This is a genomic window from Bradyrhizobium sp. INPA03-11B, assembly GCF_040446015.1.
Lineage (GTDB): Bacteria > Pseudomonadota > Alphaproteobacteria > Rhizobiales > Xanthobacteraceae > Bradyrhizobium > Bradyrhizobium macuxiense_A.
This window is the reverse complement of record NZ_JASGSR010000032.1, coordinates 1-54,415: the sequence shown is the minus strand read 5'-3', so window position 1 is coordinate 54,415 and position 54,415 is coordinate 1. Positions and strand designations below refer to the sequence as shown.

Here is a 54,415-nt window from a genome sequence, read left to right as displayed (position 1 = left end):
GAAGTAACAGGATTGTCCCATGAAGGTCCGTAACTCGCTGAAGTCGCTGCGCGGCCGCCATCGCAACAACCGTCTGGTCCGCCGCAAGGGCCGCGTCTACGTGATCAACAAGGTCCAGCGCCGCTTCAAGGCGCGCCAGGGCTGATTGCGCGCGGATCGGCGGCTGATTCCGATCCATCCTTCACAGGTCTTTGACGCCGCGCTGCTTTGCAGTGCGGCTTTGTGCGTCTAGACTTCGGCCATGGGATTAAACTTCTTTGGCCCGACCAACCGCCGGCTGGCGATCCTGATCGCCGCGCTTCTGGCCATGCCCGTGGCGGCCGTCGCGCAGGACGATCCGCGGGTGATCCCGCCGCCGAAGGCCCAGAAGAAACTGCCGGAAGCGCCGACCAAACTGCCGAAGGTTCCGGCCGACCGCACCCGCGGGCTGGATTTCCTGTTCGGCGCGCTGAAGGCCGCGCCCGATGAGGACAGCGCCCGCCATGTCGAGGCGCGGATCTGGGCGCTGTGGCTGCAAACCCCGAGCGATACCGCCGCGCTGCTGATGGTGCGCGCCAAGGCTGCGCTCGACGCCCAGAATGTCGATGTCGCGCTGAAACTGCTGGATGCGGTGATCAAGCTCCGGCCCGACTATGTCGAGGCCTGGAACCGGCGTGCGACGATCTACTACCTCAAGAACGACTATGTCCGTTCGCTGGGAGATCTGCAGCAGGTGCTGACCCGCGAGCCCCGCCATTTCGGCGCGCTGGCGGGTGTCGGCATGATCATGCAGGACATGGGCGACGACAAGCGTGCGCTGGACGCCTTCCGCAAGGCGCTGGCTGTCGACCCCTACCTCGAGAAGGTGCCGCAGATCGTCAAGCAGCTGACCGAGAAGGTCGAAGGCCGCGACATCTGATTGGCTACGATTGATCGCGATCGCGGTCCGATGGACGCGATGGGCACGTTAGCGCGAGCTTGGCGCTTGCTCGCGATCCGGTCCGGCGCAGGAGACTAGTGCAGGAACTTGCCGCGGGACGCGTTGTCCTGGGCTATGGCAGCGTAGAATTGCTGAAGCTCCGCCTCCAGGTGCTCATTCACGAGCAACAACGCCTTCAGGGCGCCGCGCAGGTCGCCATTGCAACTCGCCACGATCTGGTCGATGGCCGCATCGCTAGGGTCGGAAATCATGGTACTCCTCCGATTACTTCCCGTTGAACTCGTCGTGCGGACGCGGGTTCCTGTGGATACAGTGCATAAGCCTAGAAGCACCCAGGTAGCGTCCCGGTCTGGATGAAGCCTCGCGTCTGATGGCGAAATTGCCACCGGCAATCTATGAAATTACTAATGACGCAGGTATGAACCCGCTATCCACAGGCTGGGCGCATTGTGGACAACTCTGTGCCCCGGCGCGAGCCCGGAAAATCGACATTGGCTTTCCGAACCAGAGCTGGCCCGGGCAGGGCCCAAATCCGGCACTGGGCGAAACCTGATTTCGGCTACTCCGTAATTTCGGGGTGGCCAAAACCCTTCAAATACCCAACTCCCTTCAGGTACCCAACAGGCCCCGGACCTTCTCGATGTTGACCGCGATCATCGTGCTGGCGGCCGCCGGGCTGGCGCTGGGCCTGGTGCTGGCCCTGGCAACGCAAATCGGCGTCGCGCTGATCCAGCGCGCCTTTCCGCCGCAGGGGCGCATGGTCGATGTGGCCGGCGCGCGGCTGCACGTGGTCGAACTTGGCCCGCGCGATGCCGCGGGGCCGCCGGTCGTGATGTTGCACGGCGCAAGCTCCAATCTCCGCGCGATGCAGCCGCTCGGCGAGCGCATCGCCAGGACGCGCCGGGTGATCCTGATCGACCGGACGGGGCATGGCTGGAGCCCGCGCGAGCACGTTGCGGATTCGACGCCCGCGGTCCAGGGCCGGATGATCGCGGAGGCGCTGGCCAAGATCGGCGTCGACCGCGCGATCGTGGTGGCGCATTCCTGGGCTGGCGCGCTCGCGCTGCGCATTGCGCTCGATCATCCGGAGCGCGTTGCCGGCCTCGTGCTGCTCGCCCCGGTCGCTTATCCCTGGCGAGGCGGCGCCGGCCGCTATAACGACGCGATCTCGACGCCGCTGATCGGACCGTTGCTTGCGCACACGATCACGCTGCCGCTCGGCCTCCTCGTCGCCAATTCGGGCGCGAGCGGTGTGTTCGCACCGCAGCCGATGCCTGACGATTTCGTCCGTGACAGCGCGACATTGCTCCTGCTGCGCCCGCGCGAGTTCATCGCCAACGCGCGCGACCTTGTCTCGTTGAAGGCCGCCGTGATCGAGCAGGCGCCGCGCTATGCGGAGATCAAGGCGCCGCTGTCAATCATTTCGGGCGACGTCGACAAGACGGTCACGACCGGCATCCATTCGCGGTTGCTCGCAGCGACATTGCCACAGGCAAAGCTGATCGTGCTGCCCGGCGTCGGCCACATGGTGCAGTACGCTGCGCTCGATCTCGTGGCGTCCGAGATCGAGGCGATGGCCGGCAGATTGGTCCAACTGGCAGCAACACTAGATAAGACCGCGCCCGCGAATCTGTGATCCGGTAAGGCTTGCGCGGCTCCATCGCGCCGAACATCATGTTGTCGCGCGGTTTTCCGGTTTCATCAAAGGACACTTCTCATGCGGATCGACAACATCGCCGAAACCCTTGCCCAGGCCGGCGTGAAGCGCATCTACGGTGTCGTCGGCGACAGCCTCAACGGTCTGACCGAGGCGTTGCGCAAGCGCGGCACGATCGACTGGCTGCATGTCCGCCACGAGGAGGTGGCGGCCTTCGCCGCGGCCGCCGAATCCCAGATCACGGGAGATCTCGCGGTATGCGCGGGCTCCTGCGGTCCGGGCAATCTGCATCTCATCAACGGCCTGTTCGACGCGCATCGCAGCCGCACGCCGGTGCTGGCGATCGCGGCCCAGATCCCGTCGGCCGAGATCGGCGGCGGCTATTTCCAGGAGACCCATCCGCAGGACCTGTTCCGCGAATGCAGCCATTATTGCGAGCTGGTGTCGGATCCGGCGCAGCTGCCCTACATGCTGGAGAACGCGATCCGCGCCGCGATCGGCAAGCGCGGCGTCGCCGTGCTGGTGCTGCCGGGCGACGTCGCGATGCGGCCGGCGCCGAAGCGCGACATCGCGCCGAGTGCGGGCCTGCTGCCGCCCGTGCCGGTGGTGCGTCCGGCCGATGCCGAATTGAACGCGCTGGCCGGGCTGCTCAACGGCGCGCGGCGCGTCACGCTGTTCTGCGGCCGCGGCTGCGCCGGCGCGCATGACGGCTTGCTCAAGCTTGCCGAGACCTTGAAGAGCCCGATCGTGCACGCGCTCGGCGGCAAGGAATATGTCGAATACGACAACCCTTACGACGTCGGCATGACCGGCTTCATCGGCTTCTCCTCCGGCTATGCCGCGATGCATGGCTGCGACGTGCTGCTGATGCTGGGCACCGATTTCCCCTACAAGCAGTTCTTCCCGACCGGCATCAGCATCGCCCAGGTCGATCTCCGCCCGGAAAATCTCGGCCGTCGCTGCAAGCTCGATCTCGGCATCGTCGGCGATGTCGGCGAGACCATCGCCGCGCTGTTGCCGAAGCTCAACCCGAAGACTGATCGCAAATTTCTCGACGCCAGCCTCGCGCACTACAAGGACGCCCGTGCCGGGCTCGACGATCTCGCCCGCGGCAAGCCGGGGCAAAAGCCGATCCATCCGCAATACCTGGCGCGCCTGCTCAGCGAGCAGGCCACTGAAGACGCGGTGTTCACCGCCGACGTCGGCACGCCGACGATCTGGGCCGCGCGTTATCTGAAGATGAACGGCCGCCGCCGGCTGGTCGGCTCCTGGGTCCATGGCTCGATGGCCAATGCGATGGCGCATGCGATCGGCGCGCAGGCGGCGCAGCCGGGACGGCAGGTGGTGTCGATGTCCGGCGACGGCGGCTTCGCGATGCTGATGGGCGACCTGATCACGCTGACCCAGGCCAAGTTGCCGGTGAAGGTCGTGATCTTCAACAACAGCGTGCTCGGTTTCGTCGCGCTGGAGATGAAGGCCGCCGGCTTCATCGAGACCGGGGTCGATCTGAAGAATCCGGATTTCGCGGCAATGGCCCGCGCTATGGGCATTCACGGCGTCAGGGTGGAGGATCCCGGCGAGCTCGAGGGCGCGATCCGCGACGTCTTCGCGCATGACGGCCCGGCGGTGCTCGACGTCGTGACCGCGACGCAGGAATTGTCGATGCCGCCGACCATTACGCTGGAGCAGGTGAAGGGCTTCAGCCTGTGGGTGCTGCGCGCCGTGATGAGCGGCCGCGGCGACGAGGTGGTCGATCTCGCCAGGACCAATCTGTTGCCGCGTTGAACGCAACAAAAACGTCCGCCCTGGCTGGTGCGCAGGGCGGACTACGTCCGATGCCGCCGATTACTTCTGCTTGCCGTCCTTGTCGAAGGACGAGATGTAGGCCCAAACGTTCTGGGCTTCGGTCTCGTTCTTGATGCCGGCGAACGCCATCTTGGTGCCGGGGATCTTGGCCTTCGGATCCTTGATGTATTCGAGGAACTGTTCCTTGTTCCAGGTGATGCCGGAATTCTTGTTGGCATCGGAATAATTGTAGTCCGGCGCGCTGCCGGAGTGGCGGCCATCGAGGCCGTTGAGCTCGGGGCCGACCTTGTTCTTGGCGCCTTCGCCGATCGCATGGCAGGCGAGGCATTTGTTGAACGAGGTCTTGCCGGCGGCGGCATCCTGCGCCAGCGCGGAGGATGCTGTGGCCAGCGATGTGACGACCGCCAGCGCGCTCAAGGTCTTTAGGTTCATGGGGTTCTCTTCGTTTCGTCCCGGTGGGTAGTGATCTTTTGTGGCATGTCCGGCTTGGACAGGACAAGCCACGAAACTTTGACAGGTTTCATGGCCGCCCGCTTGTCCGAGAGAGAACTCGTCATTGCCGGGCGGGGCAATCCGACCTTCGGCCGGGTGGCTGAAACAAGGCGACTGAAACAGGTGCAGACGTGATTGATTTGTCGTAACAAATCGGCAAAGGGCAAACGCCCGCCGAGGGAACAGCAATGTCCATCATGATGCCGGCGGCCGACCAGGCCGTGCTTGCTCGCCGCGCCGAAATCGTGGCCGCCTTGCGCGCCATCGTCCCGGGCGAGGGCGTGATCGACAGCGCCGCCGAGATGCTGGCCTATGAATCCGACGGCCTGACCGCCTATCGGCAGCCGCCGATGGTCGTGGTGCTGCCAGATACCACCGAGCAGGTCGCAAAGGTCCTCAAATACTGCCAGGGCCAGGGCATCAAGGTGGTGCCGCGCGGCTCCGGCACCTCGCTGTCCGGCGGCGCGCTGCCGCTCGCCGACGGCGTGCTGCTGGGCCTCGGCAAGTTCAAGCGAATTCGCGAGATTGACTTCGACAACCGCGTCGTTGTCACCGAGCCCGGCGTCACCAACCTTGCGATCAGCCAGGCGGTCGCCCATGCCGGCTTCTACTATGCGCCCGATCCGTCGTCACAGATCGCCTGCTCGATCGGCGGCAACGTCGCGGAGAATTCCGGCGGCGTGCATTGCCTGAAATACGGCATGACCACCAATAACGTGCTGGGCTGCGAGATCGTGCTGATGTCGGGCGAGATCCTGCGCATCGGCGGCAAGTCGGCCGAGAATGCCGGCTACGATCTGATGGGGATCATCACCGGCTCGGAGGGCCTGCTCGGCGTCATCACCGAGATCACGGTGCGCATCCTGCAGAAGCCGGAGACGGCGCGCGCGCTGATGGTCGGCTTCGCCGAGGTCGAGGCCGCCGGCGAATGCGTCGCACGGATCATCGGCGCCGGCATCATCCCGGGCGGCATGGAGATGATGGACAAGCCTGCGATCCACGCCGCGGAGGCCTTCGTTCATGCCGGCTACCCGCTCGACGTCGAGGCGCTTTTGATCATCGAGCTCGATGGTCCCCAGATCGAGGTCGACGAACTGATCACGCGGGTCGAGAGCATCGCCAAGGGCTGCGGTTCGGTGACGCTGCAGATCTCCAATTCGGAGGCCGAGCGCAATCTGTTCTGGGCCGGCCGCAAGGCCGCATTCCCCGCGGTCGGACGCATCTCGCCGGACTATCTCTGCATGGACGGCACCATCCCGCGCGGCGCGTTGCCGAAGGCGCTGGCGCGGATCCGCGACCTCTCGGAGAAATACGGCCTCGGCGTGGCCAATGTGTTCCACGCCGGCGACGGCAATCTACACCCGCTGATCCTCTACGATGCCAACAAACCGGGCGAGATCGAGAAAGCCGAGGCGTTCGGCGCCGACATCCTTCGCTGCTGCGTCGAGCTCGGCGGCGTGCTCACCGGCGAGCACGGCGTCGGCATCGAGAAGCGCGACCTGATGCCGGAGATGTTCACCGAGATCGATCTCAACCAGCAGCAGCGGCTGAAATGCGCCTTCGATGCCGAGGGCCTGCTCAACCCCGGCAAGGTGTTTCCGACCCTGCATCGCTGCGCCGAGCTCGGCCGCGTCCATGTCCACGCCGGCAAGCTGGCCTTTCCGGATATCCCGCGGTTCTAGCGCCTTGTCGCGCGGCAAGGGTCGTCGATCGATACAATTCTTCGGGTTGTCCTAGCCCTCCGATAACCTTAACCGATGCTTGCCGCGACGCTCGTGACAAGCCATCACAGTGCCGCCGCGCGTCGCTGCAATTGCAGCTTGCACCATTTACACGGCCTTCAGCTGTTCCCCGGTATTTTCCCAAGATGCATGTTTTCGGGAACACATCGATGCCCAGCCTGGCCGACCAGCTGGCGCTTTCGCGCAATCGGCCCGCAGGTTTCGACTACATGCGGATCGCGCTGGCGTCGACGATCATCTGTCTGCACGGCGCCAACGTGACGCTCGGGCTCGGCCGGGCGCTGGAGATCCAGAGCACGCTTCGCATCGGCATCGCAATGATCCTGGCGCTGTTCTTCTCCCTGAGCGGCTTCCTGGTGACGGCGAGCCTGCAGCGCTGCAAGAGCCTGATTTCCTTCCTCGGCCTGCGCGTGCTTCGGATCGGGCCCGCGCTCGCGGTCGAGACGACGCTGTCGGCCATCATCATCGGTTCGGTCTTCACCGAACTGCCGTTGGCGCAGTATGTCGCCGACCCGAAATTCCACGCCTATTTTCTCAATATCGTCGGCGACATCCATTACGAGCTGCCGGGCGTCTTCCTGCACAATCCGCTGCCGGACGTGGTGAATGCCCAGCTCTGGACGGTGCCGTACGAATTGTGGTGCTACGTCGTGCTGGCGCTGCTCGCGGTGGCCACGATCTGCTTCAATCGGGTGGCCTACCTTGTGTTCCTGGTGGTCGTTCAGGTCGCGCTGGTGAGCTACGACATCTGTCGCTGGGACGAGGTGCCGATCCAGCTTCGCCCGCATCTTCTGGTGTTCTGCTTCCTTGCCGGCGTCGGCTTCTACCTCTGGCGCGACAAGGTGCCGTTCAACCGCACCGTCTGCCTGCTGGCGCTGGTGGCCTGTGCCGCCGGCATGGCGACCGGACGCGGCGACGCGCTGGCGCCGGTGCCGGCCGCCTATGTCGCGTGCTATCTCGGCCTGATGAATCCACGGCGCAGCTGGATCGTATCGTCAGGCGATTACTCCTACGGGCTCTATCTCTATGGCTTCGTCATCCAGCAATGCGTTGCTTCGTTCGGCCCGCCGGTCCAGCACTGGTATCTGAACATCCTGATCAGCCTGCCGCTCGCCTTCGGCGTCGCCGTCGCGTCCTGGCATCTCGTCGAGAAGCATGCGCTTCGGCTCCGCGGCCAGGTCGAGACGTTCGAGGCCGCGGTGCTGTCGCGGATCGCGATCGTCGGCTTCTGGCGCAAGCCGCCCGAGCGGGTCGAGCTGCACGCAAGGCTTGGCAACAGCAGCGCATCGATCTGACCTGCGCTCGCGGGAAGGACGAGCCCCGGTTCTGATTGAATCAGAACCGAGGCTCGAGCTTCTTGTCTTGACGCGTTTTCTTCACGCGAACCGGGGCCACTTCGCTCGAAAACGCTCTGCTATCCTCCCCGCGGCGCCACAGCTCACAGCAGCGCGTATTGCGTCCGCTCGCGCTTGGCGAGCAGCGGCAGCGCCTGCTCCGCGATGTAGGTCTTGAAATAGGCGCTCTCCGCATGCGCCTTGAACGCGGCTTCGTCCTGGAACAATTCGTAGAACAGGAACTGCGCCGGATTGTCCTTGCCGCGGCCGATCAGGAACAGCCTGGTGCCGGGGTCCTTCTGCGCCTCGGGCAGGAAGCTGTCGAGGATTGCCGCGACCTTGTCGGCCTGGCCTTCCCTGGCTTCCCACTGCGCGACGACCAGAAGGCCTGACGTGTTGATCGCATCGCTGATGGTTCTCGTGCTTATCGCATAGTGCTTCATTGGCATTCCTCCGTTGCTTTGCCCCGATCGAGCTTGCGATCCGGCCCAGGGCGAGACGCCGGCGATCGTCATGATCGCGGCGAACGAGCCGATGGCCGATCGTCGGGTGAGCATCATCGTCGTGGTGGTAGCTTCCGAACGCTTCATGATCGCCTCCACTTGATTTGCGCCAACCGTCGTGCCGGCCGAACCGCAGGGCGAAAGATAGTGATCGCTCGTTGAGCTCGGTTAGGTGGCGATCGAAGTGTCGATGTCGTGAACATTTCGATCATGATCGAAGCGTTGCGGCGGCGCGGCATGCGACAAATGGATGACTTCGACCGACGCCGGAGCTGGCCATGCAGACCATCGCCCCCGAGCTTGCGGAACTCGCCGCCCTGATCGCCGATCCCGGCCGCGCCGGCATCCTGTCGCGGCTGATGGACGGGCGCGCGCAGACGGCGAGTGAGCTGGCGCGGGTCGCGGGCGTCACGCCGCAGACCGCGAGCTGGCATCTGGCCCGGCTGGTCGAGCGTGCGCTGCTCAAGGTCGAGCGGCGCGGTCCGCGCCGCCTCTACCGGCTGGCCACCCCGCTGGTTGCGCAGATGCTCGAGGGGATGATGACGGTCGCGGCGATCGATCCGCATCCGTCCCGCCCGCCGCCGCGGATCGATGCGGAGATGCGCCGCGCCCGGACCTGCTACGACCACCTTGCCGGCGAGCTCGGCGTCGCGGTCACGGACGCAATGCGGGAACACGGCCACCTCCACCTCGACCAGGAAGCCGGCGAGCTGACCGCGTCGGGCCGCGCATTTCTCCGTGATCTCGGCGTCGACCTGCGATCACCGGCGCGAGGCCGGCGGCTGTTGTGCCGGCCCTGTCTCGACTGGAGCGAGCGGCGTCCGCATCTGGCTGGGCGGGCAGGGGCCGCGGTCGCCGACCTCGCGTTGCAGCGCGACTGGATCCGGCGCCGGCCGCAGGGCCGTTCCGTCGAGATCACCGAGGCCGGGCTCGTCGCATTCAGGGACCTATTCGGCGCGCGCATTTGATTTCGGAGCCGAATTTCGATACCGCCTAGCGGGTGGAAACGCTCAAAGTCAGAGACATCAAGGACGTCGAAGAGGTGGTGCGCGCGGCGGTCGCCAGCGAGCAGCCGCTCGAGGTCATCGGTCATGGATCGAAGCGCGCCATCGGCCATCCGATGCCGACCAACGCGGTGCTCGACGTCTCGGTGCTGAACGCGGTCAGCGCCTATGAGCCCAACGAGCTGATCATCACGGTCGAGGCCGGCGCGCCGCTCGCCGACGTGCAATCCCTGATCGATGCCAAGAACCAGCAATTCGCCTTCGAGCCGATGGACACGTCCGTGCTGCTCGGCGCTGCGGGAGCCGGCACGATCGGCGGCATGATCGGCGCCGGCCTTGCCGGTCCGCGCCGCATCAAGGCCGGTGGCATCAGGGATCATCTGCTCGGGGCGCATGCGGTGTCCGGGTTCGGTGACAGCTTCAAGACCGGCGGACGGGTGGTGAAGAACGTCACCGGCTACGACCTCTGCAAGCTGCTCACCGGGTCCTGGGGCACGCTGGCGGTCATGACCGAGGTGACGCTGAAGGTCATGCCGAAGCCGGAGGCGGAACGCACGCTGGTGCTGCGCTCCCTCGACGACGTCACGGCCAACAAGGCGATGACGGCGGCGCTGGGGTCGCCCTTCGACGTCTCGGGCGCGGCGCACCTGCCCGGCTCAGTGCTGCGGTCCGGGACCGGGGCGCTCGCCGGCCTAGCAGCCTCCGGCCAACCGGTCACGCTGGTGCGGCTCGAGGGGATCTCGGCATCGGCGGCACACCGGGCCGCCTCGCTGAGCCAGACACTCTCATCCTATGGAACGGTCGACAGCCTCGCTGACGACGCCTCGGTTGCGATCTGGAGCGCGCTGCGCGACGTGGCGCCGTTCGCGGCAAACGGTGCGCTCGGGGCCTGGCCGGTGTGGCGCATCGTTTGCCCGCCGGCCGCGGGCAGTGCGCTGGGCCAGGCGCTGGCGCGCTCGACCGGCGGCGACGTGATCTATGACTGGGGCGGCGGGCTGATCTGGGCCGCGGTGCCGCCGAGTGCCGATGCGCAGGCCACCCTGGTCCGCGGCCAGGTCGAGGCGATCGGCGGACACGCCACCCTGATCCGCGCCACCGTGGACATGCGCCGAGCGGTCGATGTGTTCCAGCCGCAACCGGCCGGGCTTGCCGCGCTCGGCGAGCGGGTGCGGGCGAGCTTCGATCCGAGGTCGATCCTCAACCGCGGCCGGATGATGCGAGGCGGGGCTGCATGAAGACCGAGTTTACCCTGGCGCAGCTCGCCGATCCCGACATCCAGGAAGCCGACAAGATCCTGCGCGCCTGCGTGCATTGCGGCTTCTGCACCGCGACCTGTCCGACCTATGTGCTGCTCGGCGACGAGCTCGATAGCCCGCGCGGGCGCATCTATCTGATCAAGGAGATGCTGGAGAAGGACAAGCCGCCGACGGCTGAGGTGGTCAAGCATATCGACCGCTGCCTGTCGTGCCTTGCCTGCATGACCACCTGTCCGTCGGGCGTGAACTACATGCACCTCGTCGACCAGGCCCGGGTCAGGATCGAGCGGGATTATCAGCGGCCGCTGACCGAGCGGCTGCTGCGGTCGGTGCTCGCCCTCGTGCTGCCGCGACCGGGCCTGTTCCGGATCAGCATGATCCTGGCCGGGCTCGTCCGTCCGTTCGCAGCGCTGCTGCCGACGCCGTCGGTCGGCGCGTCGAGCCCCGGCCTGCTGCGCCGGATCAAGGCGATGCTGGCGCTCGCGCCGCGCGGTCTGCCGCAGCCGGGACCGGCAGCGGGAACCGTGTTTGCGGCGACCGGCCGGCGGCGCGGCAGGGTCGCGCTGCTGCAGGGCTGCGCCCAGCAGGTGCTGGCGCCGCGCATCAATCAGGCCGCCATCAACGTGCTGACCCGACACGGCGTCGAGGTGGTGCTGGTCAGGGACGAGCAATGCTGCGGCGCGTTGACCCATCACATGGGGCAGGACGGCGACGCGCTGGCGCGCGCGCGGGCCAACATCACGGTGTGGCAAAGGGAAGCGGACCAGAACGGGCTCGACGCCATTCTGGTGACGACCTCGGGCTGTGGGACAGTCGTCAAAGACTACGGCTACCTGCTGCGCGAGGACAAAGCATTCGCGGAGCCGGCGCAGCGAATCTCGGCGCTGGCGAAGGATATCACCGAGTATCTCAGCACTCTCGAGCTCGCACCTTCAACGCAGAAGGGCGACGTCACCGTCGCCTATCACTCGGCTTGTTCGTTGCAGCATGGACAGAAAATCACTCAACTTCCGAAAGAATTGCTTTCCAAGAATGGATTCGTGGTGAAAGATGTGCCTGAGAGCCATTTGTGTTGCGGTTCGGCGGGGACCTACAACATTCTCCAGCCCGACATTGCGAGCAGATTGCGCGATCGCAAGGTCGCCAATATTGCGCTTGTCAAACCGGACATGATCGCCGCGGGCAATATTGGCTGCATGGTTCAGATTGCCGGCGGTACGTCAGTTCCTGTGGTGCACACGATTGAGCTTCTCGATTGGGCGACAGGAGGTCCCCGGCCAGGATTGAATTGATCGACTGCCACTCGAGCATGATCCGGACCTCAGCCTTGCCCCGACGCAACGTCTCTGACGCAATGTGTCTGAAGCAATGTGAAGGACCGGCGCTTCCTCAGCCACAGACGCGAAGCGATCGCGCGGCCATCATGCCCGACAAGCGAAGCGGAGGGCGCCTCTCCCCGAGGTGCAGCCAACGTCCGGCAAGCGATCACTTCAATACGCCCGGCGGACGCACATAGCGGCAACAGGAGGACCACGATGGCGAAGTCGAAGAAGGCGAAGAAAAGCAAGAAGGCCAAAAAGGCCAAGAAGGCGGTAGCGGCCAAGAAGAAGTCGGCCAAAAAGGCCGCGAAGAAGTCGGCCAAGAAGGCCGCGAAGAAATCTGTAAAGAAGTCGGCGAAGAAGGCAGCCAAGAAGACTGCGAAGAAAGCCGCAAAGAAGGCTGCTCCGAAGAAGGCCGCACCCAAGAAGGCTGCGAAGAAAGCTGCCAAGAAGAGCGCTCCGAAGAAGGCCGCCGCGCCGAAGCCGGCTGCCCCGGTCGCAGCACCGCCGGCGCCCGAACCTGCGCCGCAGCCGGCCCAGAGCTGGGCCACGCCGAGCCACGAGCCGGCGCCGAACTGGGGCACCTCCGACGGCGAGCACCACTAACCGAACCTGCATTGGTTCACCTGATCGAAGCCGCAGCGGACGCCGCTGCGGCTTTTTCCGTATCGGCAGTCCGTAGTTTTGCGGAGCGGACGATTCGCGTCGACGCCGCCCGCAGCGCGTCGAACCGTTGCTCGTTTCCGGCTGAGTGGGGTCGTTCAACCGCAACGGGAGCCTTAGTCTTGTGGTGCAAATGCAACACCCGCCAACCAACGTGTGGCGTCACTGCCAGAACGCCTAAAAAGTCGGCAGATGCATGTCTTTTCGCCTTCTCCAAAATGGGGGTGCGTTTCAGATTGATCACACGCGATTTAGTTGCAGTCCGTTATCGCGCGCCCTGGGGGCCACCGGAGCTGGGCTGTCTGGAAAAGTAGATGGGGATCGTCATGAAGAAACTGGCTTTGTTAGCAACGGCGCTAGCAATGATTTCGAGCTCGGCAATGGCAGCTGACATGGCGGTGAAGGCCGTCAAGGCGCCGCCGCCGGCTCCCTTCGATCCCTGGGACATCGCCTTCGGCGCCGGAGTCATGAATGACTACATCTTCCGCGGCGTCACCCAGTCGAACCACAATCCGTCGGTCACCGCCTATTTCGAGCCGCGCTACAACGTCAACAAGGACCTGCAGCTCTACATCGGCACCTCGACCGAAAGCATCTCCTTCGCCAACCGCGCCGCGGCTGAAGTCGACGTCTACGGCGGTATCCGTCCGACCTTCGGCGCCTTCGCCTTCGACATCGGTGTCTGGGGTTACCTGTATCCGGGTGGAACGTGCTTCTTCGGCGCCCCCACCGACACCGCGGGCAAGCCGCTCAGCGCGGAGTGCGCCACCAACTTCCTGCCGAACGGCAACGTCATGAAGAAGGACGTCTCGTTCTTCGAGGTCTACGGCAAGGCGACCTGGACCATCAACGACAACTGGGCGTTCACCATCAACGAATACTACTCGCCGAACTTCCTCAACACCGGCGCCTGGGGCAACTACTCCTCGATCATCGGCAAGTACACCGCGCCCAGCACCGTGTTCGGCTCGAGCGGCGTCGGCATGTACGTGTCGGGTGAGTTCGGCCGGCAGTGGCTCGGCACCTCCGACAGCTTCTACGGCGTCCCGGCGTTCCCGAACGGCATCAAGTATGCCGACTACAACACCTGGAACATCGGCATCGGCTTCACCTACAAGGTGTTCACGCTCGATCTGCGCTACTCCGACACCGACCTGTCGAAGGGTAACTGCAGCGCCTTCACCAGCGATTTCACCGCCGGCGGCACCACCAATGTCACCCCGATCAATCCGGGCGGCACGGGCTCCAACTGGTGCGGCGCGGCTGGTATCGCCAAGCTCTCGGTCGACCTGACCGCGATGTCCAGCCTGAAGTAATTTCCCCTTCCGGGGATCAAGGGGCGGCAGAGCAATCTGCCGCCCTTTTTGTTTTTGGCGGCTTGGTTTTCGGCGGCCAGTGCCGCGGCTTCGATTTCACCTCTCCCCGGCGGGGAGAGGTCGGCGCGAAGCGCCGGGTGAGGGTTCTTGCCCCTTCGATAGACCGTGACCCCTCACCCGATTTGCTGCGCAAATCGACCTCTCCCAAGGGAGAGGTGACCCGCGCCCGCGGCCCTGGCTCCGCTCGCTTACGACGCCGGAGCCTCGACCCTATCGCGCAAGGTGAAGCGCTCGCCGTCACGGACCAGCGCGACGTTGTGCTGGTGGAACGCATCGAGCGTCGAGCGATGGCCGATCGACACCACCGTGGTGTCGGGCAGCTTCTCGGCGATCAGCCGGTAGAGCGCGGCTTCCGACGGCTCGTCGAGCGAGGCGGTCGCCTCGTCCAGGAACAGGAATTGCGGTGCATGCAGCAGCGCGCGGGCGATGCCGAGCCGCTGTTGCTCGCCGAGCGACAGCATCCGGTTCCAGTGCGCCTCTTCCCCGAGCCGCGCCGCGAGCTGCGGCAGTCCGACGGCGGTGACGACCTCGCGGACCCGTCCCGCGTCGAATTTCGCGGCCTCGCCCGGATAGACCACGGCGTCGTGCAGTGATCCGATCGGCAGATAGGGACGTTGCGGCAACATCATCAGCGTGGCACCGGGGGGGACATTGATCGCGCCCTTGCCGAACGGCCAGATGCCGGCGATGGCGCGGAACAGCGTCGACTTGCCGGCTCCCGACGGGCCGGTGACCAGGGTGCGTGCGTTGCCGGGAAGGCTGAAGCCGTCAGCCGCGAGCAACGGCTTGCCATCGGGCAGGGTGACCACGAGATCGTCGAGTTCGATGCCACGGCCGCCGGCGGGTTTAACGTGGATGATGTCCTGCCGCTGCGCGAGTGCATCGCCGCCGCGGATCGAGCTCTCGAAGCCATCAAGTCGTGCGACCACCGATTGCCATTCGGCCAGCGTCCGGTAGGCCGTGATGAAGAAGGACAGAGACTCCTGCACGCTGCTGAAGGCGGACGCGGTCTGCATCATGCCGCCGAGCTGGATCTTGTTGGCGAAATAGGCCGGCGCGATCAGCACATAGGGGAAGATCACGGCGGCTTGCGAATAGGTCGCGGTGAAGGCGGTCAGCTTCTTGGTTCGCTGCATGATGTCGAGCCAGTTCCCGACCACGAAACCGAACCGATCGAGCAACCGCGTGCGCTCGGCCGGCTCACCCTCGAGCAGCGCGATCTGCTCGGCGTTCTCGCGCGTCCGCACCAGGTTGAAGCGGAAATCGGCTTCGAACCGCTGCTGCCGGAAGTTGAGGTCGACCAATGGCCGGCCGATCAAATGGGTCAAGGTTGTGCCGAGGATCGCGTAGATCAGCGCGCCCCAGACCAGATAGCCGGGAAATGCGATGTCGTTGCCGAACAGATGCAGCGGCGCCTGATTGGACAGGCCCCACAGGATGACCACGAAGGACGCAAGCGTCACCACGGAGCTCAACAGTCCGATCCCGAGCGTCAGGGTCTGTTCGACGAAGCGCTGGGTGTCGTCGGCGATACGCTGGTCCGGGTTGTCGGCGGCATCGCCGAGCAGCTGCATGCGGTAGTGGTTGGCATCGTGCAGCCAGCCGCGGAGATAACGCGTGGTCATCCAGCGCCGCCAGCGGATCTGCAGCCATTGATTGAGGTAGAGCTGGTAGACTTTCAGGGCGATCCAGAACGCCGCGAGCACGCAGAAATAGCCGATCTGATAGGTGAAGACCGCCTGATCGCGCTCCTGCAGCGCATTGTAGAAAACATTGTTCCAGCGGTTGAACAGCACGGTGAGAAAGACGCTGGCAAGCTCGATGATGATCACCGCGGCCAACAGTCCCCGGCCTGCCCATTTGTCATCGGAGTTGAAATAGGGCGAGGCGATGCGCCACACCGTCGCGAGCGTCGAGCGAATGTTTTTCACAGATTATCGTCTCCAGGGAAGGGGCCGCAAAGGCCTGAAGAATCGGGACAATCAGGGCGATCCTCGACTAAAGTCGTAGGTCTGGCATGCAAGCGTTGTCTTGTCCCGGCGATCGAGTCAACCCTAGCATGACGACAACGGCGAGGGGCGGGGGACCTTCGATTTTTCGCGAGGATGTGAGCGATCCTTACCGATCGTTCATTCGCGAGCCGGGGCTACGACTTTCCGACGGACTCCCGCAATCGCACCAGCGCGCCTGGCCGCACCGATGCCGGCGCGCTGCATAAAAATGTGGGAAGGATCCCGAGATGAACACCTGGAATCAAATCTACAATCCGCTGGGCAATGCGGGGCTGTCGACGATCGCCGCCGCGGTTCCCGTGGTCACGCTGCTGGTCCTGATCGCCAGCGGCAAGGTGAAGGCGCATATCGCCGCCATCATCGCCGTGATCGTGACCAACCTGATCACGATCTTCATCTTTGGCATGCCGACCAACATGTCGGTCCGCGCCACGCTGCTCGGCGTCGTCACCGGGTTCTTCCCGATCGGCTGGATCGTGCTCAACGTCATCTTCCTCTACCAGGTCACGGTGAGGTGCGGGAAGTTCGAGCTGCTCAAGCGCGCGGTCGGCGGCGTCACCGAGGATCGCCGCCTGCAGCTCTTGCTGATCGCGTTCTCGTTCGGCGCCTTCTTCGAGGGCGCCTCGGGCTTCGGCACGCCGGTCGCGATCACCGGCGCGGTGCTGATCGGGCTCGGCTTCTCGCCGCTCGCAGCCTCCGGCCTGTCGCTGATCGCCAACACCGCCCCGGTCGCCTACGGTGCGCTGGGCACGCCGATCCAGGGCCTCGCCTCGGTCACCGGGCTCGACCCCTACATCCTCGGCGCCATGGTTGGCCGGCAGCTGCCGCTGTTCTCGCTGATCGTGCCGTTCTGGGTGGTGTGGGCGTTCGCGGGTTGGCGCGGCATGAAGGAAATCTGGCCGGCGATCCTGGTCACCGGCGTGTCGTTTGCGGTCCCGCAATTCGTGATCTCGAACTACATCAATCCCTGGATCGTCGACATCGGCGCCTCGCTGATCTCGATGGGCGCGCTGATCCTGTTCCTGAAGGTCTGGCAGCCGCAGCAGCTCTGGCTGTCGCCGAAACTGCGCGGCCGCGATGAATCGGCGGCGACGATGGCTTCCGCTCCGCCGCTCGACAAGACGCCGCTGACCCAAAGCGAATTGTGGAGCGCGCTGCTGCCGTGGATCATCGTCTGCATCCTGATGCTGATCTGGGGCAATGGCGCGTTCAAGACCTGGGCCAACGCCAACTTCACCTGGAACTATGCGGTCCCCGAGCTCGACAAGCTGATCTTCAAGGTGCCGCCGGTGGCCGCCAAGCCGACGGCGGAAGGCGCGGTGTTCAGCTTCACCTATCTGTCGTTCACCGGCACCGGCATGCTGATCGCCGCGATCATCTCGGGTCTGTTGATGGGCTTCTCGCCGTTCAAGCTGATCGCCGAATACGGCCGCACCATCCGCCTCTGCGCGATCTCGCTGATCACAATCTCGGCGATGCTGGCGATCGGCACGCTGACCCGGCTCTCCGGCGTCGACGCCACGCTCGGTCTCGCCTTCGCCGCGACCGGCGTGCTGTATCCCTTCTTCGGCACCTTGCTCGGCTGGCTGGGCGTGGCGCTGACCGGATCGGACACCGCCTCGAACGTGCTGTTCGGCAATCTGCAGAAGATCACTTCCGAGCAGCTCGGCCTGTCGCCGATCCTGATGGCGGCGGCGAACTCCTCCGGCGGCGTGATGGGCAAGATGATCGACGCGCAATCGATCGTGGTCGCCTCGACAGCCACCAACTGGTACGGCCACGAGGGCTCGATCCTGCGCTACGTGTTCCTGCACTCGATCGTGCTGGCGTGCCTGGTCGGTCTGTTCGTGACCCTGCAAGCCTATGTGTATCCGTTCACGGAGCTGGTCCTGAAATAACTAGGCGAGGCGTCGCCCAAACGAAGATCCCCGCGGGTGAGAGCCCGCGGGGGATTTTGCATTTTCAAGCGCTTTTTCTCGGGCGGCCAAGCTGGCCAATCCCGGCCTCGTCCCATAGAAGGGGCGGCATCGCAATTCTTTTTGGGAATGGCATGGTCTCGATGAAGCGGATTCTGAACGGCGGCATGGCCGCGTTGGCGCTCCTTGCCGCGGCTCTGGTCGCGATTCCGGCCGAGGCTCAGGAAGGATTCCCATTCGGCGACGTGATGACGCTCGACGCCGCGCGCATGCCGGGCTCCAAGCGAATCCCCTCGATCGAGGTCGGCGACAACGGCGAGGTGATCCTCGAATTGTGGTGTGATGGCGGCAAGGGTCAGTTCTCGGTTGCCGGCAACACCATCGTGTTCGTTCCCGGCGCGATGGAGAACCGCAACTGCACGCCGGATCGGGCGCAGGCCGACAAGGATCTGCTGGCGGCGCTCGGCGACATGACGAGCTGGCGGCGGCACAATGAAGAGGTGATCTTCTCCGGAAGCAAGTCGCTGCGCTTTCTGATCAACGGCAACTGACCGCGGTCGCGCGTCGGCGCAGGCATTCAGGGCGTCGCGACCAATCCGCTTGCGGTGGCGACGATCCAGCGGTTGCCCCAGCGCACGATGGAATCGACGCGGCCGAGGCCGGGGACGACGTCGCCGCGCGCCGCCATCTTGACGCCCTCCGGCCCCTCGAGCACGGCGGTGCCGTCGCGGACCTCGACCACCGACCATCCGGGAATCGTGCTCGGCCGCGTCTCCGGTCCCGCTGCCAGCTGCGGCTTCGATCCGAGCATGGCGGCTTGCGCGCCGAGCGTCGTCGGCGCGGCCCCCAGCACTTGCGGGCGCGGGCTGGCGGGGGTGGTCTTCGGAATGCTGCCGGTGACCGATGGCTCGGCATTCGACGCGGTCCGCCGCGGGCTCTCGCTTCGGCGGCTCGGCGGTGCCTCCGCAACGTGCGGGGCGGGCGCTTCCTTCTGGGCCACCGGGACGGGGGCAGGGCTTGCAAAGTCGTGCCAGTTGGCGCCGCCGGTCCAACCCAGCACGAAGCTTGCGGCGAGCGCGGTGGCTGCCAGCAGCGCGGTGCCGATGCGGTCGGCGAACGGCTCCCGCAGCAGCAGGGCGGCGTCGTGGTTCTCGTTTGAGACGTCCCAGAGGTCCGCCGTCTGCGCCGGCGAATGACCCTCCGTCACATCTGTCGGCCAGATGCTCTCAGGGTTGATCGGCTCGCGGTCTTGCATGGCGTGACCCGTGTTCGGTGACGCAAAGGATGATCCTCGAAACTAAATCGAGCCTTAATTTTCGGTGACCGAACTGCGGCAGCACGAAGTCTTTTGGTCGCAGGCCCCGTAAATTGACGGGACGGCGAGGGCGGCCGACAATCGCAACCACGCCCCTGCATTGCGGCCAGAGATGCACGAGCCTCGAATCAGCATCGCTCCCGAAGACCCGCGGCAGCCGGAGGTGCGGCGGCTGGTCGATCTGTCGGACGCCTACATGCAGGCGCTGTATCCGCCCGACAGCAATCACCTCGCCGCCGCCGAGACGCTTGCCGTCCCGGGCACGGTCTTCCTCGTCGCGCGCCGTGATGGCGAGGTGATCGGGTCGATCGCCTTCCGCCTCATCGCGCCCGATCATGCCGAGATGAAGCGGATGTTCGTGCGCGCCGACGCGCGCGGCCACGGGCTCGGCCGCCGCCTGCTCGACGCGCTGGAAGACGTGGCGCGGCGCCGGCGGATCGCCCGCATCAGCCTGGAGACCGGAATCCGGCAGGCGGAGGCGATCGGGCTCTATCGCGCTGCCGGCTACCTGGAATGTCCGCCGTTCGCCGGCTACGCGCTGGATCCGCTCAGCCTGTTCATGACCAAGAACCTCTGACGTCCGCCGGCGCCGTCGGCTCGCGCATCGTGCAGCGCAGCGGTCGTTTCCGGACGTCGTCTCCGCAAAGCGGGTCGTTTCGGCCTGTGGCCGCGGCTATAGCGGACGCATGCTCGATTTCGCCGCACAATATGCAGCCTTTCAACGCCGCGACCCGGCCTGGGACGGCATCGTGTTCGTCGCGGTCAGGACCACCGGCGTGTACTGCCGCCCGGTCTGCCGGGCGCGCACGCCGCTCGCTCGCAACGTGCGGTTCTACGGCAGCGCCGCCTCCGCCGAGCGCGCCGGCTTCCGGCCTTGCCTGCGCTGCCGTCCGGAGGCTGCGCCATTCTGTCCGGCATGGAAGGGCACCAGGACGACCGTCGAGCGCGCATTGGCGCTGATCGAGGACGGCGCACTCGACCACGGCAACGTCGCCGCGCTGGCCGATCGGCTCGGCATCGGCGCGCGGCATCTGTCGCGCCTGTTCGCCGCGCATCTCGATGCCTCGCCGCTGCAGGTCGCGCTGTCGCGGCGCGTGCAGCGCGCCAAGTGCCTGATCGACGGCGGCGATCTCCCGCTCGCGCTGGTGGCGCAGCGCGCCGGCTTCTCCAGCGCAAGGCGCATGAACGCCGCCTTCGCAAAACTCTACGGCCGCTTGCCCGCCTCGTTGCGACGGAAGCGGCCGCCAGGCGTCACCATGCAACCCAATGGAGACCAGCAATGGCCAAAAGCTACGGCAAGAGCTACGGCACCGTCAGTGCCGAACAGAAACTCGGGATGAACGGCCTCGACTTCGTCCAGGGGCTCGTCTCCGGCGCGCTGCCGCTCAACACCATCGCGCGGACGCTCGGCTATGACGTCACTGAGGCCGAGCGCGGCCGCGTCGTCGTCACGCTGCTGCCGACCGACGCGCATCTCAATCCGGCCGGCACCGTGCATGGCGGCCTCACCGCGACGCTGCTCGACAGCTGCATGGGCCTTGCGGTGCAGTCGACGCTCGACGCCGGCACCAGCCAGACCACGCTCGAGTTCAAGATCTCGCTGCTGCGTCCGATCACGCCCGACACCGGCCCGATCCGGGCCGAGGGCCATGTGCTCAATTGCGGCCGCCGCGTCGGCACCGCCGAAGGCAGGGTCACCGACGCGAAGGGACGGCTGCTTGCGCATGGCACGACGACGTGCCTGATCTTTCCGGCCTAGCGCGGACCGCCGCGGAGGGACTGCGCCGACATCGCATCGAGGCACGCGATGCCGGTTCAGCCAGAGCGAGCTGCGCGGACTGGGTCAGCCCGAGTAGCCAGCGTGTTCGGGCAGGCGAATGAGACCGAGCTGAAGCATGGCGGTGATCGCATCTTCCTGTCCGAGCTCCTCGGCGATCCGTCCGTCCTGCACGCGCAGCACGGTCGTGCCGGCGAACGTCATCTTGCGGCCGGAGGCTGCGGGCAGCGAGCCGAGGCGGAAGTCGCTGAATGCGGGTCCGGTGTGGGTGCCGCCGCCTTCCCAGCGGCCGACGACGAGGTCGCCTTCCGCGACGAGATCGCCGACGCCCCAGAAATTCAGATCCGGAAACGCCTCGCGAAACTCGGTCATGAACTTCGTCACCGCGGCGCGGCCCTTCTTCGGTTCGTGCATCGGGTAGTGCACGACAATGTCGGCCGTGGCGAGCTCGTTGATGATGCGCGGATTCCAGGGGTTGCCCCAGAATTCCTTGAACCACCGGCCCACGACGTTCTTGTTTTCCTCTGACATCTCTCGTCTCCATTTGCGCGTTGCCGGTATCGCGGCCGGCGTTGTGTCGATGCGCGCAGTGAACATTCGATGGCGCCTATCGAACCACCCGATTTCAGATCGGGCGCGCGACCGCGTTCGAGACGAGATTCCGCTTTGTCGATATGGCGCTTAGCGTTGTTTCCCGAACGTCGTCGCGGAATCGGAAAGCGGGTGGTTCGCGCAAGGCGCGCGCGAGAGCATCTTCGCGAGCACACAGGAGATCATCATGCGTAACTTCGATGCGATCGCCGCGTTGCGCGGCGACGGGCTTCGTCCCGAATTGCGGGCGTTGCTCGATCGCGCGGCGGTCGAGCCTCGTTCCGAATTGTTCGTCAGGAGCGACGGGATGCTTCAGTGCGGTCCGGACGCCACCCCGAAGCCGGTGCGAGACAATGTCGTGCCGCTGAAGACGAGGGCGGCCTCACCGAAGGAGAGTGCCGGCGTTACCGCCACACCGACTTGTCGGCGTCCCAGCGCTGGCCCTTGAACTCCTTGAGCAGCGCGTCGATCGCGCCGTTGTCGTTCTTGGCCTCGCTGCCTTCCTCGTCGCTGCTGGAATCGTCGGACAGATTCAGCTTGGCGCCGGCACTGTCGTCCGATGTGGAGACGGTGGGGCTCGAGACCCACAGCATCAGTTTGTCGGAGCTGCCGGGCTTGTCGGGCGAGACGAGGGCGGTGACCTCGTAGTTCTGGGTGAGGCCGAGCGCAGGGTAGACCGCGCTGGGGCGCTTCAGCACCAGCTTGAGCTTGCCGGTGTTCGCATTCCAAGTCGCGGAGGCGGGCTTTGCGACAAGCGTCTTCGCCAGCACGCCGGCGATCGCGGTTGCGAGCTTGTCCTTGTTGATCTTGTCGCCGTCGCGCCAGTCGGCGGCGGCGAAGCGGATGGTGCGGTCCATCTCGACCACGCCGCTGGTCCAGCCGGCCGCCATGACGCCGGGCGCCGCTTTCACCTTGGCGAGCAACGCGCCGGCGTGCTCGGGATCGACGGTGAGGTTGATGGTCTGCTCGCCGGAGCGCATCGCATCGCAGGTCACTGACAGGCTGGAGGTGCCGATCTCGACGGCCTCGCCCTTCAGGCTCTTGAGGAGGTCTGCGGCTGCATCGAGCTTCACCCGCACGCCGATCGATTCCGGCGAGACGTCGGTGAAGTCCTTCGGCTGCGGCGTGATGCCGTCCTCGGTGGCCTGGTTGTCCTGGAATTCCTTCTCGCTGAGATCGGAATTGTCCGTCGAGGCGACCTCTGTCACGGTCTGGCCGATCGTGATCTGGCCACGGAACTCAAAACTGTCGCCGGTCTGCTTGCGGTTCAGCTTGATGGTGACCGGCTGCTTGTCGGCGACGCTCTGGGTGCTGCCGGACAGCGACTGGCCGTTGACGGTGAGGTTGGCGACGAAGCGGTCCTTGCGGTCGGAGCTCTTGTCGGCGGGATAGCAGACGTCGAGCACCGCCGCGGTCACGGTCTTGCCCTGGCGGGTTTCCTTCAGCACGACGTCGGCATTGCCGTCCATCAGGCCGTCGATCGCGGTGAAATAGCGCATCTCGGGGCCGCCGCCGGCTGCCGGCTTCGTTTGCAGCTTCATCTGGGCGAGGGCAGGCGCCGAGGCGACGGCAAGACCGAGCAGCAGGAGCGGGAGCGCGCGCATACGATGAGTCCTCGAAGGGCAGAATCGGTTCCGTCGTAACTAGCAAACCTCCGTGTCATTGCGCAAAAAAGAAGGCCGCGTGACGGCGGCTGTCGCGTTTGGACTGAACTGACCTTTGGCTCTGTCATGACGAATGCAGATGTGCCGTGCGTCATCCGCGTTCGGCAGGTTCCTCGCCGTTCTCCAGCCGGCCGCGCAGCGTCGTGACGACGTGGGCCATGGTTTCGATATCCTTCAGCGAAAGTCCGTCGGCGAGATTGTTCACCCAGGGCAGTTGCAGGCGCATCGCCGCGTCGAAGGCTTGCTGGCCCTTCTCGCTCAGCACCACGAGCTGGGCGCGGCGGTGATGCGGATTGGTCTCGAATGTCACGAGCCCGTCCCTTTCGAGGTCGTTGACGATGCGCTGCACGTTCTGTCTGGCAGCGCCGAGGTCGCGCGCCAGCCACGCGACCGGTTGCGGGCGTTCGGCGGTGACGATGGCGCCGAGGATCTGCCAGCGGGCGCTGGTCAGCCCGAGCCCCGCCACCAGCCGGTCGCCTGACGTGAACAGCAGGCTGTTGAGCCTGAACAGGTCGAGAATCAGGCCGCTCAGGGCTTCACCCGCCGGCGTTCGCTTGGTCTGTGGCATTTGTCCCATAGGTGTATATTGACATCATAATGTCAATATCGATATGTATCGATACGATCGAAATGACATCATAGCACCATAGCAACGGAGCAAGCCATGCCGCATATGCGCCCCCTGGACCCCGCATTCCCGATCGACCGCCAGCTCGCGGTCGCGGCCACCAACGTCGTGCTCGTCAATCTCTTCACGCTCGATGCGGCCGACGAGGACGCCTTCCTCAGGGCTTGGCAGGACGACGCCGCCATCATGAAGCGGCAGCCCGGTTTCATCTCGACCCAGCTGCACCGCGCGCTCGGCGACAGCCCGGCCTATCTGAATTACGCGGTGTGGGAATCCACCGCCGCCTTCCGCGCCGCCTTCATGAACCCGGAGTTCAGGGCCAAGCTCTCGGCCTATCCGGCCTCGGCGGTGGCATCGCCGCATCTGTTCCAGAAGGTCGCGGTGGCCGACATCTGCGTCGCGTAAGGCACGATGATTTTTGGTCGAACCAGCATCCCCGCAGACGCTGTACGCCTCTCCCGCTTGCGGGGGAGGCCGACGCGCATAGCGCGCGGCGGGTGGGAGTTCTATCCCCCACGAAGGTTCTCGATCGGGGAGATACCCCCACCCCGACCCTCCCCCGCAAGCGGGAGAGGGAGCGCAGCGGCATTCGGGGCGACGTCCGAATTGTTCAACCGTGGATCGCCATGAGAACAGCGAGCGTGGCGACACCGGTCAGAAAGGCGATGTCGAGAAATCGCAGCGGCGCCTTTGGACGATGACCGATCGAACCGAAGATGACGTAATAGAGGCCATAGCCTGCGCCGAGAACGGCGAACGTCAGCGTCTGCTTGAACCAGAACGTCAGGACGACGGCAAAGTCATCGACTCTGTCCTGGGCATAGGCGCCCAATGCGAGCACCGCGCCGATCGCGTAGAACAGCGCCAGCGTTGTCGTCAGTGATTTGGCGTCGCGGGACATCGGATCGTCCTTACATCTCGATCGTGATCAAATCGCAAAAAAGAAGGCCGCCCGGAGGCGGCCTTCGATTGCGATGCGGATGTGCAGCGGGGGCTTAGAAGCCGCCCATGCCGCCCATTCCACCCATGCCGCCGCCCGGCATCGCCGGCGCCGCGTCCTTCGGCACTTCGGCGACCATGGCTTCGGTGGTCACCAGCAGGCCGGCCACGGAGGAGGCGTCCTGCAGCGCGGTGCGCACCACCTTGGCGGGGTCGATGATGCCCTTGTCGACCATGTCGACATAGTCCTCAGTCTGGGCGTCGAAGCCGAAGGTCTCCGACTTGTTCTCGAGGATCTTGCCGACCACGATCGAGCCCTCGACACCGGCGTTCTCCGAGATCTGGCGAACCGGAGCTTCGAGCGCCTTGAGCACGATGTTGATGCCGGCCTGGACGTCGGCATTCGGGTTGGTGAGACGGCCGACCGCCTTTTTGGCGCGCAGCAGGGCGACGCCGCCGCCGGGCACGATGCCTTCCTGCACCGCGGCGCGGGTCGCGTTCAGCGCGTCCTCGACACGGTCCTTCTTCTCCTTGACCTCGACCTCGGTCGCGCCGCCGACCTTGATGACGGCAACGCCGCCGGCGAGCTTGGCGAGGCGCTCCTGCAGCTTCTCACGGTCGTAGTCCGAGGTGGTTTCCTCGATCTGCGCCTTGATCTGGCCAACGCGGGCGTCGATGTCCTTCTTCTTGCCGGCGCCCTTGACGATCGTGGTGTTCTCCTTGTCGATCACGATCTTGCCGGCGCGGCCGAGCATGTTCACCGTGACGTTCTCGAGCTTCATGCCGAGGTCGTCGGAGATCAGCTGACCGCCGGTCAGGATCGCGATGTCCTCCAGCATCGCCTTGCGGCGATCGCCGAAGCCCGGCGCCTTGACGGCGGCGACCTTGAGACCGCCGCGCAGGCGGTTGACGACCAGCGTCGCCAGCGCCTCGCCCTCGACGTCCTCGGCGAGGATTAGCAGCGGACGGCCGGACTGCACCACGGCTTCCAGCACCGGCAGCATCGCCTGCAGGCCGGACAGCTTCTTCTCGTGCAGCAGGATGTAGGCATCCTCGAGCTCGGCGGTCATCTTCTCGGCATTGGTGATGAAGTAGGGCGAGAGATAGCCGCGGTCGAACTTCATGCCCTCGACGATGTCGACCTCGGTCTCGAGCGACTTGTTCTCCTCGACGGTGATGACGCCCTCATTGCCGACCTTCTGCATCGCCTGCGCGATCATCTTGCCGATCGCGGCGTCGCCATTGGCCGAGATGGTGCCGACCTGCGCGACCTCGGAGGACGAGGCGACCGGCTTGGCGCGCTTCTCGATGTCCTTGATCACGGCGGCGACCGCGGTGTCGATGCCGCGCTTGAGGTCCATCGGGTTCATGCCGGCGGCGACCGACTTGGCGCCCTCACGGACGATGGCCTGGGCCAGCACGGTCGCGGTGGTGGTGCCGTCACCGGCGGTGTCGTTGGTCTTGGAAGCGACCTCGCGCAGCATCTGCGCGCCCATGTTCTCGAACTTGTCGTCGAGCTCGATCTCCTTGGCGACGGTGACGCCGTCCTTGGTGATGCGGGGCGCGCCAAAGCTCTTCTCGATGACGACGTTGCGGCCCTTCGGGCCGAGCGTCACCTTCACGGCGTTGGCGAGCACGTCGACACCGCGCAGCATGCGGTCGCGGGCGTCTCCGGCGAATTTTACGTCCTTGGCAGCCATTGATTTGAACTCCTGGAAAAAGTGTGGGGCGGTTGTTTGCTGTTTGTCATCGCCGAGGGGGCTTCCCCTCTCCACGCAACCGAGGTGTACCTCGGTTGCGCATTTTGATTTTGCGCAAGTCGGGCAGGCCCGACTTGCGTGGGAGAGGGTGGACGCGATGCGGGAGCATCGCGGACGGGTGAGGGGTCTGTCTCCGCGGATGGAGACCCCTCATCCGGCGCGCCTTGCGCGCCACCTTCTCCCACAAGGGGAGAAGGGAAGAGGTCGCCATGCAGACGCGGCGGCCCTCGGAGTTCGTGGGCTTACGCCAGCACGCCCATGATGTCGGACTCCTTCATGATGAGGAGCTCCTGGTTGTCGAGCTTGACCTCGGTGCCCGACCATTTGCCGAACAGCACGCGGTCGCCGACCTTGAGGTCGATCGGGATCAGCTTGCCGGCCTCGTCGCGGCCACCCGGGCCAACGGCGACGATCTCGCCCTGCGACGGCTTCTCCTTGGCCGAGTCCGGAATGATGATGCCGCCCTTGGACTTCTCCTCGGCATCGATACGCTTGACCACGACGCGGTCATGCAGTGGGCGGAAGGTGGATTTAGCCATGACGTTCCCTCTTGGAGGCTCGGTTTCAGGTCCGGTTCATCGAGACCGGCGTTGAATGCCGGCCCGGTCGGCGCAGGGCAGGACGCCCGGCGCATTTAGCAATCGTGGTGCGAGAGTGCTAATTGCGGGCCGGGAAATATGGCTTGGCGCAGTTTCTGTCAAGCAAACGGGTTAAGGCCTTGGTGAGGCCAATATAGGATGGTGGACCAGAAACCAAATCGTAGCGATGACGTAATTTTGTCAGACGTCATTGCTCCGTCTTAAGTTTTACGCTTGGCTGCAGGACGGGTGCGGCCGGGACATTGTCGGGGGATACATATGATCAGGTCACTCAACGCGCGATTGGTCGCACGGTTCGCGGCCGTTTCGGCGCTGACGACACTCTTGGGGGCGTGCGGCAGCATGAGCCTGCCGTCGTTGTCGTCGAACCCCGAGCCGGTGCCCTCCGAACCGGGGGTCGCCCCGGAAATGCCGGCGAGCATCCGCCCCGACGAGATCGTCGGCCGCTGGGGTCTCGCCTCGTTCCAGAATCCCGCCGACCGCGCCCGCACCGAGGCCGCCGCGCGCGGCCAGTGCAAGCAGCCTTACGTCATCGGCGCCGGCCAGAACGGCGGCGTCATCATGCATCTGGCCGACCAGGCCACCCCGCAGGAACTGCGGCTGAAGGGTTCCCCGAGCGGCAAGAACTATATCGGCCCGCCCGGACCTGTGCCCGGCGAGCAGGACCGCGAGATCATCTCGTTCGACGGAAGGGTCCTGATCACCCGCTTCGTCGACAAGGACGCCGCTACCCGCTACGGCAACATGGTCTACGTCCGCTGCGCCCCGCGGGCGTAAGAGCGAGGCTGGTCCTTCCGTTCATCCTGGAGCCGCATCGGCAGTACACCTCTCCCCTTGTGGGAGAGGTCGAATTGCATCGCCAGATGCAATTCGGGTGAGGGGTATCTCTCCACGAGTGACCCTCTCTGAGTCCGAGCTCGCGGATAGAACCCCTCATCCGGCGCTGCGCGCCACCTTCTCCCACAAGGGGAGAAGGGAAGGCCGCCCGTCATTGCGAGCGAAGCGAAGCAATCCATGGTCCCGCTGCGGCACCATGGATTGCTTCGTCGCTTTCGCTCCTCGCAATGACGGGGATGGACAGTCGGTACAAACAAAAACGCCGGCCCTTGAGGCCGGCGTTTTCGTAATTGTCTGGCGATCGCTCAGTTGAACATCGCGTCGATGTCGTCCTGCGAGGCGTGGCCGGCGTCGCCGTCGAGCTTCGGGCCGTTGAGCAGACGGGCATCGCCCTCGCGGGTGTCGACGATCGGCGGGGAGTGGGTCTTGATCGCGTCGACGCCGCCCCAGATGTTCATCATCTCGTTGATGTGCTGCTCGATGAACTTCATCGTCTGCATCACCTTGCTGATGCGCTGGCCGGTGAGGTCCTGGAAGTTGCAGGCCTCGAAGATCGAGACCACGCGTTCCTGAATATCTTCGCTGAGCCGCTTCTGCTGGTCCGGCGTGACGTTGTTGGCCAGCGCGCTCGCGGCCTGGTCGATCGCCTCGACCGCTTCGAGGATCTGCTGGGTGGCCTGTTCGGTGCCGCCGACCACGGCGCCGAGCTCGCCATTGACCTTGGCCATCTCCTCGCCGTTGAAGCTCTTGCCGTGCAGCACGGCGATCTCGCGCTTGGTGCGGCTGATCGCGTCGTGGATCAGGTCGAGCTCGACCTTGAGCTTCTCGCACTGCTCGACCTGCGCGCGGTAGGTCTCGAGCAGCGCGTGCGTCTCGGCGACTTCGCGGGCGACCGCGGCATCGACGCTGTCGCCGGTGCGCTGCGCCGGACTTGCGGCCATCTGGGCGCGGATCGAGCGAAGCTCGGCCATGATCTCGCGATGCATCGGACCGAGGTCGGCGCCACCGGTCACTTCCGGCTCCGGTATCGCGACCTCACCCATCGCCTGCTCGACACGAAAACGCTTGCGCTTCACTGACATGATTTTCATTCCCGCCCCTTCACTGCAGTCCGTTCTAGACAGTGCGGATTTAACGTCAGGTTCACGCGGGAACAGTTTGCTGGATCGTGCGCAACCGCTGCGATACTTGTGATTAACCATGTCGCTGCGGCGTTCACGCAAAATAAACGCTGTCGGGCAAAACCGCGTCGCATTGCCGACGTGGTGAATCGAAACGGCCGATCCGTTTACCAAACCGATGCGGTTTTCATTGCTTATTGACCACGTGCAACGGCGCAAGTCGGCGCCCTCGCGCATCACGTCACGACGAAACCAGTACAGAGTACGTCGATGTTCAGGAAAACCACGCTTGCGCTGCTCGCCGGCGCGTCTTCTCTTATTGCGATTCCCCATTCCGCCATGGCGATCGATGCGTCGGCTCAGCCCGAGCCCACCGTGATCTACGCCAACCAGGGCGCACCGCAGCCGCCGATGCGCACCGCCTATGTGCAGCCGCAACGCTCCAACATGGGCGGCGGCTTCATCGAATTCCTGTTCGGCGATGCGCCATCGTCGCAGGGTTATGCGCCGCAGCCGATGTATCAGCAGCAGCCCGCCTATTACGGCAACCGCCAGGGGCTGCCGCCGATGGATCCGCAGCAGCAGATGATCCGTCAGCAGCAAGAGGCCTTGGGCGATCCGGCGCAGCGTCCGTTCGATCCGCAATATGAAAAGCAGCTGGTCGACTATCACGGCAAGGAAGGCGCCGGCACCATCGTCGTCGATACGCCGAACAAGTTCCTCTATCTGGTGCAGGGCGACGGCCGCGCGCTGCGCTACGGCATCGGCGTCGGACGGCCCGGCTTCACCTGGGCCGGCACCAAGACGATCTCGGCGAAGAAGGAATGGCCGGCCTGGACGCCGCCGCCGGAAATGCTGGCGCGCCGTCCCGACCTGCCGCGGCACATGGAAGGCGGTCCGGAGAATCCGCTCGGGGCGCGTGCGATGTATCTCGGCTCCTCGCTCTATCGCATCCACGGCTCCAACGAGCCCTGGACGATCGGCACCAACGTCTCGTCCGGCTGCATCCGGATGCGCAACGAGGACGTCATCGACCTCTACGGCCGCGTCAATGTCGGCGCCAAGGTCGTTGTGATGTGATCGTGTAGCCCAGCGCGAAGCACAACGATGGGTTAGTCCGCGTCGTCCCGGCGTAGGCCGGGACCCATCCCCCAGCTGTCATCGCCCGGCTTGACCGGGCGATCCAGTATGCCGCGGCCTCTCGGCTCAAGCACTGCGGCCTCTGGAATACTGGATCACCCGCATGCGCGGGTGATGACACCGCGTGGTTGAGTCGGAATCAAAACGGCCGCTCGGTGTGAGCGGCCGTTGTCGTTTCAGCGATCGCGTTTACGCGTAATCGCTGTTGTCGTCGCCGCCGTTGTCGTCGAAGTCGTCGGCGTCTTGATCATCGTCACTGTCCCGGTCGGCCTGCGCCTGGTCGAACGCGCCGGCGCGCGAGCCGTAGTCACTGTCGCGACCGGACGAACCGACATCATTGATCCCGGCGTCACGGGCGAGGTCGCTTGACGACTGGTCGCCGCCCCAGGGGCGCGAACCGCCACCGAAATTGCCTGCATCGGCCAGCGACTGGTGACCGCCGCCGCCCATCATGCCGCGGATGCTGGAGAGCAGCAGCCCGCCGCCGACCACGCCGGCCGCGGCCGCAGCCGCGGTGCCGAGGAACGAGCCGCCACCGGCACCGGGCGCGCCGCCGAAAGCCGGGGGCTGCGGGCCGCCATAGGGCTGGCCGTATTGGGGCTGATTGTATTGCTGCGGCGGCTGGCCATAGCCGCCGGCCTGCTGCATCGCCTGGCCCGAGTTCCAGACCGGGCGGCTGCCGCCGATATCGGGCGCGCGCACCGGCGGCACCGAGCCGTGCGGCTGGCCTTGTCCCTGTCCGAAGATCGCATCGCGCATTGAATCGAGGAAACCGCCTTGCTGCTGGGCCGGCGGCTGCTGACCGACCGCGGCCTCGAGCTCCTGGATCCGGTCATGGGCGCGCTTCAGCGCCTCGTCCTGCACCAGCGCGGTCTGAACCAGCGCGTAGACCGCATTCGGCGCGTTGCGCAGGCCCTGCATGATCGCGGACATGGCCTCGCTGTCGCGCGGGGCATTCTCCAGCTTGGCGAGCCGGTCGAAGAGATCGTCGATCAATTGGCGTTCTTGCGGTGTCATGGCGTTCTCCATCGCGTCGATCGAATCGGCGCGCGGCTGATGTAGGACGGGCTTTGTGGCGCAAGGAGTGGGGGCCAGAATTAAATTTATGTATGCGACAATACGACCGCAGGTTTCTTTATGGATCTTGTCAGGCCTGTGTAACTTTATTCGAGTGTAACTTTATTCAGGGCCAGCAGCGCCGGGAAATCGTCGCCGGCGAGATAGGCATGCTCGGTTTCGCGCTGCGTCGTCAGCGGATCGAGACTCTCAAGTGTTTCATCGACGAAACCGGGATGGCACATCACGAGGCCGTCCTCCGGCAGGCCGTCGAGAAAGCCGCGCATCAGCGCCGCGAAATCGTTCTCGCGGGTGAAATCATAAGCGCCGGCGAAGGCCGGGTTGAAGCGTAGGCCTATTCGCTGCGCCTTGATCCGGAACTGGGTGCTGAGCACGTTGAGCACCAGCGCCTTCGGCGCCGCCAGCTGGCGCGCCAGCGGACCTTCGCGCCCGCACTGCCGCACCCAGGCGTCCGGCGCGCGCTCCTTCACGGCGCGCAGGAAGCCGTCGCGCACCTGCGGGAACAGCTGCGCGTGCTGGTGGCCGTCGACGAAATCGGGCGCGCGGCCGAACAGCTCTTGGAAGGCATCGAGCTGCGCCAGCACCTCGGCATGAACCAGCTCGGCGTCGAGCCGATGCATCAGCCCGGCGCGCAACAGCCGCGGGAACGGCAGGAACATGTCGCCGTCGAGCGGGCGGAAATGCATCGTCAGCGGCCGGAACGGCGCGGTCAGCGTCACATGCAGCCCGATCGCGCAGCGCGGGCTTTTCGCAACCGATTCCTGCAATGCGGAAGCAGCCTCGCGGCCGATCGCCGGCGTCACCATCATCACCGACGTCGCATTGAGGCGGCCGCGCTCGATCAGATCGCGGATCGCGCGGTTGACGCCGTCACTCAAGCCATAATCGTCAGCACACAGCCAGATCCGGCGCAGTGGAGCGGATTTGACGTTCGCCGTCATTTGCCGCGACTCCTCAATGCGAACGTCAAATCCAAGAGCTCCACTGCAAGAATTGTTTTCTAGTGGTCCTTTGATCCCAACATTCGCAAAGTGCCTCCCGGTCGGAATGCGAATGTTGGGATCGGACCACTAGGCGGTTTCGCTCATTCGGCGGCGGTCCGCTCGGAGGCATCTTGCGTCGCGCCGCCGTCGGCGTGCTTCTCGGTGTGCTCGGCGACGAAGTAGATCGGCCGGGCCTTCAGCTCGGAGAGGATCTTGCCGATATATTCGCCGACGATGCCGATCATGATCAGCTGCACGCCGCCGATCGTCATCACGCCGATCATCAGCGACGGATAGCCGGGCACCTGCTTGCCGGTGGTCAAGACTTCCCAGAGGATCGAGAGGCCGAACAGGAAGGCCGCGCCTGCGAGCAGCGCGCCGAGCAGGCTGGCGAAGCGCAGCGGCGCCACCGAGAACGAGGTCAGGCCCTCGATCGAGAGGCCGATCAGCCGTCCGGCATTGAAGGTGGTGACGCCATGCGCGCGCGGCGCCGGCTCGTAGTCGACGCGGATCTGCTTGAAGCCGATCCAGCTGGCGAGGCCCTTGAAGAAGCGGTTGCGCTCCGGCAATTGCCGCAAGGCCGCCGCCGCGCGCGGCGACAGCAGGCGGAAGTCGCCGGCATCCTCGGGGATCTGCTGCCGCGCGCCCCAGTTGATCAGCGCGTAGAAGCCGCGCACGGCAAGCCGCCGCGCCGCCGATTCATTGTCGCGATGCGCCTTCGCCGTGTAGACCACGTCGTAGCCGTCATCGATCCAGTGCGCGACCAGTTGCTCCACCAGCGTGGGCGGATGCTGGCCGTCGCCATCCATGAACAGCACCGCGCCGCGGCGGGCATGGTCGAGGCCGGCCATCAGCGCCGCCTCCTTGCCGAAATTGCGCGACAGCGACACCACCTGCAGGTCGAGCCCATCGGCGGGCAGGCCGCGCGCGATGGTGAGCGTATCGTCCGCGCTGCCGTCGTCGACATAGATCACTTCGCAGGCCAGCCCGTAACGGGCGCGCAGCGACCTCGCGAGGTCGATCAGCCGTTGGTGCAGCGCACTGAGCCCGGCGGCCTCGTTGTAGACGGGCACGACGATCGACAGACCCTGCGCGGCGGCGGTCTTGGCGGTCGTGGTCAGGCTGGAAACGTCAGAGCCCAGCATCATCGGTCAGGTTCCAGAACAAGAGCGTTTTCGGGGCGAAGCCTGCCCCGCACTTGATGCGGGGCGGGTTCCGGTTCGCGTGCAGAAAACGCGTCACAACGAGCGATCATGGACACAATATGGTACCGGCGGCCGCCTGTCGCCAAGATGAACGGCCGGGCCGACTCATTGTCGCAGGAACGCCTCGAGCTTGGCGAACAGCGGGTTCTCGCGGTCGAACACATAATCCAGCGACACCACCGAGACGGTTTCGGCGCCGTGCTCGCGCAGGAAGCTGCCGAGCGCGTAGAGCTTGCCCGGTGGGCAGTGCAGCGTAAGCATGCCCGACGAGGTCGGCCCGCCGAACGGGGCGACCACGCCGAAACGCTGATGCGCCTCCGACAGCAGCGCATCGTTGCAGCCGGCAAAGCGGGTGCGGACCTCGCGGTACTTGGTTGCGCGGGCCCGTGCGGCGATGTGGTCGAGGATCACGCGCGCGGTCTCGCGGGCACCGGTCGACCAGTCGGCATCCTTTGAGGCCACCAGATTGGCCTGGCTGCGCAGCATCACGCCGTCGTCGAGCACCTTGAGCCCGTTGGCGGCGAGCGTTGCGCCCGTCGTCGTGATGTCGACGATCAATTCGGCGGTGCCGGCCGCGGGCGCGCCTTCGGTGGCACCGGCGCTCTCGACGATGCGGTAGTCGCCGACGCCGTGTTTGGCGAAGAAGCCGCGCGTCAGGTTGATGTATTTGGTCGCAACCCGCATGCGGTGATTATGCTGCTCGCGGAAGCCGCTCGCGACGTCGTCAAGATCGGCCATGGTGCGGACGTCGATCCAGGCCTGCGGCACCGCGACCACGACATTGGCGAAGCCGAAGCCGAGGCCTTCGATCATCAGCACGCGCTTGTCGGGATCCGGAATGCTCTCGCGCACCAGGTCCTCGCCGGTGACGCCGAGATGCACCGCGCCGCGCGCCAGATTGGCCGCGATCTCGCTCGCCGACAGGTAGGCGATCTCGACATTGTCGACGCCGGCAATGGTGCCGCGATAGTCGCGCGCGCCACCGGCTTTCGACAGGGTCAGCCCGGCGCGGGCGAAAAAGCTTTCCGCGTTTTCCTGCAGGCGTCCCTTGGACGGAACGGCGACGACGAAGGGCGTGCTCATTGGGTCGCTCCGCGGCCGGCGGCCTTGCCATGCCGGGTCATCGCCTCGATCCAGACCGAGAAGCCGACCGCGGGGATCGGATTGGCCGATCCGAGCTGCGACATCAGCCCGTCATAGCGGCCGCCCGCGACCAGCGGCTCGCTGCCGTTCCCCTTCGCGTGCAGCTCGAATTCGAAGCCGGTGTAGTAGTCGAGGCCGCGGCCGAACGCGGTCGAGAACCGCGTCTTCCGGATGTCGATGCCGCGCGCGGCCATGAAGCCGACCCGGCTCTCCAACTGGTCGATCGCGGCGGAAAGGTCGAGCCCGGCGTCACTGGCCAGCGCGCGCAGCTGCGCGACCGCGTCGTCGGGATCGCCCGAGATGGCGAGGAAGCGCTTGATGGTCGCGACCGCATCGCGCGGCAGCGCCCCGGCCTTCAGCGTCGATTGCTCGAGGAAACGGTCGGCGATCTCCGCGACCGTGCGTCCGCCGACATTGGTGGTGCCGGCGATCGACATCAGGTCGGTGACCAGCGCCAGCGCCGCCTTGCGGTCGGAGCCGGCGAGGGCCGCGAGCACGCCCTCATATTCGTTGCGGCCCGGCGCCGTCGAGAGTGTCAGCTGCTCGATGTCGTCGGTCAGCGAGACCTTGCGGTTGAAATCCTTGATCAGGCGCCGCCGCCACACCGGGTAGAGCTCCAGCGCATCGATCAGCGCGTTGAACAGCGCAACGTCGCCGGTGCGGATCTCGACGTCGGTCAAACCAAACGCCGTGGTCGCCTCCAGCGCCAGCGCCAGCATCTCGGCGTCGGCCGCGGCGGGGTCCTGCCGTCCGAAGGATTCGATGCCGGCCTGCAGGAACTGGCTCGGCGCGCCGCCGCGATAGCGGAACACCGGGCCGAGATAGCTGAAGCCGGCCGGCTGGCCGGCGCGAGGCGAGGCAAGGTAGTCGCGCGCCACCGGGATCGTGAGGTCCGGACGCAGGCAGAGCTCTTCGCCGCTGGGGTCGGTGGTCAGGTACAGGCTCTTGCGGATGTCCTCGCCGGAGAGGTCGAGGAACGGCTCGGCGGGCTGCAGGATCGCGGGTTCGGACCTGATGTAACCGGCCTGCGCGAACGAGGCCAGCAGCGCATCCGCCCATAGAGCGGATCCGGCGGCGGATCGTGGTGCGGCAGCTTCGGTCATCTCGAGGTCCAATTCGCCCCGCAATCGCGTTTCGAGGCCGGTTCCATAGGTGGTGTTGGCGGAGCCCTTAGCATGGCCGATCCATGGTTACGACAGGGATCACCCAAGTGGCTTAATGATTGGGTTCGTTAACGATTTTGCGACGGCTTGGCTAGGGGCCGGGCGCGCCGAATTGCGAGTGAGGTGAGCACGCCTCTCAGGCTCCCTCCCCCCTTGCGGGGGAGGGTCGGGGAGAGGGGTGCCGCTTGCTCCGTCGTGTGACGGTTCGCGCGGATTCACGCTTGCGGCGTTCGCGTTACAAGGGCTGGATTGCACGAAGCGGTAAAATTCCGGCCCGCCGGAGCCCGGGGCTTACCCCTCTCCCTAACCCTCCCCCGCAAGGGAGGAGGGAACCCTTCCGCTGGTGCGTCCATCACTACCGCACCAATCCCCGAGCGCGGCCTGCACCAGCGCCAGCGCGGCGACGGCGGCGGTGTCGGCGCGCAGGATGCGCGGGCCGAGTGCGAGGCGGAGGATGGTGGGCTGGCGCAGCAGCAGCGCGCGCTCCTCTTCGGCAAAGCCGCCTTCCGGGCCGACCAGGACATCGATCCCGGCATTGGCAGCTTCGGCAGCTTGCAACGCCCGCACCGGGTTCGCGACATCTGCGGCCTCGTCGCAGAACACCAATAGCCGCGCCTGGTCGCGGCCGGCGAGGAAGCGCTCGAGCGGCACGGGATCGGCGACCTCGGCAACCGAGATGATGCCGCATTGCTCGGCCGCCTCGACCACATTGGCGCGCATCCGTTCGCCATTGACCCGCGACACCTGGGTGAAGCGGGTCAGCACCGGCACCAGCCGCGCGGCGCCCATCTCGACGGCCTTCTGCACCATGTAGTCGAGCCGCGCATGCTTCAGCGGCGCGAACACATAGGCGACGTCGGGCAGGCGATCCTGCGCGCGGGTCTGCGCCGTGATCGTCAGCGTGTCGGCGCGCTTGCGGCCGGAAATCGCCGCGCGCCATTCGCCGTCACGGCCGTTGAACACCAGCACGGTGTCGCCGGCGCCAAGCCGCAGCACGTTGCCGAGATAATTGCTCTGGTCGCGTTCGAGCGAAACGGTTGCGCCGGCGCCAAGCGGCGCATCGACGAACAGACGGGGGCTGCGAAAATCGTGTTCGGGCATGTTCGGGGAGGATCTTCATATTCCCTGACGGACATCGTTCACCAGCGCTGCGGCGGCTTCACTGCAGCTCGGCAAGTTTACCAAACTGAACGACACCGTAATCCCGCGGACTCGCCATGAACTCGCGGGCCGGGTAGAAAGAAAGCGTCGATACATTGCTTCTGTCACCAAGTCATTTTTTGAAGTCCGAGGGGTCGCTTGCACGCGGCCCCTTTTGTTGTTCGGTCGGTGCGGCCCGCAGATTCAAGACGACGCATGACCGAAAATCCTGTTCAGACAGATTTGAAGTCCGTTTTTACCGCCGTTCGTAGCCTAAAGGCTTAGAATCCGGGAACAATTTAATGTGGCCGGTGTGGCCCTACGCCGCGCTGTCGCCCAAATCCACGGGTTGTTAAGGGCTCACAGGAATCGTAAAACGCCCCCAAATTTCGTTGCTTCGTTTTCGTTGCGCTGGGGTTGCCTGGACCTTTTGCCGGAGAAACACCCTCGATGATCCGCCGACTGATCGTGCTGACCGTTGCCGCGACCGCCCTGTCCGTGGGGCAGGCCGCTGCCCAGAGCGCTTTTCCGGCTCCGCTGCCTGGACAGGCCGGCACCGTCAACGACCCCGCGTTCCCGCCGGTTAACGGCGCGCGGCCGAGCCGGGCAGGCACCGCTTCGGATCCTGCGTTCCCGCCGGTCAACGGCGCGCCGGCGGCCAGGGTCGGCGCCACGCCGTCGGCATTTCCGTCCAATGGTGCAGCTCCGATCGCCGGCGGCGGTCTGTCATCCCCACCGCCCCCGCCGGGCGCCGGTGGTGGCGGCGGTCCCGGTGACGCCTGCATGAAGGATTTCGTGCCGCTGCGCGAGGAGACCGAGAAGCGCGGCAAGGCGATCAAGGCGGCGAGCGACCGGCACGCCAGCCCGCAAGAGGCCTGCAAGCTGATCGGCAATTACAGCCAGGCTGAAGTCAGGATGATCAAATATGTCGACACCAACGCGACGAAGTGCGGGATCCCGCCGCAGGTCTCCAACCAGCTCAAGGACGGTCACAAGAATACCGAAGCGCTGCTGAAGAAGGTCTGCAACGTCGCAGAGCAGGCCGCGGCGCAGCCGCGCGGGCCCGCGGGGCCGTCGCTCAGCGACGTGCTCGGCTCGTCCGCCTCGCTGCCGGAAGCGACCCCGACCAAGAAGGGCGGCAGCACCTTCGACACCCTGAACGGCAACGTTCTCACCCGATGATGGATCGCAGATGAGCGACGTATCCGCCCGCGTTGCCGACTCCACAGGCAACTGGGTGGATACCCATGCGCCGGTCTGGTCGCGGCCCTATCTGAGGCTCGCGCGCTACGACCGGCCGATCGGCTCCTGGCTGCTGTTGATGCCATGCTGGTGGTCGGCGGCACTCGCCGCCGGCGTCGCGCACGATGTTCGCTCGCTCCCGCTCACGGTGCTGCTGTTCTTCATCGGCGCCTTCGTGATGCGCGGCGCGGGCTGCACCTGGAACGACATCACCGATCGCGATCTCGATGCCAAGGTCGAGCGCACGCGGTCGCGGCCGATCCCGGCCGGGCAGGTGACGGTGACGCAGGCCGTGGTCTTCATGGTGCTGCAGGCGCTGATCGGGCTCCTCGTGCTGCTGCAGTTCAACCGCTTTGCGGTCATGACCGGCATCGCCTCGCTGGTGATCGTCGCGATCTACCCGTTCATGAAGCGGATCACTTGGTGGCCGCAGGTCGTGCTCGGCCTCGCCTTCTCCTACGGCGCGCTGATGGGATTTGCGGTGACGCTCGAGCGCATCGATCTGACCGCGATCGCGCTCTACGCCGGATCGATCGCCTGGGTGATCGCCTACGACACCATCTACGCCCATCAGGATGCCGAGGATGATGCGCTGATCGGCGTCAAATCCACCGCGCGCCTGTTCGGCGCGCGCACCCATCGGGCGCTGGTGATTTTCTATGGCCTCGCCGTGCTCTTGATCGGCGTGGCGTTCGCGCTGGCAGGCGCGCGCTGGCCGGCCTGGATCGGCCTTGCGGCGTTTGCGTTGCATCTCGCCTGGCAGGTCCGGCGGCTCGACACCAGCGACCCCGCGCTCTGCCTGCGCATCTTCAAATCCAACCGCGACGCCGGCTTCATCCTGTTCGCGAGCCTGGTCGTCGATGCGGTGATGCGGGCGGGGTAATCGCTGCGTCCTCATACACACTGTCATCGCCCGGCTCGACCGGGCGATCCAGTACGCCGCGGCCCATCGGGTCAAGCACTGCTGTCTCTGGAATACTGGATCACCCGCCTGCGCGGGTGATGACACCGTGTGTTTGACGTATTGAATCGAGCAGCATCCTCATTGTCGTCCCGGCGAAGGCCGGGACCCATAACCACAAATGCTGCTTGTCGTGCGATGCTGGAACGACGAGTCCCTTCAACAACAACCGCCGCAGCGTATGGGTCCCGGCTTTCGCCGGGACGACACCGCTTATGAGGCGAATTGCGATGAAACTTTGAACTCAATCCCGCGCGATGATCTCGCGCTCGTCGCGATGCACGCTGGCTTCGTTGAGACGGAATCCGACGCGGCGGCGGACCAGGAATTTCGGTCTCCGCGCGCGGATCGCGTTGCGGCGGCGGCGGCGCGGGGAGGGTGTCCGCGGTGCCGGCTCGCTCAGTTGCGGCAAACGGAAGATGTCGCTCCACATCTGCCAGGCGGAAGAGATTTCTTCGGCATCCGAACTGGTGCCGAGCGGAATGGAGAGCGCGGGATCGCGGTGCACCAGCACCAGCATCTGCGCGTCGTCGATGCCGCGCACCGCGACGCCGAGGAAATCGCTGACGCGGACATTGACCGCCATCCGCATGCCGAGGACGGCGCGGCGCAGCACGACATGTTCGCGATGAAGCTCGACCTGCCGCATGCCGCCGTCCGCGCGCGCATCCTGCGCGTGGAAGCTGAGCGGAAGGGAAAGAGGGTCGAGCCGCATTGCGCAGCTCGACCCGGCGGAATTGATTCCGCTTGTTGGTGTTTGACGCCTCAAAGCTCTAGTCTCCCCGCCGGGATTATGTTCCCGGTCGATGTGTGAGAGCCTAGCCGACCGATTGCCGTTTCAGCTTAAAAAGCCTGGTTAATCGCTCCTCACCTGGCGCCATGATTGACAAGAGGTTGGCCCGCATGATTGACGAAGCCTTGCGCCGATCACTCAAATCTTTGTTGCCTGCCGGTGCAAAGTGCTTGAATTCCCTGTGAATCCGGCACATCTGGTTAGGTCTGTCGACTTCGTTCCGGGCCCCCCTCAATCCGCAGGAATTCGTTCGTGAACTCTTCACCATCTGCATCGCGACACGGTGATACCTCCGATCTGTTCGACCAATCCGCGCTCAGCGACCTCGCGCAGCGCCTGGTCGATGCCGCCAAGCGCGCGGGCGCCGATGCCGCCGATGCCATCGCGGTGCGCGGCGTCTCGCAAGGCGTCGAGGTGCGCGATGGCCGCGTCGAGGAAACCGAGCGTTCCGAGGGCGACGATGTGGGCCTGCGGGTGTTCGTCGGCCAGCGCCAGGCGGTGGTGTCGACCAACGACGTCACCGGCGACGGGATCGCAAAGCTTGCCGAGCGCGCGGTCGCGATGGCGCGCGTGGCGCCGGACGACAAATATGTCGGCCTGGCCGATCCCGCGCTCCATGCGCATGATTTCCCCGACCTCGATCTGCTCGACCGCAAGGTTCCGACCACGGCCGAGCTCGAGCAGCGCGCCATCGCGGCGGAGGCCGCGGCGCTCGCGGTCAAGGGTGTCACCAAGTCCGGCGGTGCGTCGGCCTCGACCGGGATCGGCGGCATGGTGCTGGTCACGTCGGCCGGTTTCCACGGTTCCTATCTGCGCTCCAGCCACGGCATCTCGACGACCGCGATTTCAGGTGACGGCACCGGCATGGAGCGCGACTACGACTTCACCAGCGCGCCGCATGCGTCCGATCTCGATTCACCCACGACCGTTGGCCGCAAGGCCGGCGAACGCGCGGTGGCGCGGTCGAATCCGCGCAAGGTCGAGACTTGCAAGGTGCCGGTCGTGTTCGATCCGCGGGTTGCCGGCTCGATCGTCGGCCATCTGGTCGGCGCCATCAACGGCGCCTCGATCGCGCGCAAGACCAGCTTCCTGAAGGACAAGCTCGGCGAGCAGCTGTTCTCCAAGGATATCCGCATCATCGACGATCCCTTGCGCGTGCGCGGCCTGCGTTCGCAGACCTTCGATGCCGAGGGCGTCAAGGTGAAGAAGATCGCGCTGATCGACGAAGGCGTGCTGACCACCTGGGTGCTGGACTCCGCGACCGCGCGCGAGCTCGGCCTGGTCACGACAGGGCACGCGCATCGCGGCGTCTCGTCCTCGCCGTCGCCCGGAACCTATAATCTGCATCTCGAGCCCGGTGCGGTGACGCCGAAGGAGCTGATCTCCGACATCAAGCAGGGCTTCTATGTCACCGACCTGATCGGCTCCGGCGTCAACGGCGTGACCGGCGATTACAGCCGCGGCGCGTCCGGCTTCTGGATCGAGAACGGTGAGATCACCTATCCGGTCAGCGAAGTGACCATCGCCGGCCATCTGCTGCCGATGTTCAAGTCGCTGGCCGCCGCCAACGATCTGGAGTTCCGCTACGGCGTCAATTCGCCGACGCTGCGCATCGAGGGTCTGACGCTTGGCGGACGCTGATACGGACGACTGGACCAAGGCGCGCGATGCGGCCTTGCTGACCAGATCGGTGCAGGAGGCGGGCCGGCTCGCATTGTCGCTGTTCCGCACCGAATTGAAGAACTGGATCAAGGGCGCGTCCTCGCCGGTCTCCGAGGCTGACATCGCGGTCAACGATCTGCTGGAGCAGCAGCTGCGTTCGGCGACGGCGGCCTATGGCTGGCTGTCGGAGGAGAGCGCCGATAGCGAGAGCAGGCTCGGCAGGCGCTTCACCTGGATCGTTGATCCGATCGACGGCACCCGCGCCTATCTCGCCGGGCGCGAGGATTGGTGCGTCAGTGTGGCGCTGGTTGAAAATGCATCGCCGGTGCTCGCGGCGGTGTATGCGCCGGTGAGCGAGGAATTCTTCTTCGCCGCCCGCGGGCAGGGCGCCACCCTGAACGACGCCGCCGTGCACGCGACCGCAGGCACCGATTTCAATTTTCCCCGCATGGCGGGACCGAAACCGCTGGTGCAACGGCTCAGCTCGTCGCCTGACGAGATCACGCTGTTTCCGCGGATCGGATCGCTGGCCTTGCGGTTGTGCCGCGTAGCACAAGGTCGACTTGACGCGGCCTTCGCGGGCGGGCAAAGCCGCGACTGGGATCTTGCCGCCGCGAATTTGATCGTGCAGGAAGCGGGTGGTAAGATGACCGCGCTCTCGGGGGAAGCGATTGAGTACAATCGCCGGGAGGTGACGCATGGGGTGCTGGTGGCAGCAGGACGCGAACGTCATGCACGCATTGTCGAGCATTTTCGCAGCCGTCCATTGCCGTGAGGCCTTGCCGATCCGCTCCGCGCTTCCGATTGTGACAACCAGACTTGTTGCGACAGACCTGTGACGACCAGACTTGTGACGACCAGACTTGCGACGACACGACCTGTGACGACCACGACTTCAGTTCTTTGCCGGGCATCTCGTTAGGAAAACCACCATCATGTCAGACAATGCCCAGCCGCAGCTGCTTCACCTCGTTATCGGCGGCGAGTTGACCGATCTCGAGCACAACACCTTCAAGAATCTGGACGAAGTCGAGATCGTCGGCGTCTACCCGAACTACGCGACCGCCTATGCGGCCTGGAAGGCGAAGGCGCAGGCGACGGTGGACAACGCCCAGATGCGCTATTTCGTCGTTCACCTCCACCGGTTGCTCGATCCCGAGCAGGACGCAAAGCATTCCCATTGAAACGACTTCTTCGCGATCTGCTGCGCAGCGGCTTCGTGCAGCGCGCGCTGGGTGTGCTTGCGGCCGAGTATCTGCGGCTGGTGTGGTACACCAACCGCTTCATCTATCAGCCGTCTGACGTCTACGCGATCGTCGAGCCCCTGATGCCGGCGATCTTCGTGTTCTGGCACGGCCAGCACTTCATGACGCCGTTCATCAAGACCAAGGCGAGCTACCGCGCCAAGGTCCTGATCTCCCGCCACCGCGATGGCGAGTTCAACGCCCTCGCGGTGGAGCGGCTCGGCATCGGCACCATCAGGGGTTCCGGCGACCATTCCGGCGCGTTCCATCGCAAGGGCGGCGTCGGGGCCTTCCTCGAGATGGTGCGGACGCTGGAAGACGGCTGCAACATGGCCACCACGGCCGATGTGCCGAAGCGGGCGCGGGTGGCCGGTCTCGGGGCCATCATGCTGGCGCGGGAAACCGGCCGGCCGATCGTCCCCTTTGCGATGGTCACCAGCCGATTCATCCGGTTGAAAAACTGGGATTCGACCACCATCAATTTGCCATTCGGGCGCGGCGCAGTGGTAGGTATTGAGCCGGTCTATGTGCCGCCGGATGCCGACGCCGCGACGATGGAAAAGCTTCGGCAGCACGTGGAGAATCTGCTCAACGAAGCAACCCGGCGCGCCTATGCAGCCGTCGGGCGGCCGGAGGCAACGCTTGGCTAGCTCGCTACCGATGACGTTGCGTGTTTACCGCAAGCTGTCGTCCGCGATGGTGCCGCTCGCGCCTGCCCTGATCAAGCGGCGGCTCAAGCTCGGCAAGGAAGATCCCGAACGCGTCGGCGAGCGGCGTGGCGTCAGCGCCGACACCAGGCCGCAGGGCCCGCTGGTGTGGATCCACGGCGCCAGCGTCGGCGAGGTGCTGGCGGCGGTGGGGCTGATCGAACGGCTGCGCGCGCTCAATCTGCGCATCCTGCTCACTTCGGGGACGGTGACCTCGGCCGCGATCGTCGCCAAGCGTTTTCCGCCCGACGTGATCCATCAATACGTGCCGTATGACTCGCCGCGCTATGTCGCGCGCTTCCTCGATCACTGGCGTCCGTCGCTGGCGCTGTTCATCGAGTCCGATCTGTGGCCGAACCTGATCCTGTCGAGCGCCGCGCGGCGGCTGCCGATGGTCCTGATCAACGGGCGGATGTCGCAGCGCTCGTTCCCGCGCTGGCGCCGGGTCTCCAACACCATCGGGGCGCTGCTCGGTCGGTTCGACATCTGCCTCGCGCAGTCGAAGACCGACGCCGAACGCTTTGCCGCGCTTGGCAGCCACAATGTCGTCGTCACCGGCAACCTCAAGCTCGACGTCGCGGCGCCGCCGGCCGATCCCGCCAAGCTGGAGCGGCTGATGTCGGTGACGCGCGGCCGCGCGATCGTGGTCGCCGCATCCACCCATCCCGGCGAGGAAGAGATCCTGATCGAGGCGCACAAATCGCTCGCCAAATTCTTCCCCGGGCTACTCACGGTGATCGTGCCGCGGCACGCCCATCGCGGTGAGGCGGTCGCACAACTCGTGACGGATGCCGGCCTGCATCCCGGCCTGCGCTCGCACGAGGACCTGCCGGTCGCGACAACAGATATCTACGTCGCCGACACGATGGGCGAGCTCGGCCTGTTCTATCGCCTCGCGCCGATCGTGTTCATGGGCGGCTCGCTGGTCCCGCATGGCGGCCAGAATCCGATCGAGGCGATCAAGCTCGGTGCGGCAATCGTGCACGGCCCGCACGTGTTCAATTTCACCGACGTCTATGAGGCGCTCGATCGTAGCGGCGGCGCGCGGCGCGCCGACGACCGGGACGCGCTGGTCAAGCAGCTCGGCCAGTTCCTCGCCGATCCCGCGTCGCGCGATGCGTCGCTGGTCGCTTCCGAGCGCGTCGTCGAACAGCTCGGTGGTGCGCTGGAGCGCACGGTGACCGCTCTCGAGCCCTATCTGTTGCAGTTGCGGCTCGAGATGGGAGCCGCCAATGCGTGAGCCGGCCTTCTGGCACCGGCCGTCGTCTTGGATCGCATCTCTGTTGAGTCCTCTTGCCGCGCTGTACGGCGCGGTCGCCGCGCGGCGGATGCGGCAATCCGGCGCCGATGCCGGCATTACCGTGATCTGCGTCGGAAATTACCATGTCGGCGGCGCCGGCAAGACGCCGACGGTGCTGGCGCTCGCAAAGCTGCTGCGCGAGCTCGACGAGCGGCCGGTGGTGCTCAGCCGCGGCTATGGCGGCAGGCTTGCCGGACCGGTCAAGGTCGATCGCGAGCGCCACACGGCGGCCGATGTCGGCGACGAACCGCTGATGATGGCAGCGACCTTGCCGGTCGTGGTGTCGCGCGACCGCGCCGCGGGCCTTGCGCTGGCGCGCGCGCAGGATGCCAGCGTGATCCTGATGGATGACGGCTTTCAGAATCCATCCGTGCTCAAGGACGCCTGCCTGATCGTGATCGACGGCGCGCGCGGCGTCGGCAACGGCCGCGTCATTCCGGCAGGCCCGTTGCGCGCACCGCTGTCGCCGCAGCTCGCGCGAACCGACGCGCTGATCGTGGTCGGCGAGGGCAACGCGGCGGCAAAGATCGCGGCCGATCTCGCGTCGCGTGGCAAGCCGGTCTTGTCTTCACACCTGAAGCCGGATCAGGCTTCGCTGGCGGCGCTGCGCGGTACGCGTACGCTCGCCTTTGCCGGCATCGGCGATCCCGCGCGCTTCTTCAACACGCTGCATTCAAGCGGCGTCGATGTCGTGCGCAGCCAGGCTTTCCCCGATCACCACGCCTTCACGGCGGACGAGATCGAACAGCTCACGGCCGACGCGAAAGCTGACGCCTTGACGCTGGTGACGACAGAAAAGGACCTGACGCGGCTGCGCGGTCCGGACGGGATGCAGGCCTCGGCACAGGCGATCGTGCCGTTCGCGGTGACGATGCAATTCGACGATGCTGCCGGGTTGCGGCGCTTCGTAACCGATCAGCTGTTCAAGGCGCGGGACAGGAGGTTGCGTAGATGAACTCAGGCCTGCGGCTTGAGCACGCCGGGATGGTGGCGCTGCAGCACGGCGGTCGGCGTGGCGTAGGCCTCCTGCAGGTCGACGCTCCAGTACTTCAGCTCGTCGAGCGGAATTCGGACGTCGGTGATGGCACAGCGCACAAAGGTGCCGGGCGAGACCACGCGGAAATCGCCGTCGAGATATTGCACCTGCGCTTCGCCATGGCCCGAGGGACCGAACTTGTTCAGCACGTTTGAGCTCTCCGCCTTACCTCTGATAAAGGCGCCTCCGATGAGGCAGCCTTAATGTTCATGAAGCCGTCTATCACAGATAGGGTGTCATGTCCGCCCGTTAAACCACCGACTTGTGATGATTTGGCGGCGGAAGCGCATGGTAGCGTTGCGGATGTGGTCCGCTGTGTTTGCAGCGCCATGACGAGCCGGCCGGATCGGATGCGCCTCAAGTCAGTTTTCATGTGCCTCGCGATGCTTGCCGTGCCGGCCGCGGCCGCGGCGCCGCTGCCGGCCCCGCGTCAGGTCGAGATTCCCGAAGGCAATGTCACGCTGCACGCGCAGCTCTACCGGCCCGACGGCGACGGCCCGTTCCCGACGGTTATCGCGCTGCATGGCTGCGGCGGTCTCGCCGGCCGTTCCGAGGCCGTGCTGCCGCGCTACCGCGACTGGGCCGAGCAGCTGCTCACGTCAGGGCATGCGGTGCTGCTGCCGGACAGCTACGGCTCGCGCGAGCTGGGTCCGCAGTGCCGCATCAGGGAACACCAGGTCCAGACCCGCCGTGCCCGGGTTGCGGACATCAACGCCGCGCGGCAGTGGCTGGTGCAGCAGAAATGGGTGGCGAAGAGCCGCATCAGCCTGATCGGCTGGGGCAATGGCGCGGCCGCCTTGCTGTGGGCGGTGCGGCCGCAGATGTGGTCGCGCAATGGCGAGCCGGACTTTCGCTCGGCGGTCGCGTTCTATCCGGATTGCCGCACCTCGTTCGGTCTCGGCTGGAGCGCGCGGGTGCCGACGCTGGTTCTGATCGGCGCGCGCGACGATGTGACGTCATCATCGGCCTGCCACCAGATGGTCGACGGCGCGCGCGGCCGCAGCGCGCTGGCGCGGATCGTGGTCTATCCCGAGGCCTATCACGATTTCGACCGTGCCAATTTGCCGCTGCATGCGGTTGCGGCCTCCGACGCCGAGATCGCCGAACGCGGCCATATCGGTACCGATGCGGATGCGCGCAAGGACGCGCAGAAGCAGGTCGCGGAGTGGCTGTCGCGCTAGTCTAAAACAAGCTGCCCTGGTCGACCGGCTTGGTGACGCGCTTCGGCGCCGCCGGTTTTGCTTCGCGCGGCTTCGGTTGGCTCTCGGGCGTTGCCGTCGCTGCCGGCTGATCGGCGTTCGTGGTGGCGGCGACGCGGCCATCGGCGAACTCGATCGACACGTCGGCGTTGGGGCCGACCGCCGCGGCGGAATGGATCGCGTGTCCCTGCGCATCGCGCACCAGCGCGAAGCCGCGCGCCAGCACGCCGCGATAGGACAGCGCCGACAGCAGCTGGCTGCGATGGGCGACCCGCGCCTCGAGCCGTTGCATCGTCGTCAGTAGCGCGCGGCGGGCGCGCTCGGCGAGGCGGTGGGTGCGCTCGAGATCGCGGGCGATCGCGTTGCGCTGGGCCTTGGCATTGGCGAGCTTCGAGGCCTTGAGCCGGATCTCGAGCCCGCTGAAGCGCTCACGCCTGCGATGCAGCAGCGCGCGCGCCGACAGCGTGACGCGCTCGCCGGATGCGGTGAGCCGTTGCCTTGCATGCGCGACCTGGCCGCGCAGCACGCCGATGGTGAGGCGCGAGCTCGACGCGGCAAAGCGGCGGAAATGCGCGTGCGTATTGGCCTTCAGCCCGCGCGGCAGCCCGGCCGCGAGATGATCGAGTCGCTGCCGCGGGATCGCCAGCAGTTCGTTCGCCGCCGGCAGCGCGCGCGCCGCAGCACGCAGCTCGGTGCGGCGGGCCTCCTGGGCACGCTGCCAGCACACCATGGTGCGGCGGGCCAGCGCCTGGACCTCGACGAACAGCTCGCTGCGCACCGGCACCGCCATTTCGGCGGCCGCGGTCGGCGTCGGCGCGCGCTTGTCGGCGACGAAGTCGATCAGCGTGATATCGGTCTCGTGGCCGACCGCCGAGATCAGCGGGATGTGGCTCTCGGACGCGGCGCGGACCACGATCTCCTCGTTGAACGACCAGAGGTCCTCCAGCGAGCCGCCGCCGCGCGCGACGATCAGCAGATCAGGCCGCGGGATCCGGCCGCCCTCCGGCAGCGCGTTGAAGCCGCGGATCGCGGCCGCGACCTGCTCGGCCGAGCCGTCGCCCTGCACCTTGACCGGCCAGACCAGCACCCGGCGGGGAAAGCGGTCTTCCAGCCGGTGCAGGATGTCGCGGATCACAGCGCCGGTCGGCGAGGTGACGACGCCGATCACCTCGGGCAGCCAGGGCAACAGCTGCTTGCGGGCCTCGTCGAACAGGCCTTCGGCCGCGAGCTTCTTCTTGCGCTCCTCCATCAGCGCCATCAGCGCGCCGACGCCGGCCGGCTCCAGCGAGTCGATGACGATCTGGTACTTCGAGGAGTTCGGATAGGTGGTCAGTTTGCCGGTGGCGATGACCTCGAGCCCTTCCTGCGGCTTGAAGCGCATCCTTGCGTGGGCGAACTTCCAGATCACCGCCTCGATCTTGGCGCTCTCGTCCTTCAGCGCGAAATAGCAGTGGCCGGAGGAGTGGGGCCCGCGAAAGCCGGAGATCTCGCCGCGGACGCGGACATGGCCGAACCGGTCCTCCACCGTCCGCTTCAGGGCGGAAGAGAGTTCCGAGACGGTGAATTCGGGCGCGTTGACGAGATTCGGCGCGGCAGCAGTCATTTGCAGGTGATTCGGCTGTTTGTGAGCTTCACCGCAACGTAGGGACTTTTGCCCGCCATCGCCAATGCGCGCGCTTGTTTGTCCATATACTCTGTGATATAGAGTTCTCTGTAATAGGCTAATATACGAGCAGGCCGGAGGGCTGACCGATGATCCCGCAGGCGATGTTGGCAGGTTTGGTCCATTCCGCGGCCGGCGCGGTCCACGCCATCGTGGCGATGCTGTGCATCGGCGTCGGGCTGATCCAGTTCCTGCGGCCAAAGCGCGGCGCGGGCCACCGGGCGCGCGGCTATTTCTACGTCTATGCCATGCTGGTCGCCGACGGGACCGCGATGCTGGTCTATCGGTTCACCGGCACCTTCAACCTGTTCCATGTCGGCGCAATCGTGAACTTCGCCTGCATCGTGGCGGCGATTGTTCCGCTGCTGCGCTGCCCGCGCCCGGTGACCTGGCGACTGCAGCACTACACCTTCATCTCCTGGTCCTATGTGTCGCTGATGTCGGCGGCGGCAACGGAAATCGCGGCGCGCGTGCTGCCGCTGACGACGCGCGGACAGGTCGGGCTGGTGGCATTGGTGCTGTCGATCGCGACCATGACGCTCGCCTATGTCCTGATCGGCAAATATCGTCCGCCGGCGGAAACACCCCCGCTTGCCGCTGAGCTCGCCGAGCAGAGTGGGGTGCCGTCATGATCGACAGCCAGCAGGCCAGCGCGGCGCTGAACGACATCAACGATATCGTGCATCGCGTCCGCCAATCGCAAATCTACCAGACCGCCAGTCTGATCATCATCATGTGGGGCGTGTTGGTCTTCCTGGGCTACATCGCCAACTACACATGGCCGCCTCGGGGCTATGCGATCTGGGCCGTCGTCGACCTCGTCGGCATCGCGGGCTCGATCGGGATTGCCGCGTTCAGCGGTACAGGTCCGGGGGCGGGCGCCTTCGCCATCCGGTTGCTGATGGCGTTCCTGCTGTTCATCGCATTCGGCATTTTCTGCTCGGTGGTGCTGGGTCATTTCGGGCCGCGCCAGATGCTGGTGTTCTGGCCGGTCTTCACAATGCTGTTCTACGCACTCGCCGGCCTGTGGTTCGGCTACGCCTTCATCGTGATCGCGCTCTGCAGCAGTGCCCTAATCGTGATCGGCTATTTCTACGCCGGCCCGGCGCTGCTGTTGTGGATGGCGCTGGTGCATGGCGGCGCGCTGGTTCTCGGCGGGCTCTGGATGCGCCGGATCTGACGCGATGGCCGAACTCGACGAGATCATCCACCAGCCGCTGCGGCTGCGCATCATGGCGGCGCTCAATGCGCTGCCGGTTTCGACCGGGCTCGAATTCGCCCGGCTGAAGAAGCTGACCGGCGCCACCGACGGCAATCTCGGTGCCCATATCGAGACGCTGGCGAGGGCCGGCTATGTTGCGGTCGACAAAGCCTTCGTCGGCAAGAAGCCGCAGACCACGGTGACCGCGACCGCGGCCGGCCGAGGTGCATTTGCCCGCCATGTCGCGACCCTGCAGGAGATCATCGCCGGCAAGCAGCCGTGAGGTCCGAATGACGGGGGAATCGGCCCGGTCGCCCCTTGCGGGCCGGCGGGGATCGTGCGACCGACACAGCTCTTGCACCCTTTTGAGCCTGTACCTGATGAACATCCTTCTGCTCGGTTCCGGTGGCCGCGAACATGCGCTGGCGTGGAAGATCGCCGCATCCCCGCTGGTCGAAAAACTCTGGTGCGCGCCGGGCAATGCCGGGATCGCGCGCGAGGCCGAATGCGTTGCGCTCGATGTCGCCGACCATGCCGCTGTTATCGAGTTCTGCCGGCGCAATGCAGTCGATCTGGTGGTGGTCGGACCGGAGACGCCGCTCGCCGCCGGCATCGTCGACGATCTCGCCGCTGATGGCATCAAGGCGTTCGGGCCGAGCAAGCAGGCCGCGCAGCTCGAAGGCTCGAAAGGTTTCACGAAGGACCTCTGCAGCGAGTTCAGCATTCCGACCGGCGCCTATCGCCGCTTCGACAATGCCAGGGATGCGCTAGCCTATGTCCGCGCCCAGGGTGCGCCGATTGTCGTCAAGGCCGACGGGCTCGCCGCCGGCAAGGGCGTCGTCGTGGCGCAGACGCTGCCCGAGGCTGAGGCCGCCATTGCGATGATGTTCGAGGGCGGGTTCGGCTCGGCCGGCGCCGAGGTCGTGATCGAGGAGTTCCTCTCGGGCCGCGAGATCAGCTTCTTCGCGCTGTGCGACGGCGAGACCGCGATCCCGCTCGCGACCGCGCAGGACCACAAGCGGGTGTTCGATCACGACAAGGGACCGAACACCGGCGGCATGGGCGCCTATTCGCCGACGCCGTTCGCGACGCCTGAGGTCCACGACCAGATCATGATGCGGATCATCCTGCCGACGGTGGCCGGGATGAAGAGCCGCGGCATCCCGTTCAAGGGCGTGCTTTACGCCGGCGTGATGCTGACCGCGCAGGGTCCAAAGCTGTTCGAATACAATGTCCGGTTCGGCGATCCGGAGTGCCAGGTGATGATGCTGCGGATGATGTCGGACATCGTGCCGGCGCTGCTCGCCTCGATCGACGGGCAGTTGAAGAATTTCGATCTGCGCTGGTACCCGGACCCGGCGCTGACCGTGGTGATGGCGGCAAAGGGCTATCCCGGCGACTACATCAAGGGCACGCGGATCGATGGGCTCGATAACGCCGCCAAGGTCGAGGGTGTCGAGATCTTCCACGCCGGCACGGTGGCGAAGGATGGCGCAATCCTCGCCAATGGCGGCCGCGTGCTGAATGTCTGCGCGATGGGCAAGACGGTCACCGCCGCGCGCGACCGCGCCTACCAGGCCGTCGATCGCATCAAATGGCCGGAAGGATTCTGCCGCCGCGACATCGCCTGGCAGGCGGTGGAGACGGAGAAGGGCTAGCCGTCATTCCGGACGACGCGCATCGCGCGTCGATCCGGAATCTCGATGTTGCAGGCACCGACTTCCGTTGGCTCGAGATTCCGGGTTCGGCGCGTTGCGCCGCCCCGGAATGACGGAATGTGGTCAGAGCAAATCCCCGCCCGCGGCGCTGGCCGTTGTGCCGTGCTCGCGGAACGCCTTGATGACGTTCTTGCCGATCTTCCACTTGTGCACTTCATCCGGACCGTCGACCAGCCGCTGCGAGCGCACCTGGGTGTACCACTTCGCCAGCGGCGTATCCTGGCTGAAGCCGAGTGCGCCGTGCAGCTGGATCGCGGTGTCGATCACCTTGTGCACCATGTGGGCGTGGAAGATCTTGGCGATCGAGTTCTCCTGGCGGATGTCGAGGCCCTTCTCGGCCTTGTAGGCAATGTGCAGCAGCATCAGCCGGCCGATATAGAGCTCGCTCGCGCAATCGGCGAGCATGAACTGCACCGCCTGGCGGTCGGCCAGCAACTGGCCGAAGGTCGAGCGCTTGGTGACGTGCGCTGCCGCCATGTCGAGCGCGCGCTGCGCCTTGGCGACGTTGTGCATGCCGTGGCGCAGCCGGCCGTAGGCGAGGCGGTGCTGGCCCATGTTGAAGCCGTTGCCCTCACCGCCGAGCAGGTTGTCGGCCGGCACCTTCAGATCCTTGATCTCGATCTCGGAGTGGCCGCCATGGATCACGTCGTCATGCGGGCCCTCGATCGCCATGTTGGCGACGTTGCGCTTGATGCGGTAGCCGGGGTTGGGCAGCTCGACGATGAAGGTCGAATATTGCTTGTGGCGCGGCGCGTTCGGATCGGTCTTCGCCATGACCAGCGCGAGGTCGGCGACGCTCGCCGAGGAGGAGAACCATTTCTCGCCGTTGAGGATGTAGTTCTCGTTGCCGTCCTTCACCGCCGTGGTCTGCATGCCGGTGGCATCGGCGCCGGCGGCCTTCTCCGTCATCGAGAAGCAGATCCGCTTCTCGCCGTTCAGCAGGGGCTTGAGGAATTTCTCCTTCTGGTGCTCGGTGCCATGCGCCAGGATCGTCATCATCGAGGCGTCGTCCGGGCCCTGCGTGTTCATCGAGAGCGCGCCGAGCATGCTCTCGCCGAGCTCCATCTGCACCAAAGCGTTGGCGAGCGGGCCGAGGCCCATACCGCCATACTCCTTCGGCACGAAGGGGCACCACAGGCCCTGCGCGCGGGCCTTCTTCCGCAGCGGTCCCAGCACCTCGGCAAGCGGCTTGGTGTCGAGTTCCTTTTCCGCCGGAATGCACTCGTCATGCACGAATTTGCGAACCTTCTCGCGGATCGCCTTGGCCTCGGCGGGAATCTCGAAATCGATCGACATGGCACTTCCTCGTTTCGTGTTGTTGTTGGCAGGACCGCAGGATGGCATAAACCAGGCCAGCGGCAACGCCGAACAAAGTTTGAAGCACGGCGCACGCGGCCGGGAGGAGCTACCGATGCCTGATCTCGCTGATCTTTTTCCCGGCTATGAGTCGAAATGGATCAACACCTCGCAGGGCCGCATCTTCGCCCGCGTCGGCGGCAAGGGCCCGCCCTTGCTGCTGCTGCACGGCTTCTCCTCGACGCATGTGATGTGGCACACCGTTGCGCCGAAACTTGACGATAAGTTCACGCTGATCATCGCCGACCTGCCGGGCTACGGCTGGTCCGATATGCCCGAGAGCGACAAGGATCATACGCCCTATACCAAGCGCGCCTGGGCGAAGACCATGGTCGAGGCCATGGAGCAGCTCGGTCATGTGCATTTCGCTCTCGGCGGTCACGACCGCGGCGGCCGAGTGTCGTATCGGTTGGCACTCGATCATCCCGGCCGGCTGTCGAAGCTCGCGGTGCTCGATATCGCGCCGACCTATGATTACTGGCAGAAGCTCAATCGGCTGTCGGCGCTCAAGATCTACCATTGGGCGTTCCTGGCGCAGCCCTATCCGCTGCCGGAGACGCTGATCTCGGGCAACGGCGAATTCTTCCTCAAGGAGAAGATGGCGAGCCAGACCCGGACCAAGACGCTGGAGGCGATCGATCCGCGCGCGCTCGAACATTACCTCGCGCCGTTCCGCGATCCCGCCCGCATCCACGCGATGTGCGAGGACTATCGCGCCGGCGCCTATGCCGATTACGAGATCGACAAGGCCGATGTCGACGCCGGCAAGAAGATCACGATCCCGATGCTGGCGCTGTGGGGCGACGCCGGCGTTGCCAGCGCGGCCACGACGCCGCTCGACACCTGGAAGAACTGGGCCACCAATGTCAGCGGCGCGCCGGTGGCGTCAGGGCATTTTCTGCCCGAGGAAGCGCCGGACGCAACCGCGAAGCTGCTGCGGGAGTTTTTCCTGGCGGGGTAGCGCTGTTCGTGCTCCGTCATCCTGAGGAGCGCGCTCTTGCGCGCGTCTCGAAGGATGCACGGCCCGGCCGGTGGCCGTCGATCCTTCGAGACGCGCTACGCGCTCCTCAGGATGACGGGGGTGCATGGGCGCCCGCTGATAGCTTCGTAGCCCGGATGCAGCGAAGCGAAATCCGGGACGGTCTCCGCGGATGGGTTGCTCCCGGATTGCGCTTCGCTTCATCCGGGCTTCTGTAACGGGCCTTGGTTAGTCAATCCCTTTTCGCGTCATCCACTCGCCGGGCACTTGCTT

Annotated in this window: 55 protein-coding genes; 33 read left to right on the top strand and 22 right to left on the bottom strand. The window is 65.6% G+C overall.

Translation table 11 applies throughout. The annotated features are described in order from the left end of the window. Window positions 1-19: 19 nt before the first annotated feature. Together ykgO and QMZ05_RS16100 are read left to right on the top strand one after the other, a co-directional pair. The gene (gene ykgO, locus QMZ05_RS16105) at window positions 20-145 is read left to right on the top strand and encodes a type B 50S ribosomal protein L36 (RefSeq protein WP_002718645.1); all 126 of its coding nucleotides are present in this window, start codon (window positions 20-22) and stop codon (window positions 143-145) included. Window positions 146-307: 162 nt separating this feature from the next. Then, on the top strand, window positions 308-898 hold the full coding sequence (locus QMZ05_RS16100; RefSeq protein ID WP_279708235.1) for a tetratricopeptide repeat protein: 591 nt from the start codon (window positions 308-310) through the stop codon (window positions 896-898). Between the two features lie 95 nt (window positions 899-993). On the opposite strand, the gene QMZ05_RS16095 is transcribed toward QMZ05_RS16100, so the two are convergent. After that, window positions 994-1,170, bottom strand: coding sequence for a hypothetical protein (locus tag QMZ05_RS16095; RefSeq protein ID WP_167529057.1), 177 nt, complete (start codon window positions 1,168-1,170; stop codon window positions 994-996). A gap of 389 nt (window positions 1,171-1,559) precedes the next feature. Here QMZ05_RS16095 and QMZ05_RS16090 point away from each other — a divergent pair, with 389 nt between their 5' ends. Beyond that, window positions 1,560-2,555 carry an alpha/beta hydrolase gene (locus QMZ05_RS16090; protein WP_353701643.1) on the top strand — a complete coding sequence of 332 codons (996 nt, stop codon included), beginning with the start codon at window positions 1,560-1,562 and terminating at the stop codon, window positions 2,553-2,555. A gap of 81 nt (window positions 2,556-2,636) precedes the next feature. Next, on the top strand, window positions 2,637-4,361 hold the full coding sequence (gene poxB / locus QMZ05_RS16085) for a ubiquinone-dependent pyruvate dehydrogenase (RefSeq protein ID WP_353701642.1): 1,725 nt from the start codon (window positions 2,637-2,639) through the stop codon (window positions 4,359-4,361). Window positions 4,362-4,421: 60 nt separating this feature from the next. Here the strand turns inward: poxB and cycA are convergent, their stop codons facing one another. Beyond that, entirely contained in the window at window positions 4,422-4,814 is a 393-nt protein-coding gene (cycA, locus tag QMZ05_RS16080; protein WP_353701641.1) for a cytochrome c-550 CycA, read from the bottom strand. Between the two features lie 248 nt (window positions 4,815-5,062). Between cycA and QMZ05_RS16075 the strand changes: the two genes are divergently transcribed. Both QMZ05_RS16075 and QMZ05_RS16070 read left to right on the top strand, forming a co-directional pair. Then, window positions 5,063-6,556, top strand: coding sequence for an FAD-linked oxidase C-terminal domain-containing protein (locus QMZ05_RS16075; protein ID WP_353701640.1), 1,494 nt, complete (start codon window positions 5,063-5,065; stop codon window positions 6,554-6,556). 209 nt (window positions 6,557-6,765) lie between these two features. Further along, window positions 6,766-7,911: an acyltransferase gene (locus tag QMZ05_RS16070; protein WP_353701639.1), complete on the top strand. Its 1,146-nt coding sequence runs from the start codon at window positions 6,766-6,768 to the stop codon at window positions 7,909-7,911. 143 nt (window positions 7,912-8,054) lie between these two features. On the opposite strand, the gene QMZ05_RS16065 is transcribed toward QMZ05_RS16070, so the two are convergent. Continuing rightward, a complete protein-coding gene (locus QMZ05_RS16065; protein WP_353701638.1) occupies window positions 8,055-8,540 on the bottom strand; it encodes an antibiotic biosynthesis monooxygenase family protein in 486 nt (161 codons plus the stop codon). Window positions 8,541-8,731: 191 nt separating this feature from the next. On the opposite strand from QMZ05_RS16065, the gene QMZ05_RS16060 reads away from it, so the two are divergent. The 5 genes from QMZ05_RS16060 (at window position 8,732) to QMZ05_RS16040 (ending at window position 14,011) form a co-directional block, all read left to right on the top strand. Beyond that, window positions 8,732-9,421 (top strand): helix-turn-helix transcriptional regulator, encoded by a 690-nt coding sequence (locus QMZ05_RS16060; protein WP_353701637.1) that lies wholly within the window; start codon window positions 8,732-8,734, stop codon window positions 9,419-9,421. Window positions 9,422-9,453: 32 nt separating this feature from the next. Further along, the gene (locus QMZ05_RS16055) at window positions 9,454-10,692 is read left to right on the top strand and encodes an FAD-binding protein (protein WP_353701636.1); all 1,239 of its coding nucleotides are present in this window, start codon (window positions 9,454-9,456) and stop codon (window positions 10,690-10,692) included. After that, on the top strand, window positions 10,689-12,005 hold the full coding sequence (gene glcF, locus QMZ05_RS16050; RefSeq protein WP_353701635.1) for a glycolate oxidase subunit GlcF: 1,317 nt from the start codon (window positions 10,689-10,691) through the stop codon (window positions 12,003-12,005). Before QMZ05_RS16055 ends, glcF begins: the two co-directional genes overlap by 4 nt. Window positions 12,006-12,248: 243 nt before the next feature. Continuing rightward, a complete protein-coding gene (locus QMZ05_RS16045; RefSeq protein WP_353701634.1) occupies window positions 12,249-12,638 on the top strand; it encodes a histone in 390 nt (129 codons plus the stop codon). 383 nt (window positions 12,639-13,021) lie between these two features. Then, complete coding sequence (locus tag QMZ05_RS16040) at window positions 13,022-14,011, top strand: TorF family putative porin (RefSeq protein WP_353701633.1); 990 nt, start codon at window positions 13,022-13,024, stop codon at window positions 14,009-14,011. A gap of 248 nt (window positions 14,012-14,259) precedes the next feature. Here the strand turns inward: QMZ05_RS16040 and QMZ05_RS16035 are convergent, their stop codons facing one another. Then, the gene (locus QMZ05_RS16035) at window positions 14,260-16,002 is read right to left on the bottom strand and encodes an ABC transporter ATP-binding protein/permease (RefSeq protein WP_353701632.1); all 1,743 of its coding nucleotides are present in this window, start codon (window positions 16,000-16,002) and stop codon (window positions 14,260-14,262) included. Between the two features lie 308 nt (window positions 16,003-16,310). Between QMZ05_RS16035 and QMZ05_RS16030 the strand changes: the two genes are divergently transcribed. Next, complete coding sequence (locus QMZ05_RS16030; RefSeq protein ID WP_353701631.1) at window positions 16,311-17,981, top strand: L-lactate permease; 1,671 nt, start codon at window positions 16,311-16,313, stop codon at window positions 17,979-17,981. 152 nt (window positions 17,982-18,133) lie between these two features. Beyond that, the gene (locus tag QMZ05_RS16025; RefSeq protein ID WP_353701630.1) at window positions 18,134-18,550 is read left to right on the top strand and encodes an META domain-containing protein; all 417 of its coding nucleotides are present in this window, start codon (window positions 18,134-18,136) and stop codon (window positions 18,548-18,550) included. A gap of 26 nt (window positions 18,551-18,576) precedes the next feature. Here QMZ05_RS16025 and QMZ05_RS16020 read toward each other — a convergent pair whose 3' ends face one another. Next, on the bottom strand, window positions 18,577-19,254 hold the full coding sequence (locus QMZ05_RS16020; RefSeq protein WP_353701629.1) for a hypothetical protein: 678 nt from the start codon (window positions 19,252-19,254) through the stop codon (window positions 18,577-18,579). Window positions 19,255-19,426: 172 nt separating this feature from the next. Between QMZ05_RS16020 and QMZ05_RS16015 the strand changes: the two genes are divergently transcribed. The 3 genes from QMZ05_RS16015 (at window position 19,427) to QMZ05_RS16005 (ending at window position 21,073) form a co-directional block, all read left to right on the top strand. Beyond that, complete coding sequence (locus tag QMZ05_RS16015; protein ID WP_353701628.1) at window positions 19,427-19,891, top strand: GNAT family N-acetyltransferase; 465 nt, start codon at window positions 19,427-19,429, stop codon at window positions 19,889-19,891. A 109-nt stretch (window positions 19,892-20,000) separates the two neighbouring features. Next, on the top strand, window positions 20,001-20,654 hold the full coding sequence (locus QMZ05_RS16010; protein WP_353701627.1) for an Ada metal-binding domain-containing protein: 654 nt from the start codon (window positions 20,001-20,003) through the stop codon (window positions 20,652-20,654). Beyond that, window positions 20,594-21,073 (top strand): PaaI family thioesterase, encoded by a 480-nt coding sequence (locus QMZ05_RS16005; RefSeq protein WP_353701626.1) that lies wholly within the window; start codon window positions 20,594-20,596, stop codon window positions 21,071-21,073. Before QMZ05_RS16010 ends, QMZ05_RS16005 begins: the two co-directional genes overlap by 61 nt. Before the next feature lie 84 nt (window positions 21,074-21,157). Here the strand turns inward: QMZ05_RS16005 and QMZ05_RS16000 are convergent, their stop codons facing one another. From QMZ05_RS16000 to QMZ05_RS15990, 3 genes are all read right to left on the bottom strand, one after another. Continuing rightward, complete coding sequence (locus QMZ05_RS16000) at window positions 21,158-21,622, bottom strand: ester cyclase (RefSeq protein WP_353701625.1); 465 nt, start codon at window positions 21,620-21,622, stop codon at window positions 21,158-21,160. Window positions 21,623-22,086: 464 nt separating this feature from the next. After that, window positions 22,087-23,286 (bottom strand): hypothetical protein, encoded by a 1,200-nt coding sequence (locus tag QMZ05_RS15995; protein ID WP_353701624.1) that lies wholly within the window; start codon window positions 23,284-23,286, stop codon window positions 22,087-22,089. Window positions 23,287-23,437: 151 nt separating this feature from the next. After that, window positions 23,438-23,914 carry a MarR family winged helix-turn-helix transcriptional regulator gene (locus tag QMZ05_RS15990; RefSeq protein WP_353701623.1) on the bottom strand — a complete coding sequence of 159 codons (477 nt, stop codon included), beginning with the start codon at window positions 23,912-23,914 and terminating at the stop codon, window positions 23,438-23,440. A gap of 96 nt (window positions 23,915-24,010) precedes the next feature. Between QMZ05_RS15990 and QMZ05_RS15985 the strand changes: the two genes are divergently transcribed. Then, window positions 24,011-24,379 carry an antibiotic biosynthesis monooxygenase family protein gene (locus QMZ05_RS15985; protein ID WP_353701622.1) on the top strand — a complete coding sequence of 123 codons (369 nt, stop codon included), beginning with the start codon at window positions 24,011-24,013 and terminating at the stop codon, window positions 24,377-24,379. A gap of 205 nt (window positions 24,380-24,584) precedes the next feature. Here the strand turns inward: QMZ05_RS15985 and QMZ05_RS15980 are convergent, their stop codons facing one another. The 3 genes from QMZ05_RS15980 to QMZ05_RS15970 form a co-directional block, all read right to left on the bottom strand. Continuing rightward, window positions 24,585-24,875, bottom strand: coding sequence for a hypothetical protein (locus QMZ05_RS15980; protein WP_353701621.1), 291 nt, complete (start codon window positions 24,873-24,875; stop codon window positions 24,585-24,587). Window positions 24,876-24,969: 94 nt separating this feature from the next. Beyond that, window positions 24,970-26,613, bottom strand: a complete 1,644-nt coding sequence (gene groL / locus QMZ05_RS15975) for a chaperonin GroEL (RefSeq protein ID WP_353701620.1) — start codon at window positions 26,611-26,613, stop codon at window positions 24,970-24,972. 302 nt (window positions 26,614-26,915) lie between these two features. Then, the gene (locus QMZ05_RS15970; RefSeq protein ID WP_018269780.1) at window positions 26,916-27,212 is read right to left on the bottom strand and encodes a co-chaperone GroES; all 297 of its coding nucleotides are present in this window, start codon (window positions 27,210-27,212) and stop codon (window positions 26,916-26,918) included. A 318-nt stretch (window positions 27,213-27,530) separates the two neighbouring features. Here QMZ05_RS15970 and QMZ05_RS15965 point away from each other — a divergent pair, with 318 nt between their 5' ends. Beyond that, entirely contained in the window at window positions 27,531-28,049 is a 519-nt protein-coding gene (locus tag QMZ05_RS15965; RefSeq protein ID WP_353701619.1) for a hypothetical protein, read from the top strand. A gap of 365 nt (window positions 28,050-28,414) precedes the next feature. On the opposite strand, the gene QMZ05_RS15960 is transcribed toward QMZ05_RS15965, so the two are convergent. Further along, on the bottom strand, window positions 28,415-29,191 hold the full coding sequence (locus QMZ05_RS15960; protein WP_353701618.1) for a protein phosphatase CheZ: 777 nt from the start codon (window positions 29,189-29,191) through the stop codon (window positions 28,415-28,417). Window positions 29,192-29,500: 309 nt separating this feature from the next. On the opposite strand from QMZ05_RS15960, the gene QMZ05_RS15955 reads away from it, so the two are divergent. Continuing rightward, window positions 29,501-30,310, top strand: a complete 810-nt coding sequence (locus QMZ05_RS15955) for a L,D-transpeptidase (RefSeq protein WP_353701617.1) — start codon at window positions 29,501-29,503, stop codon at window positions 30,308-30,310. A gap of 249 nt (window positions 30,311-30,559) precedes the next feature. Here the strand turns inward: QMZ05_RS15955 and QMZ05_RS15950 are convergent, their stop codons facing one another. The 6 genes from QMZ05_RS15950 to QMZ05_RS15925 all read right to left on the bottom strand — a co-directional run bounded on the left by QMZ05_RS15950 (window position 30,560) and on the right by QMZ05_RS15925 (window position 37,042). Beyond that, window positions 30,560-31,387: a DUF2076 domain-containing protein gene (locus QMZ05_RS15950; protein WP_353701616.1), complete on the bottom strand. Its 828-nt coding sequence runs from the start codon at window positions 31,385-31,387 to the stop codon at window positions 30,560-30,562. 146 nt (window positions 31,388-31,533) lie between these two features. Next, on the bottom strand, window positions 31,534-32,388 hold the full coding sequence (locus QMZ05_RS15945; protein ID WP_353701615.1) for a ChbG/HpnK family deacetylase: 855 nt from the start codon (window positions 32,386-32,388) through the stop codon (window positions 31,534-31,536). A 143-nt stretch (window positions 32,389-32,531) separates the two neighbouring features. Continuing rightward, a complete protein-coding gene (locus tag QMZ05_RS15940; RefSeq protein WP_050426166.1) occupies window positions 32,532-33,578 on the bottom strand; it encodes a glycosyltransferase family 2 protein in 1,047 nt (348 codons plus the stop codon). Between the two features lie 162 nt (window positions 33,579-33,740). Continuing rightward, window positions 33,741-34,718: an ATP phosphoribosyltransferase gene (gene hisG, locus QMZ05_RS15935; protein ID WP_353701614.1), complete on the bottom strand. Its 978-nt coding sequence runs from the start codon at window positions 34,716-34,718 to the stop codon at window positions 33,741-33,743. After that, window positions 34,715-35,881 (bottom strand): ATP phosphoribosyltransferase regulatory subunit, encoded by a 1,167-nt coding sequence (locus tag QMZ05_RS15930; protein ID WP_353701613.1) that lies wholly within the window; start codon window positions 35,879-35,881, stop codon window positions 34,715-34,717. Before QMZ05_RS15930 ends, hisG begins: the two co-directional genes overlap by 4 nt. A gap of 363 nt (window positions 35,882-36,244) precedes the next feature. Next, window positions 36,245-37,042: a 16S rRNA (uracil(1498)-N(3))-methyltransferase gene (locus QMZ05_RS15925; protein WP_353701612.1), complete on the bottom strand. Its 798-nt coding sequence runs from the start codon at window positions 37,040-37,042 to the stop codon at window positions 36,245-36,247. Window positions 37,043-37,531: 489 nt separating this feature from the next. Between QMZ05_RS15925 and QMZ05_RS15920 the strand changes: the two genes are divergently transcribed. Both QMZ05_RS15920 and ubiA read left to right on the top strand, forming a co-directional pair. Beyond that, a complete protein-coding gene (locus QMZ05_RS15920; protein WP_353701611.1) occupies window positions 37,532-38,263 on the top strand; it encodes a hypothetical protein in 732 nt (243 codons plus the stop codon). Window positions 38,264-38,273: 10 nt separating this feature from the next. Continuing rightward, complete coding sequence (gene ubiA / locus QMZ05_RS15915) at window positions 38,274-39,206, top strand: 4-hydroxybenzoate octaprenyltransferase (protein WP_353701610.1); 933 nt, start codon at window positions 38,274-38,276, stop codon at window positions 39,204-39,206. A 322-nt stretch (window positions 39,207-39,528) separates the two neighbouring features. Here the strand turns inward: ubiA and QMZ05_RS15910 are convergent, their stop codons facing one another. Then, on the bottom strand, window positions 39,529-40,053 hold the full coding sequence (locus QMZ05_RS15910; RefSeq protein WP_353701609.1) for a DUF6101 family protein: 525 nt from the start codon (window positions 40,051-40,053) through the stop codon (window positions 39,529-39,531). A 276-nt stretch (window positions 40,054-40,329) separates the two neighbouring features. Here QMZ05_RS15910 and QMZ05_RS15905 point away from each other — a divergent pair, with 276 nt between their 5' ends. The 6 genes from QMZ05_RS15905 (at window position 40,330) to lpxK (ending at window position 45,945) form a co-directional block, all read left to right on the top strand. Next, window positions 40,330-41,718, top strand: coding sequence for a TldD/PmbA family protein (locus QMZ05_RS15905; RefSeq protein ID WP_353701608.1), 1,389 nt, complete (start codon window positions 40,330-40,332; stop codon window positions 41,716-41,718). After that, complete coding sequence (locus QMZ05_RS15900; RefSeq protein ID WP_353701607.1) at window positions 41,705-42,514, top strand: 3'(2'),5'-bisphosphate nucleotidase CysQ; 810 nt, start codon at window positions 41,705-41,707, stop codon at window positions 42,512-42,514. Before QMZ05_RS15905 ends, QMZ05_RS15900 begins: the two co-directional genes overlap by 14 nt. Before the next feature lie 160 nt (window positions 42,515-42,674). After that, window positions 42,675-42,923, top strand: coding sequence for a DUF4170 domain-containing protein (locus QMZ05_RS15895; protein ID WP_050403683.1), 249 nt, complete (start codon window positions 42,675-42,677; stop codon window positions 42,921-42,923). Beyond that, window positions 42,920-43,633 carry a lysophospholipid acyltransferase family protein gene (locus tag QMZ05_RS15890; RefSeq protein WP_050426070.1) on the top strand — a complete coding sequence of 238 codons (714 nt, stop codon included), beginning with the start codon at window positions 42,920-42,922 and terminating at the stop codon, window positions 43,631-43,633. Before QMZ05_RS15895 ends, QMZ05_RS15890 begins: the two co-directional genes overlap by 4 nt. Beyond that, the gene (locus QMZ05_RS15885) at window positions 43,596-44,930 is read left to right on the top strand and encodes a 3-deoxy-D-manno-octulosonic acid transferase (protein ID WP_353701606.1); all 1,335 of its coding nucleotides are present in this window, start codon (window positions 43,596-43,598) and stop codon (window positions 44,928-44,930) included. Before QMZ05_RS15890 ends, QMZ05_RS15885 begins: the two co-directional genes overlap by 38 nt. Further along, window positions 44,923-45,945, top strand: coding sequence for a tetraacyldisaccharide 4'-kinase (gene lpxK / locus QMZ05_RS15880; RefSeq protein WP_353701605.1), 1,023 nt, complete (start codon window positions 44,923-44,925; stop codon window positions 45,943-45,945). The genes QMZ05_RS15885 and lpxK overlap by 8 nt, the downstream gene beginning before the upstream one ends. Before the next feature lie 2 nt (window positions 45,946-45,947). On the opposite strand, the gene QMZ05_RS15875 is transcribed toward lpxK, so the two are convergent. Further along, entirely contained in the window at window positions 45,948-46,175 is a 228-nt protein-coding gene (locus tag QMZ05_RS15875) for a DUF2093 domain-containing protein (protein WP_279708158.1), read from the bottom strand. 201 nt (window positions 46,176-46,376) lie between these two features. On the opposite strand from QMZ05_RS15875, the gene QMZ05_RS15870 reads away from it, so the two are divergent. After that, on the top strand, window positions 46,377-47,207 hold the full coding sequence (locus QMZ05_RS15870; RefSeq protein ID WP_353701604.1) for a dienelactone hydrolase family protein: 831 nt from the start codon (window positions 46,377-46,379) through the stop codon (window positions 47,205-47,207). A 1-nt stretch (window position 47,208) separates the two neighbouring features. On the opposite strand, the gene xseA is transcribed toward QMZ05_RS15870, so the two are convergent. Continuing rightward, the gene (xseA, locus tag QMZ05_RS15865; protein ID WP_353701603.1) at window positions 47,209-48,828 is read right to left on the bottom strand and encodes an exodeoxyribonuclease VII large subunit; all 1,620 of its coding nucleotides are present in this window, start codon (window positions 48,826-48,828) and stop codon (window positions 47,209-47,211) included. Between the two features lie 149 nt (window positions 48,829-48,977). On the opposite strand from xseA, the gene QMZ05_RS15860 reads away from it, so the two are divergent. The 4 genes from QMZ05_RS15860 (at window position 48,978) to purD (ending at window position 51,747) form a co-directional block, all read left to right on the top strand. Then, window positions 48,978-49,520 (top strand): DUF2306 domain-containing protein, encoded by a 543-nt coding sequence (locus tag QMZ05_RS15860; RefSeq protein ID WP_353701602.1) that lies wholly within the window; start codon window positions 48,978-48,980, stop codon window positions 49,518-49,520. Then, window positions 49,517-50,068, top strand: coding sequence for a hypothetical protein (locus tag QMZ05_RS15855; protein ID WP_353701601.1), 552 nt, complete (start codon window positions 49,517-49,519; stop codon window positions 50,066-50,068). The genes QMZ05_RS15860 and QMZ05_RS15855 overlap by 4 nt, the downstream gene beginning before the upstream one ends. 4 nt (window positions 50,069-50,072) lie before the next feature. Beyond that, window positions 50,073-50,372: a transcriptional regulator gene (locus QMZ05_RS15850; protein ID WP_021077293.1), complete on the top strand. Its 300-nt coding sequence runs from the start codon at window positions 50,073-50,075 to the stop codon at window positions 50,370-50,372. Window positions 50,373-50,469: 97 nt separating this feature from the next. Beyond that, window positions 50,470-51,747 (top strand): phosphoribosylamine--glycine ligase, encoded by a 1,278-nt coding sequence (purD, locus tag QMZ05_RS15845; protein ID WP_353701600.1) that lies wholly within the window; start codon window positions 50,470-50,472, stop codon window positions 51,745-51,747. Between the two features lie 123 nt (window positions 51,748-51,870). Here the strand turns inward: purD and QMZ05_RS15840 are convergent, their stop codons facing one another. Then, complete coding sequence (locus QMZ05_RS15840; RefSeq protein WP_253604254.1) at window positions 51,871-53,103, bottom strand: acyl-CoA dehydrogenase family protein; 1,233 nt, start codon at window positions 53,101-53,103, stop codon at window positions 51,871-51,873. Window positions 53,104-53,218: 115 nt separating this feature from the next. Here QMZ05_RS15840 and QMZ05_RS15835 point away from each other — a divergent pair, with 115 nt between their 5' ends. Beyond that, window positions 53,219-54,124 (top strand): alpha/beta hydrolase, encoded by a 906-nt coding sequence (locus QMZ05_RS15835; RefSeq protein WP_353701599.1) that lies wholly within the window; start codon window positions 53,219-53,221, stop codon window positions 54,122-54,124. Window positions 54,125-54,415: the final 291 nt, after the last annotated feature.

Bases quoted from the DNA above. Each gene is read 5' to 3' on its own strand.
- QMZ05_RS15895 (WP_050403683.1), top strand. From the start codon at position 42,675: ATGTCAGACAATGCCCAGCCGCAGCTGCTTCACCTCGTTATCGGCGGC.
- cycA (WP_353701641.1), bottom strand. From the start codon at position 4,814: ATGAACCTAAAGACCTTGAGCGCGCTGGCGGTCGTCACATCGCTGGCC.
- QMZ05_RS15955 (WP_353701617.1), top strand. From the start codon at position 29,501: ATGTTCAGGAAAACCACGCTTGCGCTGCTCGCCGGCGCGTCTTCTCTT.
- QMZ05_RS16020 (WP_353701629.1), bottom strand. From the start codon at position 19,254: ATGCAAGACCGCGAGCCGATCAACCCTGAGAGCATCTGGCCGACAGAT.
- QMZ05_RS16090 (WP_353701643.1), top strand. From the start codon at position 1,560: ATGTTGACCGCGATCATCGTGCTGGCGGCCGCCGGGCTGGCGCTGGGC.
- QMZ05_RS16040 (WP_353701633.1), top strand. From the start codon at position 13,022: ATGAAGAAACTGGCTTTGTTAGCAACGGCGCTAGCAATGATTTCGAGC.
- QMZ05_RS15920 (WP_353701611.1), top strand. From the start codon at position 37,532: ATGATCCGCCGACTGATCGTGCTGACCGTTGCCGCGACCGCCCTGTCC.
- QMZ05_RS16030 (WP_353701631.1), top strand. From the start codon at position 16,311: ATGAACACCTGGAATCAAATCTACAATCCGCTGGGCAATGCGGGGCTG.
- QMZ05_RS16075 (WP_353701640.1), top strand. From the start codon at position 5,063: ATGTCCATCATGATGCCGGCGGCCGACCAGGCCGTGCTTGCTCGCCGC.
- glcF (WP_353701635.1), top strand. From the start codon at position 10,689: ATGAAGACCGAGTTTACCCTGGCGCAGCTCGCCGATCCCGACATCCAG.
- QMZ05_RS15995 (WP_353701624.1), bottom strand. From the start codon at position 23,286: ATGCGCGCGCTCCCGCTCCTGCTGCTCGGTCTTGCCGTCGCCTCGGCG.
- poxB (WP_353701642.1), top strand. From the start codon at position 2,637: ATGCGGATCGACAACATCGCCGAAACCCTTGCCCAGGCCGGCGTGAAG.
- QMZ05_RS15945 (WP_353701615.1), bottom strand. From the start codon at position 32,388: ATGACGGCGAACGTCAAATCCGCTCCACTGCGCCGGATCTGGCTGTGT.
- QMZ05_RS15990 (WP_353701623.1), bottom strand. From the start codon at position 23,914: ATGCCACAGACCAAGCGAACGCCGGCGGGTGAAGCCCTGAGCGGCCTG.
- QMZ05_RS15930 (WP_353701613.1), bottom strand. From the start codon at position 35,881: ATGACCGAAGCTGCCGCACCACGATCCGCCGCCGGATCCGCTCTATGG.
- QMZ05_RS15965 (WP_353701619.1), top strand. From the start codon at position 27,531: ATGATCAGGTCACTCAACGCGCGATTGGTCGCACGGTTCGCGGCCGTT.
- QMZ05_RS16060 (WP_353701637.1), top strand. From the start codon at position 8,732: ATGCAGACCATCGCCCCCGAGCTTGCGGAACTCGCCGCCCTGATCGCC.
- QMZ05_RS16000 (WP_353701625.1), bottom strand. From the start codon at position 21,622: ATGTCAGAGGAAAACAAGAACGTCGTGGGCCGGTGGTTCAAGGAATTC.
- QMZ05_RS15960 (WP_353701618.1), bottom strand. From the start codon at position 29,191: ATGTCAGTGAAGCGCAAGCGTTTTCGTGTCGAGCAGGCGATGGGTGAG.
- QMZ05_RS15885 (WP_353701606.1), top strand. From the start codon at position 43,596: ATGCAGCCGTCGGGCGGCCGGAGGCAACGCTTGGCTAGCTCGCTACCG.
- QMZ05_RS15985 (WP_353701622.1), top strand. From the start codon at position 24,011: ATGCCGCATATGCGCCCCCTGGACCCCGCATTCCCGATCGACCGCCAG.
- ykgO (WP_002718645.1), top strand. From the start codon at position 20: ATGAAGGTCCGTAACTCGCTGAAGTCGCTGCGCGGCCGCCATCGCAAC.
- QMZ05_RS15980 (WP_353701621.1), bottom strand. From the start codon at position 24,875: ATGTCCCGCGACGCCAAATCACTGACGACAACGCTGGCGCTGTTCTAC.
- QMZ05_RS15970 (WP_018269780.1), bottom strand. From the start codon at position 27,212: ATGGCTAAATCCACCTTCCGCCCACTGCATGACCGCGTCGTGGTCAAG.
- QMZ05_RS15850 (WP_021077293.1), top strand. From the start codon at position 50,073: ATGGCCGAACTCGACGAGATCATCCACCAGCCGCTGCGGCTGCGCATC.
- QMZ05_RS15870 (WP_353701604.1), top strand. From the start codon at position 46,377: ATGCGCCTCAAGTCAGTTTTCATGTGCCTCGCGATGCTTGCCGTGCCG.
- ubiA (WP_353701610.1), top strand. From the start codon at position 38,274: ATGAGCGACGTATCCGCCCGCGTTGCCGACTCCACAGGCAACTGGGTG.
- QMZ05_RS16010 (WP_353701627.1), top strand. From the start codon at position 20,001: ATGCTCGATTTCGCCGCACAATATGCAGCCTTTCAACGCCGCGACCCG.
- xseA (WP_353701603.1), bottom strand. From the start codon at position 48,828: ATGACTGCTGCCGCGCCGAATCTCGTCAACGCGCCCGAATTCACCGTC.
- QMZ05_RS15925 (WP_353701612.1), bottom strand. From the start codon at position 37,042: ATGCCCGAACACGATTTTCGCAGCCCCCGTCTGTTCGTCGATGCGCCG.
- QMZ05_RS16065 (WP_353701638.1), bottom strand. From the start codon at position 8,540: ATGAAGCGTTCGGAAGCTACCACCACGACGATGATGCTCACCCGACGA.
- hisG (WP_353701614.1), bottom strand. From the start codon at position 34,718: ATGAGCACGCCCTTCGTCGTCGCCGTTCCGTCCAAGGGACGCCTGCAG.
- QMZ05_RS15835 (WP_353701599.1), top strand. From the start codon at position 53,219: ATGCCTGATCTCGCTGATCTTTTTCCCGGCTATGAGTCGAAATGGATC.
- QMZ05_RS16095 (WP_167529057.1), bottom strand. From the start codon at position 1,170: ATGATTTCCGACCCTAGCGATGCGGCCATCGACCAGATCGTGGCGAGT.
- QMZ05_RS16005 (WP_353701626.1), top strand. From the start codon at position 20,594: ATGGCCAAAAGCTACGGCAAGAGCTACGGCACCGTCAGTGCCGAACAG.
- QMZ05_RS15840 (WP_253604254.1), bottom strand. From the start codon at position 53,103: ATGTCGATCGATTTCGAGATTCCCGCCGAGGCCAAGGCGATCCGCGAG.
- QMZ05_RS15940 (WP_050426166.1), bottom strand. From the start codon at position 33,578: ATGATGCTGGGCTCTGACGTTTCCAGCCTGACCACGACCGCCAAGACC.
- purD (WP_353701600.1), top strand. From the start codon at position 50,470: ATGAACATCCTTCTGCTCGGTTCCGGTGGCCGCGAACATGCGCTGGCG.
- QMZ05_RS15860 (WP_353701602.1), top strand. From the start codon at position 48,978: ATGATCCCGCAGGCGATGTTGGCAGGTTTGGTCCATTCCGCGGCCGGC.
- QMZ05_RS16025 (WP_353701630.1), top strand. From the start codon at position 18,134: ATGGTCTCGATGAAGCGGATTCTGAACGGCGGCATGGCCGCGTTGGCG.
- QMZ05_RS16100 (WP_279708235.1), top strand. From the start codon at position 308: ATGCCCGTGGCGGCCGTCGCGCAGGACGATCCGCGGGTGATCCCGCCG.
- lpxK (WP_353701605.1), top strand. From the start codon at position 44,923: ATGCGTGAGCCGGCCTTCTGGCACCGGCCGTCGTCTTGGATCGCATCT.
- QMZ05_RS16015 (WP_353701628.1), top strand. From the start codon at position 19,427: ATGCACGAGCCTCGAATCAGCATCGCTCCCGAAGACCCGCGGCAGCCG.
- QMZ05_RS15950 (WP_353701616.1), bottom strand. From the start codon at position 31,387: ATGACACCGCAAGAACGCCAATTGATCGACGATCTCTTCGACCGGCTC.
- QMZ05_RS16045 (WP_353701634.1), top strand. From the start codon at position 12,249: ATGGCGAAGTCGAAGAAGGCGAAGAAAAGCAAGAAGGCCAAAAAGGCC.
- QMZ05_RS16070 (WP_353701639.1), top strand. From the start codon at position 6,766: ATGCCCAGCCTGGCCGACCAGCTGGCGCTTTCGCGCAATCGGCCCGCA.
- groL (WP_353701620.1), bottom strand. From the start codon at position 26,613: ATGGCTGCCAAGGACGTAAAATTCGCCGGAGACGCCCGCGACCGCATG.
- QMZ05_RS15855 (WP_353701601.1), top strand. From the start codon at position 49,517: ATGATCGACAGCCAGCAGGCCAGCGCGGCGCTGAACGACATCAACGAT.